Consider the following 57671-nt stretch of genomic DNA (forward strand, 5'->3'; position numbering starts at 1 on the left):
CAGACGCTATTACATATATATTTGAACATAGCTTCTATACAAAAAAATACCCCGGGAAAAATCATTTGCCGTTACTTATGGTACAGGAGAATAGGGGTGATAAAGATGCTTTTGTCAAGTGGGCTTTAAGTCCGTTGAACGGAGAGCAAAGCCCATTGATTCAGATCCTGGAACGGTTTACTACTGCTTGGCTTGAGATCAATAGCCCTGATGAACGTTATCTCTGGGGGACGTTTTTTTTTGAAAGTGAAAGTGCCAAAAAAGAAATGATGTTGAGTAGGCCGATATTTCAGAGGATCATTAAAATGATGACACTGGAGCAGATAAGAGAATTGCTTTTGCCTGAACTGGGTGGGAGTAATAATTTGTACTTGCTTGTTTTTAAAGATATCCTTGAGCCAATCGTGGAAAGACCGGAGGGTTCAGGCAAAGCCTTTCTTGAAAAAACAGATCCGAAGACTGGTGAAAATTTATTGCATATTATTTTCAGGAGCAATCTTATTAATGAAAATTACGTAGATAAGAAAAATATGATTGATACCGTTGAATGGCTGGATAAAATCTATGGATTAACCTCGTTTTTGCAAAGTCATTCGGAAAACGATGGCTCAACCCCTTTACATGTACTCTTGAATACAGAAGGAGGAATACGTCGCTCGAGGGCTGGATCAACACAAAAAAATATTCTGCAGCGCCTATGCCGGACAAAAACAGATCGCATTGATCTGGTTGAGTTGCTCAAACTAAAAGACAACAATGGCTGCACACCTCTGCACAAATTATTTTCCTTTTATAGAATAAATTATGAAATCGTTGATCTGTTAATTGATGAACTTGGTCTTGGAACATTTCGTGAGTTAGTGAATATCAAAGACAATCAAGATGAACCTGCTATAGATGTTGGCAAGTTTGAAAAAAAATTGAACTCTAATCCGAATTACGCCGTTCTGTTTAAAAATTGAGACTCATCGTCAATTGTATCGGTGGCAGAAAAGTCAGCTAATACTAACCCACCGGCAGTAGAAGCCAGGTCAGGGCCGATAAACATAATCACCGGCCTGACCACCGCTGGTGTAGACAGCCGGTGAAATATGCTGATCCATGAACAGCACACTCAGTCCGATATAACAGCCTCTTTCTCAATACTCTCGGTTACTGAGAGTCATGAATCAAAAGAGGCGACATCTATCCTGACACGGGGGAATGTGATTTACCAAACTTTAATGTCCACCGACAACAACAAAACGGGCAACAGTCCAGACTACTCCACCGTCACAGACTTGGCCAGGTTACGAGGCTGATCGACATCCGTTCCCTTGATAATGGCTACGTAGTAGGACAACAGTTGCAGAGGTACAGTGTAGAGAATGGGAGCAACGACTTCCGGTGCTGTCTCTAATGGCAATACCTTAATTCCGTCGCCTGCCACCAGACGGGCATGGCGGTCTGCAAAGACAAACAGCTGGCCACCTCTGGCGCGTACTTCTTCCATATTGGATTTCAGCTTTTCCAACAGGTCGTTGTTGGGTGCCACCACAATTACGGGCATATCGTTATCAATCAGAGCCAATGGACCGTGTTTCAATTCACCCGCCGCATAGGCTTCTGCATGGATGTAGGAGATTTCTTTCAGCTTCAGCGCACCTTCCATGGCAATCGGGTATTGAGTGCCGCGCCCCAGGAAAAGGCTGTGATGTTTGTCGGCAAAATCTTCAGCGACCGCTTCAATTTCACTGCTCATTTCCAGCGTACTGCTGATGATATGAGGCAATTCTCTCAGGGCTTTGACGACTTCAGTCTCCTGTTCTTCGGTCATTCCGGTGTGGCGACCAATGGCCGTTACCAGCATCAGCAGGGCGGCCAGCTGAGTCGTGAAGGCTTTGGTTGAGGCGACGCCGATCTCAGCTCCGGCCCGGGTCATCAAGGCCATATCAGATTCACGAACCATGGACGAACCCGGAACATTACAAATACTCAGGGAAGCCATGTAACCCATCTCTTTAGCCAGTTTCAGAGCTGCCAGAGTATCGGCCGTTTCTCCTGACTGGGAAAGTGTGACGAACAGACAGTCTTCAGGCACAAAGAATTTGCGATAGCGGAACTCTGAGGCAATTTCTACACGACAGGGGATTCCGGCCAGCTCCTCAAACCAGTAACGGGCTACCATGCCGGCATGGTAACTGGTGCCACAGGCAACAATCTGGATAGCTTTGGTTTTATTGAGGAGTTCGATACCGTTTTTACCCAGTATGTCGAGGTTCAACTTTGTCTCACCCAGTCGGCCTTCCAGTGTGTTGGCAATGGCATCGGGTTGCTCATGAATTTCTTTGAGCATGTAGTGCCGGTATGGCCCCTTGTCACCGGCATCGTGCTCAAGATTACTTTCTCTGGCGGCACGGGTAATGCTTTTGCCATCCGTATCAAAGACAGACACCTCTGTACGGGTCACTTCAGCCACATCACCTTCTTCCAGGAAAATAAAACGACGAGTCACCGGAAACAGCGCCAACTGATCGGAGGCAATGAAGTTTTCACCCAGTCCCAGACCAATGACCAGTGGGCTGCCAGAACGGGCAACCACCAGCCGCTCCGGGTCTTTGCGATCCATAACGACCATGCCATAAGCACCTTCCAGCCGGGGCACAGCTGCCTGAACGGCGGCGATCAGGCTGTCAGTACTTTTCAGTTCGTGGCTGACCAGATGGGCAATAACTTCTGTGTCTGTGTCAGAGACAAAGGTGAAGCCCTCTTGCTCCAGATAGTTCCTCAGTAACTCGTGGTTCTCAATAATACCGTTATGAACCACAGCGATATCTTCGCCAGAGACATGGGGATGAGCGTTGCGCTCATTGGGCTCTCCATGGGTCGCCCAGCGTGTATGCGCAATACCTGTGCCACCAGGCACCTGAGACTCATTGATCGCTTCGCTCAATTCGGAGACCTTTCCGGTTCTGCGAAGTCGTTGAAGTTCACCACTGGCAGCGATGATGGCGACACCTGCAGAGTCATATCCGCGATATTCCAGACGACGTAAACCTTCTAACAGAATGGGCGCCACATCCCTCTGCGCTACAGCACCGACAATGCCACACATAATTTTCTACCTTTGATTTGTGTTCTGCCTGATATTCAGTTCTTTTTGGTGGGACGCTGCCAGCCGTCAATGTTTTTCTGACGACTCCGGGCTACCCCAAGTTGGTCTTCGTCCAGGTTCCGGGTAATCACTGAACCCGCCGCTGTAGTGGCACCTTTACCAACAGTAACCGGTGCAACCAGTGAACTGTTGGTACCGATGAAAGCATTATTTTCAATGACGGTTTTGTGTTTGTTAATCCCATCATAGTTACAGGTCACGGTACCCGCTCCGACGTTGACACCCGCACCTATTTCAGCGTCGCCTATATAGGTCAGATGATTGACCTTGCTGCCCTCACCGATGGATGCCTTTTTGATTTCGACAAAGTTGCCCACTTTGGCATTTTCTGCCAGTTGAGTACCCGGACGCAGTCGTGCAAAAGGACCTACTTCACAGTGAGCGGCTACCTCTGCATCCTCAAGAATCGAGTGCGCTTTGATGACAGCACCTTCACCAATTCTGGAATTGCGGATGATACAGCCAGCCTCAATGACTACGTTATCGGCAATCTCGACTTCTCCTTCCAGAATCACGTTGACATCCAGCAGGATATCCTTGCCGGTTTTGACATCACCACGAATATCCAGCCGGGCAGGGTCAATAATGGTGACACCGCCGGTCATCATGGCGTTAGCCAGCTGTTGCTGGAAAGCCCGCTCCAGTTCTGTCAGCTGAACCCGGCTGTTGACTCCCTCGACTTCGGTAGCCTTTTGCGGTTGAACGTGCACCACGGGGGTCTCTTCAGACACGGCTTTAGACACGACATCCGTCAAATAATATTCCTGCTGGGCATTGTTGTTATCCAGTCCCATGACCCACTCACCCAGCTTGCTGCCGGGAATGGCCATGATACCGGTGTTCACCTCGTTTATAGCCAGCTGTTCAGGCGTTGCGTCTTTATCTTCAACAATAGCCAGCACACTGCCAGTATCATCCCGGACAATACGACCATAGCCTGATGGGTTAGCCAGATTGATGGTCAGCAGACCCAGACGCTCACCGTTACTGGCGGCCAGCAGGGATTGCAGCGTAGAGGAATGTATCAGCGGCACATCACCATAGAGCACCAGCACGACATCAGCACCTTCGCAACCTGGTACAACCTGCTGAACAGCATGACCTGTCCCAAGCTGCTCTGTTTGCTCAACCCAATTCAGGTCATAGTGTCCCAGGGCACTTTTTACCTTGTCTGCACCGTGACCAATCACGACATGAATTTCACCCTTGCCAATCACTTGCTGGGTTTGCAGGGCACTGAGAATGACATGCTCCAGCATCGGTTTACCGGCAATGGGATGAAGAACCTTGGGAAGGTTAGATTTCATACGGCTGCCTTGACCAGCAGCAAGAATGACGATATCAGCTCTCATGATTAGCTCTTAACAATAGTCTCTTGATCATTCAGAGTTCTCTCTGCGTTACCTGCCGGGGAAAAAATAAAAAGCAAAAAACCACGGCAAAACGACATGGTTCACCGCCCCCGGAAAAATCTTTGAATCTCTTAGCCTGAGCTCATTACTTTTCAATGAACGCATGAAGACAGCAGTCAGGGCAAATAACAGCAGGAAACATCAGAAACAGGTGCCCTTTTCCTACAACCCATGTCATAAGAAAAAGTGACACTTTTCTGCGGTATTCAATTTAGCTTATCCTATACAGACTGAAACACAACTGTGTTTGTCATTGGAAAATTGACAATATGAACCTGGACACATTGAAACAGCTGGGGCTCGACCAGAAGGAAATCAAGCTTTATCTGGCCCTGTTGAAGCTGGGAACCGCCTCTATCCGTGATATTGCGGCCGAAGCGGATATTAATCGCGGCACCACTTATGAGACCCTGAAAGGCCTGGCGGGTAAGGGTATTGTCAGTTACTTCCCGAAAGGAAAAAGACGGGTTTTCTGTGCAGAGCCTCCTGAAAAGCTGCTGGATCTGGCAGAAGAGAGAAAGCAGTCTCTGGAACAGAGCATTGAAGAGATGAAACAAAAGCTGATCCCGCAACTGAATCAGCTTAAACCTGACTTCAATACCGGAAACGTCCGCTTTTATGAGGGAGACAGCGGTATCGAGTTCGTTCTTAAGGATATACTGAACACGGTCGCCAAAAAAAATGATAAAAACTACTCCATTTTCTCATCCAAACCGATCCGGCAGCATCTCTATCGCCCATTTCCAAACTATACCCAGCAGCGTATCCGCAAGGGTATTAATGTCCGGGTCATTGCCATTGGTGAAGGTGGCGAGGATGCCGAGCTTTCTGAGCGCAAATGGATCAATGCCACCGGTAAAATTGATGCCAGCTATATTGCTATTTACCCCCCAAAAGTCGCCATGATCTCCCTGGCCTCGATGGACTACCCCGTTGCTGTTGTGATCGATTCTATTGAGATCGCCAACACTCAGCAAATCATCTTTGATACGCTGTGGAACACTTTGTAAAGGTATGGAAAACATTAATATCTGGGCTTCTGTATGGCAGTTCCACTGCCTGTTAGTCTACCTGACAGCCCTGTCAGTGTAATTCTCCACCCCATCTGGAAGAATCCTTATGATGCTCACGAAACCCTGCTCACCAGCGGGGTCATATATCAAGGAGGAATGACTATGATAACATCGGGAGAAATTTTAAAAGGTATCTGTATTCTTACATCCAGACTCGCCGGTGTGCCCGGCAGAGTTATTGGCCATTTTGGTGGACGCGCTGTGGGTGCCGTGGGTGGTTCTGCTATCGTTGGCGGAGCCAAGCTCTCCAACACGTTGTTCAGAACAGCTTTTGAGCCCCAGTCTGTCAATCAATACTCTGAAGAATCGGCTGAGCGCGCCAGAGTATTGGGTGGTTTCGCCTCCAAGACAATCGTTGCCCTTTCTACGGGCCCGATGCTGGCTATACCCACTGCACTGGGCATTGTTTTTGATCTGGAGAATACAATTAAGGCAATAACGCGTTGCAGCGAACATCAGGCTTTCCTGCGCGGCTTTCCTGGCTGGCATACCAGCCGTAGGTGAGGATGTGCATCCATTGGCGACTTAAACCAGAGCCTGGATGAATTGTTAACAAACCATCAGTAGCCACACGGTTGCTGATGGTTTTTTATGGAACACGGACTGGAACAACGAGAATCAGTCTCCCAACAGCACAGAGTCCAGAGCCAACACAATCATTTCGTTCAAGGATATCTGCCTGTCCTCGGGAGACATGGCCTCACCCTTGCGAATGTGATCGCTGACAGTGCAGATAGCCAGACCTTTGGCACCGTACTCAGCACATACGCCATAAAGGCCTGCGGTTTCCATTTCAACACCCAGAATGCCGTGCTTTTCCATGATGTCGAATATATGTGTCTCCGGGCTGTAGAAAAGATCCGAAGTGAAAATGTTGCCTACTTTTACCGGCATTTTTTTGTCACGGGCACTCTTAACCGCATTCTCCAGCAGGCCAAAGTCTGCAATAGCTGCAAAGTCATGGTTATTAAAGCGGATACGGTTCACCTTGGAATCGGTGCACGCCCCCATACCAATCACTATGTCGCGCAGCTTCACATCGGCAGAGATAGCACCACAGGAACCAATACGAATCAGCTTGTCTACACCGTACTCAGTAATCAGTTCCTTGTAGTAGATGGAGGCCGAAGGAATGCCCATCCCGGAACCCATCACGGATACACGACGACCTTTATATGCTCCGGTGTAACCAAACATATTACGGACGTCGTTTACCAGTTCAGCACCTTCCAGAAAGTTCTCGGCAATATACCTGGCACGCAGTGGGTCACCGGGCATCAGGCAGACGTCGGCAAAAGCACCGGGTTTGGCATGAATATGAGGGGTCATTTTATTCCTCTTGAGGGCTTTTCAAAAAGCGGGCCATGGGGCAGCAGGGTAGCTGTTAACAGTCAGCTCTGTTTATGGCAGAAAGCTGGTCCCGTAATCCATGGACTCCAGATCAAAGAAACTGGCCAGACTCTGACCGATATCTGCGAAGGTTTCCCGTTCACCCAGAGAAACCGGTGGAACCTTTTTGCCATAGACCAGTACCGGTATGTGTTCCCTGGTGTGGTCGGTACCGTGCCAGGTGGGATCGCAGCCATGGTCAGCACTGATGATCAGCACATCGTCTTTTTGCATGGCGTTGAGCAGTCTCGGTATCATAGCGTCCAGCTCCTCCAGAGCCCGGGCATAACCCGCCACATCACGACGATGGCCAAAGGATGAATCAAAATCGACGAAGTTGGTGAAGATCAGGGAGCGATCTCCGGCTGACTCCAGCGCCTGCATAGTGGTTTCAAACAAAGCAGGAATGCCGGTCGCTTTCAAGGTTCTGGTAATGCCCTGATGGGCGAAGATATCCGCTATCTTTCCGACACTGACCACTTCGCCACCGCTGCCCACCAGCTTATCCAGCAGCGTGGGAGCCGGAGGCAGAACCGAGTAGTCCCGACGATTTCCTGTTCTCTGGAAGTCACCGGCATCATCACCTGTGAAGGGACGGGCAATGACACGGCCAATATTGTAAGGGTCGAGCAGCTCACGGGCGATTTTGCAGACTTCATAGAGTCTTTCCAGACCAAAAGTCTCTTCATGGCAGGCAATCTGAAAAACGCTGTCAGTCGATGTATAAACAATAGGCTTGCCAGTGCGCATGTGTTCTTCACCAAGAATTTCCAGAATGGTAGTTCCTGAGGCGTGACAATTACCAATAACACCGGGCAGGCTGGCTTTCTCGACCAGTTGATCCAGCAGCGCCTGTGGAAAGCTGTTTTCCACGTCTTTGAAGTAGCCCCAGTCAAACAACACCGGAGCGCCCATCATTTCCCAATGGCCACTGGGAGTATCCTTGCCACTGGAAATTTCCCTGGCGTAACCGTGGGCACCGATCAGCTTTACATTGGTGTTCATGCCAGCGGGAAAAGCTCCTGAGGAATCTTTAGCCGCGTGCAACAGACCAAGACTGGCCAGCATTGGCAATTCAAGTATACCCCGTCGACCAATGTCTGCCTCGCCCTGTGCGCAGGTCCTGGCGATGTGGCCAATCGTATTGGAGCCTGCATCACCAAACTGATCGGCATCAGCACTGGCGCCAATCCCGAACGAATCCATCACCAGGACAATTGCTCGTTTCATATGAGATACCTTACCAACTCCTTGCGAGTCCCCTAATTATTACTCAGAAAAATACAGAGCAGCACAGTGATTAGTACCTAATCCATTGAAGGTCAGGAAATTAACTGAGCTGTATGCACTTTCATACGCTACTGCAATTCGGGGACTACTCTATCAGGACATTCAGAAACTTCGGAAGGCACTGGAGCAAAACAACCGCAGTCATTTGACAATACCCCTCCTCGTGACTCACGCAGAAATGGGTGTCATGAGGTGCGTCATGAGGAGCACGAAGCCCTGCGCTCCCGGTAACTTCCAGAAAACCGAGTTGGCTGGACGATCAGGCCGGGGCCGCCTGTCGGTTAAAATTGAGCACTGCTGCGATTCGTAGACTACTTTATCAGGGGCATCCATAAATTAAAGAAGGCAGATGTTGATGAGTAACTCCATTTCTCGATTTCCCGGAACAGGAAAACAATCGGTACATTTCCGTCCTGACAGGGCTAGTCAGTGGGTTGCTGCTGTCCTTGGCCTCATCACTATGGCCTGCCCATGTTCAAAACTGCTGGCAGACAGTCCTCTACCAACGCCGGGGGGGGAGATATCTGTTGGCCATAAAACGACAAAAGATTCCAGCTTGCTGGACAACTACATTAACCATTACTCAATTTTGGGGGAAGTCCCTCCAGCTGCTCTCAGCACGGATATGACCCATCTTGTCTTTGCCATGAACTATGAAAATGAGCAAGACGAAAAAAAAGATGAGAACTCGTTAGAGCCGGAGGCAGCTGCAGCACCGCAACAGCAGTCATTAATCGAGATTGCACTCCCGCTAATGAGCCCTTCCCAAGTTTCCAACATTATTCAAGGTATGAATACAGGCCTTAATGTCAACACCGTGAACGTTATGCTGGAGGGCATCCCGGAGACCCCTCCCGTTCACGGCCAGACAATTGCGAACATGATTCAGCATTTGATAGAAACACTCAGTATAAATGTCAACGAAGTCCAGAATGGTTTGATTAGCGCTCTGTATGATATCCATGGCAGCGAATCTCCTGTTGATTTAACCAAACCACAACAGCAACAGAGCCTCGCGATGTTGATAGTGAGTTACTATACAGCCCTTAATTCAAATGGAACATCTCCTCAAACCACTCAGGCTTTTTTTAGCTCATTTTTGCTTCACGCTGTCGGCTTGTCCTGTATCGGGAGACTCCATGCCAAAAAAGAAGACCTTTTAGGTTCAAAAGAACCCATAGAGGATTCCGAAGTTTTAAAAGCAAATGTTAAAGAATCCGGCTCAGTCTTTTCTACCCTTAAATTATTGGAAGAAGCGCGCCGTGATTTTTTGCTACAGCTCGATAATTACGCAGAGGTTGAAAAAACTGACGCACTTCTTGATCCAAAGCTCACAGCCGCTACCAGTCTACTCAACTATCGTGTTGATAAGAACGGGATACCGCTTTATAAACGTAATAAAAAATCACACGAGCGAATGTTGAAACTAATAGGGGTACATGGTGAAAGCAACCCTGAGCTGGTTGCCTGGAACAGTCAGTTTATGACTTTGATTCATGCTATAAGCATGCTTCTTGATCCTTTCGTTATCCAATTCACAGGTTCGCATGTTAACAACCTGTCGCATTATTTTTCTGCACTAAATTGGGATCATCTTATTACTGACTCTGAAGGCAAAGAGCGGAGCATATTTGAAGTATTCAAAGAGGTAGTAGGCGACGCAAAAGATAACCCCGGAAATGAAAGGCCTGAATTATTTAAAAAATTACTTCACGCCCTGCGAGAATGCATAGAAAAGCAATTACAAAAAACGTTCACTGAAAATGATTACAAAGTCGTAATGGTAACTCTCGGCACAGGATTTGCCGACCTTCTGGAACAATCAAATGATATGTTGGAAATATTTGATAAGCAGATTGATGGAGCCAAAGATGACAAGGCAGCAGAAGGGCAAGAAGGACAGAAGCTCAGCGAAGTAGAGAAGAAGAGGAAACATTTGGGGCAAAGGATTAACTACTTGCAAGATTTCGTCATTTGGCTCAGATCTAACTATGATTTTGACATGACGTTGCCTTATGACTCTCACAGCAATAACTCCCACGTTGGAGACTCTGAGAGTAATGATGCTGACAGAAGTAGTAATGATGCCGACGGAAGCAGTAATGATGCTGACGGAAGCAGTAATGATGCTGATAAAAGTAGTAATGGTGATGAAAGAGGCAGTCTTGAAGGAAGTTAAGCTCTAATCCTCATACTGACCGAGTGCCACCAGGCTTCCCAGCGTTCTGCCAGCTCCGAAGTGGCTGCGGTTTCGGTCGGTAAATTTCTGCCATGCCAGTGGCAATGGCTTGTTGTTTTTCAGCATTTTTGCTAATCGCCTCACCCACGGAATTCCAGCCTGCGGCCTGGCCGCCTTGTCTTATGCAAAAGTCTTGATGAACAGCCATTGAATCACAAAGCCCTATGTCTTCATAATTCCTTGTATCTGCAAAACGGAGCTGGCTGTTCAGTATTGGACTATCGTACCCTTGAAATTGTGCACTGCTGCTATCCGTGGACTATTTTGTCAGAGCATACATTATCTGAAGAAGAAAAATGTTGATGGTTAACTCGATTTCGCGATTACCTGAAACGGCAAAACAATCGACAATTTTCCGTCGTGACAAGGCTAATCAGTCGGTTGCTGCTTCCATTGGCCTCATCATTATGGTCTTCTCCTATTCAAAACTGATGGCAGAAAATACTTTATCAACGACAGTGGAGGAGAGATTTTTTGAAGATAAAAGCACAAAATCGTCTGGCTTTCTGGATCACCTGATTAACCATAATGCCTACATGGGAAGAACCACTCCCTTTGTTCTCAATCCAAATTCGACCCATCTTATCTTTGCCATGAACCATGAAAATGAACGAGACCAAAAAAAGGATGAGCATTCAGAAGAATCAGAAGGAGCCGGAGCACAGCAACCACAGCCTTTAATGCACATTCCGCTCCCGCTAATGAACCATGCACAAATTACTACTATGATTCAGGTCCTGAATTCAGACCTTGATGAAGACTCCCTGCCTCCCCTGAACACTATGTTGAGCTACGTACCGGTAACACTCCCCAATGAGAACCTGACCCTTGCAAGCATGATTCAAAAAATCACACAAACACTCAACATTTTGCCTAACTATAACCAGGATGAGGTAATAAATGCTCTATATTCTATCCAGAGCACCCAATCTCCTGTTGATATAACCAAACTACAACAACAACAGAGCCTCGCGATGTTGATGGTCGCTTACTATACGGCCATCAATTCAAGTGGAGCTAACCGTCAGGAAGCTCGTGTTTTTTTTAACTCATTCCTGCTTCACGCTGCTTGCTTGTCTGGTATTGAGAGACTTTATACCAAAAAAGATGACCTTTTAGGCACAAAAAAACCCATAGAAGATCACGAAGTCTTAAACGGGAATATTAAAGAATCTGCTTCAGTCTTCACTGCTCTGAAATCACTGGAAAAAATGCGCCTTGCGTTTTCGCAAGAATTGGAGGATTCCTTAGAAGCTGATGAACCCGGGACATCAGTTAATCCACTGCTGATAGCCGCTTTCTCACTGCTCAATCATGCAGTTAATATAAATGAAATGTTTATCTGTGAGCGTAATATAAGATCGTATAAACGAATGTTAAGGCTGATAAGAGAATATGATAAAAAAAAACCTGAATTAATTACCTCGAATAATCAAATCCTGTGTTTCATTCATGCCATAAGCCTGACTCTTGATCCTTTCGATATACAATCTGCAAGTGAATATGTTGACAGCCTGACGAGTTTTCTCAGTAACTCTAATAGGAATCAAACCATTACTGAGTCTGCAGGCAAAGAAGGCAAAGAGCAGACATTGTTTAAAATATTCAAAAAGGTACTATCCGACGCAAAAGACAACCCGGGGAATGAAAACCCCGCATTATTTAAAGACTTGCTTCTGGTCGTAGCAGAATACATATCGCAACAATCACAAAATACCTTTATTGATCCAAATGATTACCAGGCCATGATGGTAACCCTCGGAACAGGATTTGAGGACCTGCTGGAACAATCACACAAGATGTTGCTATTTTTTGAGGCAACTATTGTCACCGATGCCAATGAACAGGCTAATGCAGCCAAATATAACGGGGCAGCAAAGGCACAAAAGGGAAATGAACTCTGCGAAGAAGAGAAGAAGTTAAAACACCTGAAAGAACGGATAAATTACTTGGATAATTTCGTTGATTGGTTCAGGCTTAACTATGATTTTATCATGAAGACCCCTTATAGCTCTGACAGTAGTGATACTGACAGTAGTGATACTGAAATTCTTGATACTGAAAGTAGTGATGCCGACAGAGCAAGTCTTGACGGCGTTTAATTTTTTATTCATCTTCCCTGCTTTCAGACCGAGTGCCACCATCAGGTTTCCCGGAGAACGTTCGACTCGGAAGCGGTATTGGTTTCAGGCGGTCATTCCATGCTCAGGCACAAACCTATATTGAAGACGGCGTGACCGGATCTGACCTGTTCGTAAAATTGAGTACTGCTGCAATCCATGGACTACTTTATCAGGGCACTTATAAAATAGAGAAGGCCGATGTTGATGAGTCACTCCGTTTCTCGATTACCTGAGACAGTAAAGCGATTGATACTTTTCCGTCGTAACAACACCAATCAGTGGGTTGCAGCTACCCTCAGCCTCGTCGCTATGGCTTGCCCCTGTTCAAAATTGCTGGCAGGAAATCCTTTTTCTACACCGGTGGAGGAGAAATTTATTATAGGAAAAATGACAAAAGAGTCTGGCTTCCTGGAGGATTTGATTAACCATAATACTTATATAGGGAAAAACCCTCCTTCTGCTCTCAGCCCGAATACAACTCATCTTATCTTCGCCATGAATCATGAAAATCAGCAAGGTGAAAAAATGGATGAGGATTCAGAAGCATCGGAGGGAGCTGGAGCACAACAACCGCAGCATTTAATGCAGATACCTCTCCCACCAATGACCCTTGCAGAAGTCGCTACTATTATCGAGGGCTTGAATACAGGCTTTAATCAAGCCACCCTAAACACTATGTTGAGCTATGTTCCGGCGACCCCTCCCAATGGGGACCTGACAATTCTAATTATGTTGCAGCAATTGATAAAAACTCTCAACATTACGGTTCAGGATAACCAGAATGTCATGGTAACTGTTCTATCTTCTATCCAGGGTACCACATCACCTGTCGATATCACCAAACCACAAGATCGACGGAGACTCGCGACGTTGATGCTGGCTTACTATACAGCTATCCATTCAAATGGAGCATCCCCTCGAGCAGCTAATGTTTTTTTTAACTCATTCCTGCTTCACGCCACTCAGTTGTCTGGTATCGAAAGACTTGATGCCAAAAAAGGTGATCTATTAGGTACAGATGAGCCAATAGAAGCTCACGAAATTTTAAAAGCCAAACTCAAAGAGTCTGCTTCAATCTTCTCTGCACTGGTGGCGCTGGAAGAGATGCGCTTTGATTTTTTGGAACAAATGGAGAACCCTCTGCAAGCTGATAGATTCGGAAAATCAGCCGACGATTTACAGCTAATAGCTGCTTCCAGTCTACTCAACTATGACGTTAATGAGAACGAAGAATCACTTTATGAGTGCCATATAAATTCAGCAGAACGAATGTTGATATTAATAAAGGAATATGGTGAAAATAAACCTGAACTGGTTGCCTTGAATAGTCAGTTTATTAATTTGCTTAATGCCATAAGACTGACTCTTGATCCTTTCACTTTACAATCTGCAACTGCACTTATTCACAATATATCGAGTTATCTTAGTAAATCAAAGTCGTATCAAACCTCTACTGAGATTAGAGGCATAATGAGCAAAGAACAGAAATTATTTGAAATATTCAGAAATATATTAACCGACGCAAAAGACAATCCGGGCAATGAGAATCCTGAATTATTTAAAGAATTGTTTGTAGCCATAAAAAAATACATATCACATCAATTGAAAAACATGTTTGCTGATGAAAATGATTACCAAGTCATAATGGTAACCCTCGGCACAGGATTTGCGGACCTGCTGGGTCATGCACGCATGAAGCTGTCAATGCTTGAGCCAACTATTGACACCAATGCCAATGAACAGGCTGATGATGCCGTGCATAGAGGAGCAGCAAAGGGGAAAAAAGGCATAGAGCTCAACAAAGATGGGAAGACGAGAAAACACCTGAAAGAACGCATAGATTACTTTATTGATTTTGTCGATTGGTTCAGGTTTTACTACGACTTTGCCATGAAGAATCCTTATGATTCTGATACCAGTGACTCTCAAAGCGATGACTCTGAAATCAAGATTTTGAGAGTGGTAACGCCTCACTAGAAGCCTGACCGAGAATAGCGCCCGTCTGGGCGACCCCGTCTAGGCGACCCCGTCTCGGCGACCCCGTCTCGGCGACCCCTTAGCGAGGTCAGCAGAAAATTGAGGATGAAGGTGCAGGAACCAGATCAACGCAGGAGCAGTTGCCACGTTCCGGGGAAGGTACTTAAAATTTGGCGCAGAAGCGATCCTTAGACTACTTTTTCAAGTCATTAATAAACTGGTGAAATCAGATGTTGATGAGCAACTCAATTTCTCGATTACCTGGATCAGCAAAGCGATCGATTTTTTTCCACCCTGACAAGACTAATCACTCAATTACCGCGTTCCTGGGCCTCATCATTATGACTTGCTCCTGTTCAAAACTGCTGGCAGAAAGTACATTATTAACGACAGTAGACGACAGATTTATCGAAGACAAAACAACAAAATCCTTTGGCTTCCTGGATGACTTGATTAACCATAATGCTTACATAGGAAAAATCCCTCCATCTGTTCTAAATCCGAATTCGACCCAGCTTATCTTTGCCATGAACTATGCAAATGAGCGAGCCGAAGGAATGGATGAGCATTCAGAAGAATTAGAGGGGGCTGTAGCGTCGCAGCCGCAGCCTTTAATGCATATTCCCCTTCCGCCCATGACCCATGCTCAAATTACTGCCATTATCGAAGGTTTAAATGAAGGCCTTGAAGAAGGCACTCTGAACACTATCTTGAGCTACGTCCCGACAACCCTTCCCAATGAGAGTCTGACCATTGTAAGCATGATTCGGCAAGTGATAAAAAGCCTCAATGTAATAATGACCGACGACCAGAATGTGATGATAAAAGTTCTGACTCACATCCTGGGTACCGAATCTTCTGTCGATATCACCAAACCAGAAGATCAAAAGAGTCTCGCGATGTTGTTGGTGAGTTACTATACTGCCATCCATTCAAATGGGGCATCTCCTCAGGCGGCTTATTTCTTCTTTTACTCATTCCTGCTTCACGCCGCTGGCTTGTCTGGTATAAGAAGTCTCCATGCCAGAATAGGTGACCTTTTAGGTGCAGAAAAACCAATACTGGGCCACAAAGCTTTACAAGAAAATGCTAAAGAATCTGCCAAGTTCCTGGTTGGCCTGGAGGTGCTGGATGAAATGCACCTTCAGTTTTTGCAACATATGAAGGATCTCTCAGAAGCTGAAATATCCTGGACATCAGTCGATTCAGTGCTAATAGCCGCGTCCACTTTGCTGAACTATGACGTTAATAAGATCGAAATCCCCATTTATTGGCGTAATGTCAAATCAGCCAGACGCATGTACAGTCTGGTAAAAGAATATTACAAAAAAAGACCTGAATTAGTTGCCTCAAATAGCCAATTTGTGAGTCTCATTGATGCCATAAACCTGATTCTTGATCCTTTCCTTATACAATCCTCATATGAACATGTTGGCAAGATTTCGAGTTATTTTAGTCAATCAAACTGGGGGCAAACCATTACTGATTCCAGAGGCAAAGAACAGGAATTATTTCAAATATTCGAAAAAGTATTAGCCGACGCAAAAAACAACCCGGAAAATCAAAGTCCTGATTTATTTCAAGAATTGCTTCTGGCCATTGAAAAATACATGGCGCAACAATTACAAAAAACGTTCGTGGATCAAAATGATTACCTGGTTATATTGGCAACCCTCTGCACAGGATTTGAAGATCTACTGGAACAGTCAGACAAGATACTGGAATTTCTTGAGGCGACTATTGTCATCAATGCCAATCAGCAGACTAATGAAGCTAAGTATGACAAAGCACTAAAGGGACAAGAAGAACTCAGCAAACAAGAGTGGCAGAGAAAACACCTGAAAGAAAGGATATTATTCTTACAGGATTTCGTTGAGTTGCTCTGGTCTAAATATGAATCTGTTATCATTACTCCCAATGACTACGACAGCAGTGACTACGAAAATAATAACTATAGCAATATTGACTATGCCAGTATTGACTACGGCAGTAGTGACTCTGAAAGCAGTGATACTGAAAACAGTCACGCTGAAAATAGTGATACCGACATTGAGGCTTCTGAAAGAAATGATGCTGAAAGTAGTGATGCTAACTTAGGTGATGATGAAAGTAGTGATGCTGACAGAAGCGGTCTTGAGAGACTTGACGGATTTTATTTTTAATTTTCTTCCTGTTCTTTAAAACCGATTGCTACCAGAAGCCTTCCCAGCAAATTGCCGGCTCCCAGGTGCAGGTGGTATAGATCCGTTCCTGCCTCATAAGCTCAGTGGCAATCGTCAGGTGTCCTGCGGCGTCCCGGCCCGTGAGTTTAAATCCTACGCTCTCTTTGCCACCGTCACAAATCGCTTCCAGTATGATGCAGACAGATTAAGGTTTGACATTCACAGGCACTCAAATTGAGTACTGCTGCAATCCATAGACTACTTTATCAGGGCATTCATTACCCAAAGAAGGCAGAGGTTGATGAGTAACTCCACTTCTCGATTACCCAAAACAACAAAACAATCGATATTCTTCCATCGTGGCAGGGCCTATCGGTCGGTTGTTGCTTGCCTTGGCCTTATCTTTATGGTCTACCCCTATTCAAAACTGCTGGCAGTACATACTTTATTGACACCAGTGGATGAGAGATTTGTTAGAGAAAAAACGACAAAAGCGTCAAATTACCTGAACGATTTGATTAACCATAACGCTTATTTAGGAAGCACCACTCCTTTTTTTCTCAATCCGGATACCACCCAACTCATCTTTGCAATGAACCATGAAAATGAGCAAGTCGAAATAACGGATGAGCATTCAGAAGAATCGGAGGGGGCTGGAGCACTGCAGCCGCAGCCTATAATGGAAATTCCGCTGCCACCAATGACCCATGCACAAATTACCGACATAATCCAAACGTTGAATACAAGCACTGAAGAACGCAGGCAAATCATGAACGCTATGTTGAGCTACCTACCGATAACACCTCCCAATGAGAGCCTGACCGTTGCAGACATGATTGAGCACGTGACAAAAGCTCTCGGTGTTGTGACGGACCATAAGCAGGATGACATAATAGAAGTTCTATATTCTATCCAGGGCACTCAATCACCTGTCGATATTACCAAGCCAGTAGACAAATTCAGGCTCGCGATATTGTTGGTGACTTATTATACCGCCATCAATTCAAATGCAGTTTCCCCTAAAGTGGCTAACATTTTTTTTAACTCATTCCTGCTTCACGCTGCCGCCCTGTCTGGTATCGAGAAACTCGATGCCATAAAAGGTGATCTTTTAGGTATAAAAGAACCCATAAAAGATTACGAAGTTTTAAAAGCAAATGTTAAAGAGTCAGCTTCGATCTTCATTGGCAAGGGAGTGCTGGAAGGAATGCGCTTTGATTTTTTGCAACAATTGAAAGATAACTCAAAAATTGTAGAATTCGAGACACCAGCCAGTTACCGGCTATTAGTTGCTTCTACTCTGCTCAACTATGGCATGATTGATAACGGAATGCCGGTTTATCAGCGTAATATGATATCAGCTATCCGGATGTTAAGACTGATCGTAGAATATGGTGAAAAAAAACCCGAATTAGTTGCCTCTAATAGTCAGTTCATCAATTTTATTAATGCCATAAGCCTGATGCTTGATCCTTACGTTATACAATCTGCAAGTGAATGTATTAACAACATGACGGATTATTTCTACCAGTCAAACTGGGATCAAACCATTACCGACAATGAAGGCAAAGAACAACAATTATTTGAAATATTCAAAAAGATCCTAAGCGACGCTAAAGACAACCCGGGAAATGAAAATCCTGAATTATTTCAAGAATTGCTTCTGGCCATAGAAAAATACATAGAACAAAAATTACAAAAAACGTTTACTGATCAAAATGATTACCAGGTCATAATGGTAACGCTCTGCACAGGATTTGACCACCTTCTGGTACAATCAAACAGAATGCTGACATGCCTTGAGTGCAATATTTTCATCAATGCTAATCGGCATAATGATGAATGCAACCATGGCAAGGCAGCAACAGAACAAAAAGAGAGGCAAAAGAAACACCTGGAAGAGCGGATATCATACTTGCGAGATTTCGTCGATATGCTCAGGTCTAAGTATGATTTTGCTATGAAGACCCCTCTTAACTCTTACAGCAATGACTCTGACAGCAATGATTCTGGCAGTGATGACTCTGACAGTAATGATTCTCACATCAGTGAATCTGACAGAAGTGAATCTGACAGAAGTGACTCTGGCAGAACTGACTCTGGCATAAGTGTCCCGGGTAGTAGCGACTCTGAAAGTTGTGATGCGGTCATGGATGACCCTGAAAGTAGTGATGCTGAGAGAGGTGCTCTTGAAAGTCTTGACGAAGTTTATTTTTAATCTTCTTCTCTGTTCTTTCAGACCAAGTGCTAATGGCCTTATGGACTGCAGCTTCCAGCATTATGCAGGTAGATTGAGGTGTAGCATTAAAAAGTGCTCAAGTTAGCCAATGCTGCATTCCGTGGACTACTTTATCAGGGAATTTATAAGTTAGAGAAAGCAGATGTTAACAAGTAACTTCATTTCTGAATTTCCTGAAACAGCAAAAAAACCGATACTTTTCCATCGTGACAGGGCCAAACGGTCGGTTGCTGCTTGTCTTAGCTTTATCATTATGGTTAGCCCTTATTCAAAACTGATGGCAGCACATACTTTATTCACACCCGTGGATGAGAGATTTATTGAAGAAAAAACGACAAAAACCTCTAATTACCTGAACGATTTGATTAACCATAATGCTTATTTAGGAAAAACCTCTCCTTTTTTTCTCAACTCGAATACAACCGAACTCATCTTCGCAATGAACCATGAAAATGAGCAAGTCGAAAAAATGGCTGAGCATTCAGAAGAATCCGAGGGAGCTGGGGCACAGCAACCGCAGCCTTTGATGGAAATTCCGCTGCCACCAATGAACCATGCACAAATTACCGCCATTATCCATGAATTGAATACAGGCATTGATGAAGACATCTTAAACACTATGTTGAGCTACGTCCCATTAGCCCCCCCCAATGAAAGCCTCACAATCTTAAGCATGCTTCAGCAATTGATAAAAACTCACCACATTGTGGTTGACTTCGTACAGCTTGAAATGTTGGCAATTCTAACCAAAATCCATAATACCGAATCATTCGTCGATATGACCAAACCAAAAGATCAACAGTGCTTAGCGGTGCTGATATTGAGTTACTATACAGCCATTAACTCCCCCCCTCCTGGGGGCCATTTCTTTTTTGGCTCATTCCTGCTTCATGCCATCGGCTTATCTGGTATAGAGGTCATAAAAGATGACATTTTAGGCGAAAAAGAACCCATAGAAAATCACGGTTGTTTAAAAGCAAATGTTAAAGAAGCTAATTCGGTCTTCTCTGGTCTGAAATTATTGGGAGAAATGCGTCTTAATTTTGCGGCAATTGAATCAACTCTCAAAAGCTGATCAATCCGAGGAACCAGTCAATTTATTGCTAATAGCCGCTACTACCCTACTCAACGATGGCATTAATCGTAACAAAATACCGTTTTATCGACGTAATATAAAATCAGCTAAACGAATATTAAACCTGACAAATGAATATGGTGAAAAAAAAACCGGATTAGTTGTCTCGAATGATCAGTCCATCAGTTTTATTCACTCCATAAGCCTGATTCTAGACTCTTTCGTTAAAAAATTCTCAGTTCTTGAGTATCTCGTTAGACAATTCTCAAATGCAAATATTGATAGCATATCGATTTACTTTGGCAAACTAGACTTGGGTCGAACCATTACTGACTCTGAAGACAAAGAAGATAAAGAAGATAAAGAAGATAAATTATTTGAAATTTTCCAAAAAATATTAATCGGTGCAAAAGATAACCCAAAAAATGAAAACCCTGAATTATTTCAAGAATTGCTTCTAGCCTTAGAAAATTACATAGAACACCAATTACAAAAAAAATTAGTTAATCAAAATGATTATCGCGGCATTTTGATAAACCTCTACACAGAATTTAATAACCTGCTGAAACAATCACACAAGATGCTGGAATTTCTTTCAGCGAGCATTATCATCCATGCAAATCAGCAGGCTGATGTAGTCAAACATGACAAGGCAGCGAATGAACAAGAAGTAAAAGAGCTCAGCAATGACAAAAGGCAGAGAAAACTTCTGGAAGAACGCATATTATACTTGCAAGATTTCATCGATTTGCTCAGCTCTAAATATAATTTTGCTATGGAGACACCTATTAACTATGACAGTAGTGACTCCGATAGCAGTGACTCCGATAGCAGTGACTCCGATAGCAGTGACTCTGACAGCAGTGACTCTGACAGCAGTGACTCTGACAGCAGTGACTCTGACAGCAGTGACTCTGGCAGAAGCGGCTCTCGCAGAAGCGGCTCTGGCAGAAGCGGCTCTGGCAGAAGTGACTCTGAAAGCAGTGACTCTGACAGTAATGGATTCTGGCAGTAGCGATGCTGATATAGGGTAGTCTTGGCGAAACTTATTTTTAGACTTATTCCCGTTCTTTCAGACCGAGGGTCACCAGCAGACTTCCAAGCAAACTGCTGGCTCCGAAGCGGTAGTGGTTTCGGTCGATCCATTCCTTCCCCATAATGTCAACGGCAATAGCCAGGTGCTCTGCAGCGTCCTGTGCAGTTCGGATGCCGCCCGCAGGTTTAAACCCTACGTTCTGTTTGCCACTGTCACGAATGGCTTCCAGCATGATACGGGCAGATTCAGGTGTAGCATTGACAGGCACTTTGCCAGTAGAGGTTTTGATGAAATCAGCACCGGCTTCAATGCAGATCTCACTGCCTCGACGAATCAGGGCTGGGTCCTTCAGTTTGCCGCTCTCAATAATCACCTTGAGTATCACTTTGTCTGCACAGACTTCTTTGCAGCGGCGAACCAGCTCAGCTCCAATGGCTTCATCACCGTTCATAAAGGCGCTATAAGGGAAAACAACATCCACTTCATCCGCACCATAAGCGACAGCTGCCCTAGTTTCAGTGACTGCCAGTTCAATATCATCACTGCCTTTTGGAAAGTTGCTGACAGTGGCAACCGTTACATCGTTCAGACCCAGCTCTTTCAGCGTCTTTTTGGCGATGGGAACAAATCTTGGGTAAACACAGACTGCCGCAGTATTGCCTGCAGGTGTTTTAGCTGTGTGGCAAAGATCAATAATCACTTCCGGCGTATCGTTATCGTTCAGGGAAGTAAGATCCATCAATTGCAGAGCCTGACGACTGATAGCAGTGAGATCGGTCAAGGTTCGGTCCTCTGGCTAAAGAGTTTTGGAGGTGACAAAAAAGAATAGAAAAGTGCCTGAATGGAGCCTGTCGTCAGTCGTAGTTTATCTTCAATTCCCTTAAGAACACCACCGAACCATGTGGGAAAAGCTGTCAAAAACAAAAAACCCCCTACACCAAAGACGCAGAGGTTTTTTTGCTGATCATCCACCTGAGTTTGCAGCGTGGACTGCACACTCGACACTTCGTGCAAGAGTTTCTGTACTGCGGGAACAGGCAACAGTGCAGTACACGACTCCTCATAACCTGAGGTTGCTCGAAGTGAAAATTATTTTAGAGAATTCCTGCCAACAGATACAGCAAGTATTTTTGGACGAGCATTCGGCTTTTTTGAATGCTGATGTAGGTGAGTCCTGTCCTGAGAGTCATCTTATATCACTGGAGGCGAGAACATTACGATAAAAAACTCTTATTTAGACTCCCTTTCTGACAACCTTAGAGATACTCTATTAACATCTGAACGTCAGTAGATAGTAGTATTCTCCTCATGATCCCAACGGAATCCCTCGAAATTGTCAGGGCCGTGGCCCACTTCAGAAACTTTACTGCAGCGGCCAAGCACCTGCATAAAGTGCCTTCAGCCATCAGCTACACCGTCCGGAAGCTGGAAGAACGGCTGGATGTGCAACTTTTTCTCAGGGATAGCAAGCGGGTCGAGCTGACTCCGGCAGGTGAGCACTTTATCCAGCAGACAGGCAAACTGCTGACTCAGCTGGAGGAGTTGGAAAAAACAACCCGCCAGATGGCTTCAGGCTGGGAACATGAAATCAGGATTGCCCTGGATAACGTTGTTAACCAGGGCATGGTTTACGATCTGATTCGCGATCTTCAGGCAGTTCGTCCCGAGACCAACCTGGTGATCAATACTGAAGTTCATAACGGCTCATGGGATGCTCTCTTCCACAACCGTTGCCAGCTGGTCATTGGTGCTCCTAAAACCATTCCAGACAATATTGCTACTAACGACCGCTTTGAATGGAAGTCTATGGGATCGCTGGCATGGGATCTGGTGATGTCTCCAGAGCACCCATTGGCCAATGTTTCCGATCCGATTAGTCAGGACATGCTGAAAACTTACAGTTCGATCTGCATTCAGGATACTTCCAGAGTCTTTCGACAGGGCTACAACCTGCTGCTTGAAGATCAGCAAATCCTCCTGGTTCCCAGTTTCCGTATGGCTATTGAGTGCCTGCTGAAAGGGTTGGGCATCACCATCATGCCCAGCCACTTTGTTCAGCCCTACATTGAACAAGAATTACTGGTTCGCAAGGATGTTCTGGATATTCCCATGAACGACAGCTGCTATCTTGCCTGGAATAAGGAAGCCATGGGCAATGGTATCCGCTGGGTTCTGGACTGGCTGGGTGAAGAAAATTGGCTGAACAAAGTCTGGCTTCAGTATGACATTATGAAGCCTATGGGCTATCACGTTCCCTGAGTCAGAAATGTCAGTCAACTCTGTACTTGAATGCCAGCACAAAATTCAATAATAAGCAGGTTTTCAAGAAGGATGGGGCCAGCATTTCATATGTGGTTCGCAGGCAAGCTCTTCTTCTATAGGACCAATGACTTCTATGTTGCCATAGCAACGATCAAAAATGTTTCTGCAACCCATTTGGGTGGAGTGACCGGCAATCTGGTCCAGCGCTTCCATGCTGCATCCATATACCACTTTTGGGATTCCGGCCCAATATATTGCTCCGGCACACATTGGGCAAGGCTCTGTGCTGCTGTAGAGTGTGCATTCACATAACTGTTCTCTCGGTATCTGTCTGCAGGCATGACTTACCAGGTTCAATTCTGCGTGCCGGGTCTGATCACTTTCTGCTTCGGTAGTACATTCAGACTCCAGAACGATTTTGCCGTTATGCACCAGCACCGCACCAAAAGGCGCTTCCCCTTTGTCCAGGGCCTGAGTGGATAACTCTATAGCTCTATAGATGAAAGGCTTGTGCTCACTCATGGGAAACCCCATAGATGTTGGAGAAAAGTATTCTTATGTTAGCAGGAAGTCTCGGTTCTGCGCCGGTCAAAGCGGTTGCCCATGGCCAGAAGATTCCCCAGCAAAATAATCCCTACGCCCAACACAGAAACCGGTTTCCATTGGTATCCCTCCAGAACGGTTGAGATCAAGAGGGCTATGATGGGATAGATAATATCGACATAAGCGGTTCGGTCAGAACCTATGCGCTGAATCAGGGCGATATAAGAGGTCATGGCCACAACCGAACCAAAAACCACCAGATAAACCAGGGAAACCAGATAACCCGGACTGAAGTCAAACGTGGGTGGTACGCCGCGGAGCAAGGCCAACCCACCCATTTCCAACCCACCATAAAACATGGCAAACACTGTCATAGGTGCGACTGACAAGCCGTCTTTCTCATTGACCTCACAGGAGACACTGCCCAAGGAAAACATCACTACTGCACCCAATGCCAATGCCAGGCCCTTAAGCTCCTCAGAGTTTGCGTCAATCTTTATGATATGGGGAAAAAACACCATGAACACACCGACACTACCCAATGCCCCGCCTACAAGAACAGAACGTTTAACGGTGTGCCCCAACCAGAACCGGGCAATGACCACATTTGAATAAAGAATCCCCGTACAAATCAATGCTGAAAGCCCGCTGCTGATGAACTTTTCACTTTCGTAGACCAGCCAGTAGGAAATACCGCAAAGGAAGGTTCCCTGGAAAAAGAACCTGAGATGCTGTTGGCGGGTAAAGCCTGAAAAGCCGCCCCTGAACCGGCAAATCAGCCATAACAACAGAGCGCCCAAGAGAAACCGGTAAGCCACTGACCACATGGAGTCTACGGTCCCTAGCTGCCAGCTAACGGCATACCAGGTCGAGCCCCACACCAGAGAGCAGATACAGAAAAGAGTGGCATTGGACACGTTCTGAAATTCCCGCATCAGAATGTTGACTGTATGACATTAGGCCAATTGGAACATTTCGCCAGAGCAGTGACCGTTTTATTTTCTGATATGAGGCAGCTAAAACGTTTAGTGGAACGAAAACTTTCCTTCTACCGGGGGAAGACAATGTTCCTGTTCAGACAGAATATAGTGCATGCTCTGGCACTCCCGATACAACCAGCTCTTAGCCTCCAGGGTCATTGCCAGAAATTCGGAAAACTGACTGTAACAGACACCTTTGGAGGTCATCAGGACATCGGAAGCCACCAGCAAAAGATGGCCTGACTCCAGCATCTCCAGAAACAGTTTGAGCGTCGGTAAGCCGAGATTGAGACGCGTCATATCGGCCTGTACTAAAAATGCAGAGCCGGCTTTCAAATCCAGCTCAGTTGAAAAAAGAATACCAAATGGCTCGATAAACAAACGGCTATCAAGTACGCCATCCAGAGACTGAAGGGATGATATGTGCAATCCGTCGCACCGATCGCACGCCCAGAATTCATGACCGGCCTGATCAAGCCAGATCTCTACCTGTTGCCGGTCTGGTATTACTAACTTCTGCATCAACACTATCTCTGTTTTACCAACCATTTTATGAACTCTCGTCAAGCTATGAAATGGTCAGTTTGACCAGACTCTTAGGCATTCCAACTTCACTGGATGAAAATGTGCAAGCATAACTAACCGCTCTGTCAGTCATTTTGGCAGCAAATCCCTGCATACTGAGCCTACAACATGAAATAACACCACAAGGAGTAAAGATTATGCAGGGATCAGGAAGAATCAGTGCCGGTATCCAAACAGCCTTATACGCTTCTGCAAGCCCGATCACAGGCATTGCTGAGGCAGTTCAATTGCTGACCACCATGGTAACCACACCCGGTGCTGTCGCAGGCTATCTGATGGGAAAACTGGTCAGCAAAGCGGTTGAAGCAGGTTGTCACAGACTCAATAAAAACCGGACCATGAAGAGCACGATTGATACCCGGAAGTACGTTCGCCGAACCGTCAGGGGGTTTCAAACTGTCGGTGCCATTTCTGGCTCTCCCCTGGTGATCATGCTGGCACTCTCTCACCCTCTATTGATGGCCTTGTATACCGTTCCTTTACTGACAACAGCCATCAAACAAACCGTTAAGCACCTGATGGCCTGCACAACGGTTTACCGGGCGTTCAGAAGATACGGGACTTCGGGAACTCTGAAGAGTGCTGCAGAACAGATGATAAACTCTGGTCTGATGGCACAGCTATTTCAAAAGGCCAGATAAAAGAAGGCACGGAGGAACATTTCAGCTCCTCCGGCAAATTTCTTTTCTTCAATTCGCGTCAAACAGCCTCATTGGGCGGGGGTGGATGTCAATTGCCGCAACATCAATTGGCGCAACAAAACCCGAGCGTTATCTGTTAGACTGCCCGCCCAGACATCGATCACTGCTACATAAGGCTTTGCTATGCGTTTTCTGGATCAGGTTCAGGCGGCTATGCGTAAGAACAACTCTCTACTCTGCGTAGGCCTGGACCCTCTACCCGAGAAGTTTCCCGCCCACATTCAGGCGCTTGAGCAACCTATTCTGGAATTTAACCGCTTTATTATTGATGCCACTGCCGACTTAGTGTGTGCTTACAAACCCCAGGCTGCCCATTATCATGCCCGTGGTGCAGAAGACGAACTGGCCCAGACCATCGAATACATCAAGGATAATTACCCGGATACCCCGGTCATTCTGGACTCAAAACGGGGCGATATTGGCAGCACGGCTGATCAGTATGCGGCAGAAGCCTTTGATCGCTACGGCGCAGATGCGATCACCGTCAACCCCTACATGGGCATCGACACCATTGCACCTTTCAGCCGATATGAAGACAAGGGCACCATCATCCTTTGTCGAACCTCTAACCCCGGAGCTGCGGCGATCCAGAACCTGAAGGTCGGTGACGACTTCCTTTACGAAGTGATTGCCCGTATGGCCAAAGAAGAGTGGAACAGCCATAACAACCTGCTGCTGGTTGTCGGTGCTACCAACCCTGAAGAACTCAAGCGTATCCGCGCCATTACCGGTGATATGACATTCCTGGTTCCGGGTCTGGGCGCCCAGGGTGGAGACGTAGAAGCCACCGTTAAAAATGGTCTCAACAGTCAGGGTGAGGGCATCATTGTAAACTCTTCCCGTGGCATCATTTACGCTGGCAGTGATGAAAACTTTGCCGAAGCAGCCAGAGCTGCTGCCATTGAACTCAGAGATCAGGTGAATCAGTACCGTTAAACAATGACTACCCGAAGATACCCTGAACGGATATCTTTCTTTAGTTTTCAAGAGCAAGCCCACCCAGGGCTGTGAAGACGGCCCACTGATCTTGCCGGTCGATGCAGGCAGTTCCCGGTATTGGTCTGACTGCCCGCCAATTCCGACTGAACCAGATCACGACGCAGGACAACGGCATCACCGGCGGCTCCGGTGCGTCCCGGCAATAGGTTCAGCGTTTCTCGCACCTGAGGTTAGCGCTGAAGTGCTGTGAAGGGAATGACATAACAATCCTTGTATAAGCTATCCTATACTGGCTGTGATTAACGGGGAATCATGTCATGGATAATGATCAGAAAACACTTTACCAGTCCGACTTCTATCACTGGAAAAAACAGCAAAAACAACATTTGCAAAACCGTGAGTTCGACCGGCTTGATCTTGATAACCTTATAGAAGAAGTAGACGAAATGGGCAGAAGCGAGCGCAATACACTGGAATCCCATCTGGTCATTCTGGTGCTGCATCTGCTCAAATATCAATACCAAACCTTTGTGATTAACCCCAACCTATACGAACCCAAAGAGTTCAGAAGCTGGTACGAGAGTATTTCGCAGTCACGTATGACAATCAGCCGGTTAATCCGTAAAAACCCGTCCCTGAAGCACGAACAGGATGATGCCTTAATAGACAGCTACCCTGATGCCAAACAGGCTGCCATTCGTGAAATGAATAAGTACCTGCGGGAAAATCATCAATTAGATAACACCAGCTTCCCCGACAGTTGCCCGTGGACATTCGATGACATCATGGTTGATGACTTTCTTCCCGACCATCCACAGCGCTAGGAGGCCGACCGAGAATAGCGCCCGTAGCGAGGACGGCAGAAAATTGAGGATGAAAATTCGGTTTTGTGAGGAGAATAGCGAGCTATTTGACGAACAAAAGCGGATTTTTAGACCAATTTGCTGCCGCCGCAGTAGGGCAGTCTATTCTCGGTCGGCCTCCTAGGAGCCCGACCGTTGCCTATTCAGCCGCTTGCCTTCACAGTAGCCTTAAAACAGCAGAGCTGTTGCGAGGAATTGCAACGGAGATGCAGTTGTTCGGTACGCCATTAAAACCCTACTGTTATTGGCTTCTATTTCTTCAGCTGTATACTTGTGCGTTATTTCTGATGAGGAAGCTTCCCATGCGCAGACTCAAGAAGCTGTTCGACCAAAACCGTGAATGGTCAGATGCTGTTCGGGAAAAGGAACCTGACTTTTTTGAACAACTTTCTCAGCAACAGGCTCCCAAATACCTGTGGATAGGCTGCTCTGACAGCCGGGTGCCTGCCAATCAGATAACCGGTATGGTGCCTGGTGAGCTGTTTGTTCATCGAAATGTGGCCAATCAGGTCATTCACACCGATCTCAACTGTCTCTCTGTTATCCAGTTCGCCGTTGAGTACCTGAAGGTTGAGCACATTATAGTGACCGGCCATTACGGCTGCGGCGGCGTTCAGGCAGCGGTAAAGAACGGCAAACTCGGCCTGATTGATAACTGGCTGCGTCATATTCAGGATGTACAGCACAAACACCAGACTTTCCTGGACACTCTGGGCAGCCAGGAAGAAGTCTTTGAGCGCATGTATGAGCTGAATGTTGTAGAACAGGCTCTGAATGTTTGCCAGACCCCCATCGTCAGGGATGCCTGGCTGCGAGGACAGGACCTGACGGTTCATAGCTGGATCTATGGGCTGAAAGACGGCCTTCTGAGGGACCTGGGACTTTGTGTCTCTGATCCTGAAAGCCTGCATGGACTTTACAGCGATGCCATCAGGCAGATCACCAGTGCAGCTGATGGATGATATAGGTACCCTTTCATTTTCTAGATCTATCCTTCCTCTGTGAAAACCAAATCGGAAGGATAGAATTATCAGACAGACACTCTTTACTGCACCGCTGTTGCTGCTGTCGTTTTTTTTCATCTCTCGGGCCAGAGCACTTGTTCTGGCAGCAGGTGATGATGTTGAGGCGCCCTCAAACAAAACGGAATCAGCGATTTACAAGAGCCGCGCTATCGGTCGCCCATCTGGATGGAACAACACACTACCACGACTTCTCGATAAATTTTCCACTATCACATCAGTAAAGGGTTGTACTTCCCTTTCCCTGACAATGGTTCTGCAATAAGGACAGGTTGTATTTTGCGATAGCCAAGTCTCCAGGCAGTCTTCGTGAAACATATGGCTGCATGGTTCAAGAACTGTGACTGCCCTTCCGGCAAAAGGTGTGAGACAAACAGGGCAATTATCGCTCTCCTGTTGATAAGGTGCCTGATTATTTGGGCTGCCGGGTGGTGTGATTCCGTTCATATCTCTTACTCCTATCTACTGTTTTTCAAATGAATTGTGACCTTGGATCATTGTCTATCCATTTAGTTCCCTGTGTTTGTTTATTTTTTTTACGCCCGGCATGGGCATGAGCTAATGGGGTGTAAATCCCCTGTGGAAGAAGCTACATCTGACTGTCGGTAAAGATGCCCGTTGATGACAACCACCAGCTTAAGGTGAGTGGAGTCACGCGAGGATCTTTGCGCAGACAATCTGTGCGAAAAAACATAATTTGCCGGAACCAGGTGACAGGATCACCGTTTAAAGTAAGAATAAATGCATCCTTGTGGGTGAAGTTTATTCTTCACTCATAGCAGCCTTGAATAAGATAACGAACTCTAAGCCGCACGCGCTTGCCACTCCAGAGGATAAATCTATGACACCTGCAAAATATCCGTTACTGATGAGACTGCTTCACTGGCTGATGGCCATTACCATCCTGAGTATCATTGCCAGTGGCTGGTACATGGCAGGTCTATCCAAGGACGTCAGCTATAAATACGACATCTACCCTTGGCACAAGTCTTTCGGCATCCTAGTACTGCTGCTGGTTGCGATTCGTATTCTGATACGATTGTTCAGCAAAGTACCCGAGCTACCCAAAGGATTGCCCAACCGTGAGAAGGTATTGGCCAAAATCACCCATTATTCGCTCTATGCCCTGATGATTCTTGTACCTCTGAGCGGTCTTACCATGTCGGATGCAGGAGGGCGTGATGTTTTCTTCTTTGGCATCCAACTGCCCGAATTTATGGAAGACAACAAAGAGCTGGCAGGAACCCTTCATACAATCCATTCCTATATTCCCTATGCATTTCTGGCCATCATAGCCCTTCACGTGGTGGGAGCATTCAAACACCGGTTCATGGATAAGCCTGAACACGATGTGCTGGGCAGAATGTTGTAAATTTGCCAATAAGGGCTCGTTCGGGAGCCCTTTTCCAGACTCTATGCCAATGAAATTAACTGTTAGTGTCGTCAGATGGCCTTATTCGATAAAACTTGAGGTTATAACCTGTTCTCAGAGTATGCATAAGAACCTGTAATGCTTCATTCCATTCACAAACCAAGCCACTGGAAGCTTTCAACGAGGCTCGCTCTCCAAGACCGTCAGAAAAACACAACATTCTCAGTGTCATAATGGCACCATTAACCGAGATAAAAACAGCAAATGTTGATTCATTGGGCTCCTGAATCACCATGACAAAGGTGCCCTCTCCGATGGCATTGTCCATTATCATTTGAATTGAGTTGAACTCCTTAAGCTCATTAACCTCGAGGTCAATATTAAGGGCCATCATCGCTTGATCCATTTCCATTAAACTCAACAAGGGGTATAAATCCGGAAGCTGGGATTCGTCTAACTTCCGAGGTAACGGAATCTTTTGCAGACCTCCAGACATTTGATTCATGAAACATTGCCGAATAGCAACGTCATGCCCCGTTGAGTTATCAGAAACCAGCAACACTTCAACCTCATCGTCATCATCAAATGCCTGCAAGGCTTCCACAGCTTCTTTATCCAGGCAATTAAAAGCCTTAATGGCATTCTCCACCATGAGGTTGAACACATCATCATCAGGCAAGTGAACTTGATAAAGCTGGCCTCCTCTCGACTTATCCAGATAGCAGTTGATCGCAAAAACAAAGAGACTGTGTTTATTACTGGCATAGCCCACCACTTCACCATCCTGATTCAGAAGAAATACAAAAGCCAAACTCTGTTCAATAATAATAAGAGCGAAGGAATAGCCTCCCTGAGAATCAGGAAGCGTCAGAAAATATCCCCGATCTTTCAAAGCCTCGATTGTGCCAAGGGGTCGAGTGTATTCACTCATCCAACCAACAGAGATCAGCCCTGCAATTACATCCTGTTGGATGGCAGCCTTCACCTGAGTCAATAGCTGCTGAAATTTAAGTACCCCGCTATTTGAATTCTCGAGGACGATCTTATCCATGCCGGTCTCCAGATAACAGACATTGAAAGATGAAGCTGAAAAGGCTTTCTGCTGACAGAGAGTTTCATCGACAGGCAAAGTCTGCAACTGGATAACGCTAAAATCACACTGCCGGTTCATCCATTCACAATCAAGCTGATTTTTCTCATCAGATACAGGAGCAGGATCTGGAACATTAACAGCAACAAGAAGAGGTAGCATTTCGCTGGAAAAACCACTCAAGGACGGCTCTACCGGAGTCATCTGGCTGGTTGAAGGCCCATCAAAAGCAGCCATCCTTTTCCTGGGACCAAGCCTCGGAACAGAAGCTGACGCAGCCTCACGGACCAAAGGTCTTTCACACTGGCAAGTATTCTCAGTGGATAAATACACCTCTCTGGATTTAGGGTCTTTGCCTCTGGCACTCTTGGCATTAGACTGCCCTTTTTTTCTTATTGCGGCCTGGGCAATCAGCCTTTTTTCCCTGAACCGCTTGCCACACTGATAACATCGACAATCACAGGCATCAAGATTAAGGTCGCACTGCTTGCACCTTTGGCGACCTGATTTATCCGTTACTATTCTATCTTTCTTATAGTCATCGAATCCGTGACTGTAGAACGCTCCAAACAACAACAATGAAAAAAAAAATATACTCAAACCCGCTCTGAGCATAAAGCCTCCTGAAACAAACCGTTCAGGCAGACTAGATAGTTAATTGACATTCGTCATGGGAAATCAGGAAATTCACTCAACTTTCCGACGAAGTGATCTGTTCCAACCAAAGCGAGTCATCAGATCAGAGAAGACAGCATCCAGCGAAGCAGACAAAAGCAGTCGTTCACGGGTAAGGGGATGAGTTAATTCAAGATCAGTACAGGCCAGTAGCAATCTACCCGCTGAAAAGTGTTTGGCAAAGTATCGATTATGAACGCCCTTCCCATGTTTGGCATCGCCAATGATCGGGTGGGCTATATGCTTCATATGCCGACGAATCTGATGTTTCCTGCCCGTTTTAGGCCAGGCTCTTACCAGGGAGTAGCGACTGGTTGGGTATCTTTCTATGGCAAGAGGCAGCTCAACGGTCGCGAGTCTTTCATAAACAGTGACCGCCTCCTGAGCCGGTTTGTCCTGCCGGGCCTTGCGGTCTGTCATTTTATCCAGCTCTTCTTTCAGAGGATGATCAATCACGCCAGACTCTGGCGCATAACCCCTGACGACTGCCAGATAGGTTTTCTCGACCAGCCCTTCCTCAAATTGTTTTCCAACCTGCCGGGCAACCTCAGGCGACAGGGCAAACACTAAAACACCGGAAGTCGGTTTATCCAGACGATGCAGTGGGTAAACATGCTGACCCACCTGATTTCTGACGATCTGCAAAGCGAACCGGGTTTCATTCCGGTCAATCATGGAGCGATGCACCAGCAGACCCGACGGTTTATTTACCGCTACCAGCCAGTGATCCTGATAAATGATTTCCAGTGTTTCCTGGCTCTCTTCTGACATGCACGACATCCCAACAGCAAAGCTCAATATCAAAGGAGGCTACTTTCGTTCAGACAAGGTACTCTTCCTGAATATGTAAAGGTCGTCAGGCTCCCCGACAATAAACACCGTTCCCTGTCTGTCCATAGTAACCCCTTCTGGCTGCTCAATCGTATTCTTCAATCCATGCCAGCCCTTCTCAAGCACCATAACACTGACGGCCTCTCCATTTTCGTCCAGTTCTGTCAAAGAATCGGACTGATCACTGAGCACAACAAAATGCCTTGAAACCGTATCGAAGTGCATCCCTGACAGGTCCTGATTGAAAAACCTCAGGCTTTCTTCCATTTCTTCCTGCTCACGAATCACCAGCTTTCTATCTTTACCCTGCTCGGTGAAACCATTAATACGAAAAATCCGGATGGGGTCTCTCTCTTTGAGGACATAGATCGATTTTGTCTCTGGGTCCCAGGCAATACCTTCAAAGCCTTTGTTGCCTCCTTCTCCTATGCCAAAGGTAAAAGTGGACGCACTGGAGAAATCGATCTCATTCGAATCCGGTTTAATGTCTACCAGCAACAATTCCTGCTGACGTTCGTTGACAACAATAAAACGATCGCCGTCAGCCCAGGCAATACCTTCTACATCAGCATTAAGATTGGATTTCAGCTTTCTCTTGAGGTTTCCATTTTGGTCGTACTCCAGGACATGGATCGAAGAACCTCCTCCGGATACAACATAAAGGGAATCGGTAACAGGACTCCACGTCACTCCGGATACCTGATCACCTGCATCAACGAGTTTCACAGGTCCGGCCACCAATTTATAATCACTCAACGCAATGGCATTTGCCCACTGTTCACTGGATACCGTATGTGACAGATATTCATTGTAAAGTTTGTCATCGATATCGAAATATTTAATAGCAATCACGGCCACAATCAAAATGACAATGATTCCGAGGGAGAGTTTTCTGAAGTTCTTCATAATGAGGGAATAGGTCAATTTCAGAGGGGGCTTTATGGAGACCGGCAGAGCGCCGTCACATCCCCCCAAGATCAGACAAGTCAGCTCTCATAAGGCCTTCGGTACCCAGATCAAAACCTGCTACTGAAACATGAACATCAAACCAGCTTTTCAGGGCGTTGGCATCTCTCTGACAGGGCCAGCGGCCCGGATCTTCTTCCCAGGCGGAGAGCTCATTTTCCATCATGTCCCGGGCGTGGTTGGCTACTGCTGCTTCCAGGCCCTCCTCTGTTTCCTGTTCATCCAGCAGGTAGGAGCCACCTTCCAGGCTCCAGTCTTCTGGCAATTCTGTCCCCAGCCCTTTCGCCCATTCAATAAAAGGCTGTCTGGGCTTCAGGGTTACAACACAACGATTGATAAACTTCATGACTTTTACCATAAAATGCAGCTTCATCGGATTCTGGAGCCATTTCGACAAGGTCAGCTGCAATTTCCGTCCAAGGAGAATGTCTTATGAGGCATTAACGTCAACAGTGCTTCACGGACGATGCATTATGCTCTTGGCGGATGGAGAAAATCAAACCATGTAAACTAAACATACTGCCCTGCACAATGACCTGAAGCCCAGGCCCATTGGAAGTTAAAGCCTCCCAGATGACCGGTAACATCCAGAACTTCACCGATAAAGAAAAGCCCCGGCTGGATTCGGCTCTCAAATGTTTTCGAAGAGACTTTCGCAGTGTCCACACCACCCAGGGTGACTTCTGCTTTTTTATAACCTTCTGTTCCAGAGGGTTTCAATTCCCAGTTTTCCAGTGCATGGGTCAGGTCCTCAAGATCAGCCGCTGTGTAATGTGCCATCAGCTTTTGACCATTGTCGGTTAATAATCTCAGATGACCTTGACCGCATAGGACTTGAGACAACCTTTTAGTCATATGTTCAGACAAGATGGTTGCCGTCTGTGCCCTGGGTCTCTGCATGGCACAGGACTGAAGCCAACTATGAATATCTGCACCGGGAATCCAATTAATGGAAACCGTATCTCCCGGATTCCAATAGGATGAAATCTGTAAAATGACCGGCCCGCTGACACCACGATGAGTGAACAGAATATTTTCCCGGAAAGACCGTCCATTGCAGCTGGCGATCACTTCTGAGCTTACGCCGGAAAGCTCTAGAAAGTGCTTAAGCCAGGCCTGGTTCATCGTAAAAGGCACCAGTGCAGGCTTTTGTTCAATCAGTTTATGGCCGAACTGTTCCGCTATCTGGTAACCAAACCCTGTGGCTCCCATTGTCGGAAATGATAAACCACCGGTTGCCACTACCAGTGACTGACAGGAGAGTTCGCCGATGTTGGTTGCCAACACGAAACCCGAAGCTTTATTGGACTTTATGGATTCAACACGGGCTTTGGCTCGAATGGTGACGCCTGCATCCTGACACTCGCTGACCAAAAGATCGACGATATCCTTTGAACGATTGTCACAGAAAAGCTGCCCCAGCGTTTTTTCATGCCAGGCCACCTGATACTTATCTACAAGCGCCTGAAAATCCCACTGGGTGTAGCGTGCCAGTGCTGACTTACAGAAGTGCGAGTTATGCGAAAGATAATGGGCAGGTTCGATATAGAGGTTGGTGAAATTACAACGTCCACCTCCTGAAATAATAATTTTCTTGCCAATTTTGTTGGCGTGATCCAATACAAGAACATTACGACCACGATAGCCAGCTGTGAGCGCACACATAAGACCCGATGCACCGGCACCGATAATAATGGCATCATAGTCAGACTGCAGAGCTCTGGTCAGGGGCATATTTATTAGATCCCAAAAACAGATAGGGGAAGCCTTTAGCGTTGCTCCTGCCGGGAGCTAAACAGGCCCCTAAGAAACCAGAGAGCATAAACCGACTGCCTGCAACGGTTTGCCCTTTCCTTCGTTTCTTTAATCCGGGCCTGAGGCACAGCTTCAATGAGTTTTCAGAATGGCCAACACATTATTAAGAAACATTTTGGCTTCCTGGCTACTGACACTCTTACGCAACTCAGCAGGAATCATACGCTGGTACGCGCGGGTATTGACTGGACGAGTAGCCACCAGAGCATTCACCATAGCAGGCTTGAGCAAACGCTGGCTTGCAGGAGTACTTGGGTAGGCTTTACGGATAGATTGAACATCAAATTCAACCAGAGCTTCAGCCAACGGACTATCGGCCACTTCAACAACCACTTCTGGCTCTGATAACACCGGAGCCACTTTGACTTCAACCTTAACTGCCTCTTTGGTTCTTACAGACTCAACAGCAACTTCTGCATGAACGTCTTCAGAAGTGACAAAACCTTGAGCCACCAAAGCTTGAGACAGCTCTTCTCGCATAACCCATACAGCTTTGCCCGCTCCGTTTTCCTCATCCAGGGCAATAACGGAAGCACCAGAGCCAGCATCTACTTCCAGAAACCCGGCAATACGCTTGCCCAGGTTGTTAACGATCATGGACGCACGTTTGGCCCCCGTCAATGTAATCACCTGCTCAGCACTGGCAGCGCGTCCGGGCAGAGAAAACCATGCTGCCAGCAGTTCAATATCTTGAGGACGAACCGCTTTATTATTGTTAAGGGCCTTCAGGAACAAATCTTGGGTGATCAATTGTTTAACCTCTAGAAAAATCCAGCTATTTTTTCAGGAAATGACAAATTATCAATCCTTATATTTGCGGATCTTTATGCTTTTTCTTCTGAGCGCAGAGGTTAAGTACCGACTTCGCCTCTTACCCGCTCATTTCAACCTGAAAACAAGCAATATAAGAAGTCGCTGAGCATTACTTGAAATTACCCCATGCTGAGTTGATAATGATTCTCAACTAAAAACCTAAAATCAGTTGAACAGTTATATGGCAAGATCTCCTGCAAGAGAGCTATCTGTAAAGAGTATTGAATCCCTGAGCCCTCATATGACGCGGGTTATCCTGACCGGAGAATCTCTTTCTGATTTTCCATCGGATCAAGCCAGCGCCTACGTAAAGCTGGTATTTGATAACCCTGCAATGCCCGAGAAGCCACTCCAGAGAAGTTACACCGTGGTTTCCTCTGATCAGCTTGCACGACATTTGACGATTGATTTCGCAGTGCATTCCCATGACCGCGATCAGGGGCCTGCCGCACGCTGGCTGGAGGGTGCCAATATTGGCGATCCAGTTTTAGTATCTGGACCGGGACCTACCAAACTGGTCGACCTCGAAGCGGACTGGTTTGTTATGACCGGAGACCTGACCGCACTTCCAGCCATTCGTGCAAACATAGAGATTCTACCTGCCGATGCAAAAGGCTTCGTCGTTGTGGAAATTCCTCACCAGGATGACCAGCAAGCCATGGCCCTTGAAGCATCGTCGATCCCTGAAGGCATGGAAATTATCTGGGTTATAAACCCTCATCCAGGCCAACAAAAGGAGCTTTTAAGAGACGCTCTGGCCAACCTGCCTCGCCAGCCAGGAAATCCCTATCTATGGGCTGCCAGTGAACTGAACTCTGTGCTGGAGATCAGAAACTGGGTGAATCGAGAATCCCTGGCCCCCCGCTCTTCACGTTATATCAGCAGTTACTGGCAGCTTGGCCTTCCAGATGAAGCTCATAAGGTACAAAAGAGAGAGAGACTGACTGAGTGACAAGGGCCTCCACGCCAGAGATCTGTCGTTCAGCCACTTTCTTTAATGGACAGTCTTTGATGGATAGGAAAGTCTGAATGCACTGGAAGACAATTCGCCCGAGAACTATCAACACCTGTGCTCTTGCCGCTTTTTTGCCACAATACAAAAACCCCAGTCGATCTCTCAACCGGGGTTTTGCTTTATTCAATGCCTGGCGATGAACTACTCTCACATGGGTAAGCCCCAAACTATCATCGGTGGGGCCGCCTAGGTGGGGCCGCCCAGGTGGGGCCGCCCAGGCATGTGTCGTTTCACTTCTGTTCTGCCACATTCCTTTGCCCACAAAACAAAAACCCCGGTCAATCTCTCAACCGGGGTTTTGCTTTATTCAATGCCTGGCGATGACCTACTCTCACATGGGGAAGCCCCACACTACCATCGGCGATGTGTCGTTTCACTTCCGAGTTCGGGATGGGATCGGGTGGTTCCAACACTCTATGGTCACCAGGCAAAACTGGTCGAGCCGTTGGCTCTCGAGCTGGAAGCTTTAAGCTGGAGGCTTGAAGCTGTTTCTCGAAAACTAAGGCTCTGGAATCCAAATCTCTTTTAAGCTGTGTCGTCTATTCTTGCTCAACACTCTCGTTCACTGTGTACGGCTTCAAGCTTCCAGCTTTTGCTGGCAGCTTCGCTGCGCAAATCGCTTTGGCGTTATATGGTCAAGCCTCTCGAGTCATTAGTACGGGTTAGCTCAACGCCTCACAACGCTTACACACCCCGCCTATCAACGTCATAGTCTTTAACGTCTCTTATGGGCCTTGCGGCCAGGGAAGTCTCATCTTGAAGGGGGCTTCCCGCTTAGATGCTTTCAGCGGTTATCCCGTCCGAACTTAGCTACCGGGCAATGCGTCTGGCGACACAACCCGAACACCAGTGGTTCGTCCACTCCGGTCCTCTCGTACTAGGAGCAGCTCTCCTCAAACTTCCAACGTCCACGGCAGATAGGGACCGAACTGTCTCACGACGTTCTAAACCCAGCTCGCGTACCACTTTAAATGGCGAACAGCCATACCCTTGGGACCGGCTTCAGCCCCAGGATGTGATGAGCCGACATCGAGGTGCCAAACACCGCCGTCGATGTGAACTCTTGGGCGGTATCAGCCTGTTATCCCCGGAGTACCTTTTATCCGTTGAGCGATGGCCCTTCCATTCAGAACCACCGGATCACTATGACCTACTTTCGTACCTGCTCGACATGTACGTCTCGCAGTCAAGCTGGCTTGTACCATTACACTAACCGCACGATGTCCGACCGTGCTTAGCCAACCTTCGTGCTCCTCCGTTACTCTTTGGGAGGAGACCGCCCCAGTCAAACTACCCACCACACAATGTCCCCGATCCTGCTAAAGGACCTGGGTTAGAACCTCAATATTGCCAGGGTGGTATTTCAAGGTTGGCTCCATGCAGACTGGCGTCCACACTTCAAAGCCTCCCACCTATCCTACACAAGCAACATCAAGATCCACTGTGAAGCTGTAGTAAAGGTTCACGGGGTCTTTCCGTCTAGCCGCGGATACACTGCATCTTAACAGCGATTTCAATTTCACTGAGTCCTGGGTGGAGACAGCGTGGCCATCGTTACGCCATTCGTGCAGGTCGGAACTTACCCGACAAGGAATTTCGCTACCTTAGGACCGTTATAGTTACGGCCGCCGTTTACTCGGGCTTCGATCAAGAGCTTCTCCGAAGATAACCCCATCAATTAACCTTCGAGCACCGGGCAGGCGTCACACCGTATACGTCCACTTACGTGTTAGCACAGTGCTGTGTTTTTAATAAACAGTCGCAGCCACCTGGTATCTTCGACCAGCCTCAGCTTACGGGGCAAGCCCGATCACCAAAGCCGGCGCACCTTCTCCCGAAGTTACGGTGCCATTTTGCCTAGTTCCTTCACCCAGGTTCTCTCAAGCGCCTTGGTATTCTCTACCTGACCACCTGTGTCGGTTTCGGGTACGGTCCCTCTTGACCTGAAGCTTAGAAGTTTTTCCTGGAAGCCTGGCATCAACCACTTCCCCACCTTGGTGGGTTCGTCATCAGTTCTCGGCTTTGTGAACCCGGATTTGCCTGAGTCCACAGCCTACGACCTTAAACAGGGACAACCATCGCCCTGCTGGCCTAGCCTTCTCCGTCACTCCATCGCAGTCAAAAGGGGTACAGGAATATTAACCTGTTTCCCATCGATTACGTCTTTCGACCTCACCTTAGGGGCCGACTCACCCTGCGCCGATTAGCGTTGCGCAGGAACCCTTGGTCTTCCGGCGAGGGAGCCTCTCACTCCCTTTATCGTTACTCATGTCAGCATTCGCACTTCTGATACCTCCAGCCCACCTTCCGGTGAACCTTCAACGGCTTACAGAACGCTCCTCTACCGGTTCAGTTGTCAGTTTGCAGTTGTCGGTTGTCAGTTTGAACTGAGTTATTTAAAACTCTTGTGCAAACTAACCAACATCTTACTGACTTGGTTGTATTCGGTTTTGAGGTCTTGCCATTGCTGATCGTCAATGTAATTGAGATCAAGGCAGTACCTTAACCAAACTCTCATTTCGTCAGATGATCCGATAGCCATCAATATGAACCTTCGAAACTCTGCTTTTGAGATGATCAGTTTCCCATGTCCTTCAGCAATATTTGCACAGATTCCTTTACTGGCTCTGCGCATCTGATCAGCAAGTCCATGCATTTGTTCAATTCTCGGAAATTCCAGCGAGAGCTTGTGAACTTTCAAAGAAAGCTTATAGGCCCGTTGAAATACTTCTAAATCTTCAAATCGCTGCATACTTACTTCTCATACTGCCAACTGACAACTGTAAACTGACAACTGAACCCCGTAGCTTCGGTGAATAGTTTGAGCCCCGTTACATCTTCCGCGCGAGCCGACTCGACCAGTGAGCTATTACGCTTTCTTTAAAGGGTGGCTGCTTCTAAGCCAACCTCCTGGCTGTCTGGGCCTTCTCACATCGTTTCCCACTTAACTATTACTTTGGGACCTTAGCTGACGGTCTGGGTTGTTTCCCTTTCCACGACGGACGTTAGCACCCGCCGTGTGTCTCCCGTGATTGCACTCATCGGTATTCGGAGTTTGCATGGGGTTGGTAAGCCGGGATGGCCCCCTAGCCCAAACAGTGCTCTACCCCCGATGGTGAGACACGAGGCGCTACCTAAATAGCTTTCGAGGAGAACCAGCTATCTCCGGGCTTGATTAGCCTTTCACTCCTATCCACAAGTCATCCCCTGGCTTTTCAACGACAGTGGGTTCGGTCCTCCAATCAGTGTTACCTGATCTTCAACCTGCTCATGGATAGATCGCCCGGTTTCGGGTCTATTCACTGCGACTGGACGCCCTGTTAAGACTCGCTTTCGCTACGGCTTCCCTATACGGTTAACCTTGCCACAGAAAATAAGTCGCTGACCCATTATACAAAAGGTACGCAGTCATCAGTGGCCAGTTGTCAGTTGTCGGTGGTCAGTTTTGTTCAGCGTCAATTTCAACACCTCTGCAAATCTGCCCGTATTTTCCAACTTGACGACCTGGTAATCAGTCATCTGCTGTCGCTTGCCTACTGGCAACTGACAACTGACAACTGACCACTGACTCCCACTGCTTGTACGTACACGGTTTCAGGTTCTATTTCACTCCCCTCAACGGGGTTCTTTTCGCCTTTCCCTCACGGTACTGGTTCACTATCGGTCAGTCAGGAGTATTTAGCCTTGGAGGATGGTCCCCCCTTGTCTCCGAAAAGACGGTTCAGACAACATTTCACGTGTGCCGTCCTACTCGATTTCACAATAACTGGCTTTTCGCGTACGGGGCTATCACCCACTATGGCCACACTTTCCAGAGTGTTCCGCTAAACCAAAAATTGCTTAAGGGCTACTCCCCGTTCGCTCGCCGCTACTGGGGGAATCTCGGTTGATTTCTTTTCCTCCGGGTACTTAGATGTTTCAGTTCCCCGGGTTCGCCTCCTAAACCCTATGTATTCAGGTAAAGGATACTCACTTGTGTGAGTGGGTTTCCCCATTCGGACATTCCTGGATCAACGCCTGTTTATCGGCTCCCCAAGACTTTTCGCAGATTACCACGTCCTTCATCGCCTCTGACTGCCAAGGCATCCACCGTGTACGCTTAGTCACTTGACCATATAACCCAAAGCGATCTCTTCGAGATCTCAGTTGTCAGTTGTCGGTGACCAGTGGTCAGTCGATTCGTGGCAACTGATGGTTATAGGCAATAACTACCTTTAACGATCTTCAGTAACCGGCAACTGTCAACTGACAACCGGCCACTGATACGCCCTACACTTGAGAGTGTCTCAGCAAGAATTTCATTAAAAGACCAAAGTCTTTTAAATCAACTCAGCTTAATTTAAGTTTGGATTCCACATTGTTAAAGAACAAAACTAACAACTGCCAACTGACCACCGTCAACTGACAACTGATAATCAAACAATTCGTGTGAACGCTTATGGAAGGTCGGTCTTCGTTTAAGGAGGTGATCCAGCCCCAGGTTCCCCTAGGGCTACCTTGTTACGACTTCACCCCAGTCATGAATCACTCCGTGGTAACCGCTCTCCCGAAGGTTAAGCTAGCTACTTCTGGAGCAACCCACTCCCATGGTGTGACGGGCGGTGTGTACAAGGCCCGGGAACGTATTCACCGTGACATTCTGATTCACGATTACTAGCGATTCCGACTTCATGGAGTCGAGTTGCAGACTCCAATCCGGACTACGATGCACTTTCTCAGATTAGCTCCACCTCGCGGCTTGGCAACCGTCTGTATGCACCATTGTAGCACGTGTGTAGCCCTGGCCGTAAGGGCCATGATGACTTGACGTCGTCCCCACCTTCCTCCGGTTTGTCACCGGCAGTCTCCCCAGAGTGCCCACCCGAAGTGCTGGTAACTGAGGATAAGGGTTGCGCTCGTTGCGGGACTTAACCCAACATCTCACGACACGAGCTGACGACAGCCATGCAGCACCTGTCACTGCGTTCCCGAAGGCACCCCTCTATCTCTAAAAGGTTCGCAGGATGTCAAGGCCAGGTAAGGTTCTTCGCGTTGCTTCGAATTAAACCACATGCTCCACCGCTTGTGCGGGCCCCCGTCAATTCATTTGAGTTTTAACCTTGCGGCCGTACTCCCCAGGCGGTCTACTTATCGCGTTAGCTGCGTCACCAGAAATGCAAGATCCCCGACGACTAGTAGACATCGTTTACGGCGTGGACTACCAGGGTATCTAATCCTGTTTGCTCCCCACGCTTTCGTACCTCAGCGTCAGTGTCAGACCAGAGTGTCGCCTTCGCCACTGGTGTTCCTTCCTATATCTACGCATTTCACCGCTACACAGGAAATTCCACACTCCTCTTCCGCACTCTAGCTTGCCAGTTTTGGGTGCCGTTCCCAGGTTGAGCCCGGGGCTTTCACATCCAACTTAACAAGCCGCCTACGCACGCTTTACGCCCAGTAATTCCGATTAACGCTCGCACCCTCCGTATTACCGCGGCTGCTGGCACGGAGTTAGCCGGTGCTTCTTCTGCGAGTAACGTCACAGCTCAAGGGTATTAACCTTGAACCTTTCCTCCTCGCTGAAAGTGCTTTACAACCCTAGGGCCTTCTTCACACACGCGGCATGGCTGCATCAGGCTTGCGCCCATTGTGCAATATTCCCCACTGCTGCCTCCCGTAGGAGTCTGGGCCGTGTCTCAGTCCCAGTGTGGCTGATCATCCTCTCAGACCAGCTACGGATCGTCGCCTTGGTAGGCCTTTACCCCACCAACCAGCTAATCCGACGCAGGCTCATCCGATAGCGCAAGGTTCGCTCCTTATAAAAGAAACGGGTCCCCTGCTTTCCCTCTTAAGGCGTATGCGGTATTAATCCGGATTTCTCCGGGCTATCCCCCACTACCGGGCAGATTCCTACGTGTTACGCACCCGTCCGCCGCTCGTCAGCAACTAGCAAGCTAGTTCTGTTACCGCCCGACTTGCATGTGTTAGGCCTGCCGCCAGCGTTCAATCTGAGCCATGATCAAACTCTTCAGTTTAAATCGTTTTGCTTCCTGTCCGAAAACAGTCCGCTGCTCAATCATTTGCAATTAAACGTACATGAAACTCTTTATGAGAAGATAAATTCTCATAGAATTTAAGGGTATGTTCGCTTGCTTGATCAGCATTTAAATCATTTCAGAGCAAAGCTCTGTTGACCGATGCTATTCCCACAAGCGCCCACACGAATTGTCTGATAATTTGTTAAAGAACCGGATTAAAACAAGAAGGTTTTAATCGACTAAACCAGCTGCCAGCACTGTTCAGTGAGGCGACTATACTACCTTGACGCCACTCGTTGTCAAGCGATTGTTTCAAGAAAGAGAAACAAAAGACTTAAAAACATCGCTAAACATTCCACTAGAAAGATGGAAACTCCGTTCAGCGAGTTGTGCATAACTGCACTCACCAGGATAACTGCCAACAACTACAATTTACTGCTCTTGAAATGACACTCTGGCTACCGAGTCGATACATCTTCAGCCCCGACCGATAGACATAGCTTACCCCTTAAGCCGCCTTTTTCAAAAGATCGGATTACACCTAATTTTTTGCGAAGAATACATGCAGCCCTTGCTGCTGAAGGCTTTCAGAAACATAAGTGTTCATAATGATAATTAACTGGAGTGAGTCACTCTTCATAATTCGAGGTGTTTAATTAATCTCTTCGGGTCTTATATCCCGCCACCTAGAGCAGGGTAGTTTATCGGTGTTACATTGCCAGAAACCATCATCAAAAGGGAGGTCAATATTTTGCCTGCAACCTCCTTTTAATTGGGCCCATCATTCCCTGACCAGGATTTCAAAGGTCTTTGAATCGACTAAAGCGTGGGAGTCTCGATTCGGTGTTGCAAAAGAAGCTTTACAGACTTTGCCCTTCTTAAAATATTTGCCGTAGGTATTGAAACCATTGTTCATAAAACGACAAAAATATTGCGGCACTTTGCTGACTTCTTTGCCTGAACTAGAAAAGCTATACCCGGCAATAATAGCCTTATCAGGCGGCTCAGCCTCAAAAGCCTGCCAGCGAATATTACCGTCAACCACAGGAGTCAGGTAATCGGAAGCGATGCTGCCATCTTGATTGGTAGCAACATAACCACTTTTTCCACTGGTACCAATGTATCTGCAATACTTATCAGGCCCCTCTCTTACCAGTGAGCCCAGTATAAATTCTTTATAAGGCTTTTTGGGGGAGCAAAAGTATTCCTGAACTTCGGTGTTGATTATGCCTTTACCTACTTGTGACGGCACTTTCTGCCATATTACGGAAGATGGTCTGCTTTTATGAGCCTTCTGTCGTACAGGAATAAAGTGGGACACATCGCCTACTGAGTCAGCATCAGCCGTCAGGCCTGCGCACCCATGCCCACAGCTATGAGCACCATCGTTGTACCATTCAGTCCCGGGACTGGCACCGTCTTTACACAAGGTTTCGTGACGCCAACTTTTAGACAACAGTATTGTTGACGCAAAGGGTACCGGATGCCCCTGCGATTCCTGAAATTGGTAGGTGGTATTGCCGTAAATAACATTAATCTGGTAATACTTTTTGTCGGTAACCAGAATATCTCTGGGTAGCACAGTTTCGCTCCCCAAAGATGCCAGAAAATTGTCTCTTTTTCGACTTGATAACAGACATCCGCTGACATTATCAGGTGTATTAGCCAGCATACCAACCAATCTACCGATCCCGCCGATCTTAACACGACAGAATCCGGTCAAATGCTGGTCATTGCAGCGAAACTTTTTGGTTAAAGGTGCCGGCAATGGAGAAATACAAAACTCGTCTGCAGATCCGTAGGGATTAGCCGGATCATAGGTAGTGTTTAATGGAATTAGAGCTGGTTGGACGTCACCTTCATTATGATGCAAGGGTTGGGCATCAAGAAAAGTCGCTCTTGCCCACAGGTACTTCAACTTCTTATTTGAGTCGGTATAGTTATCTTCACTGAGATTAAAAGGAAGCAGGTTATATTGGTCGATAATGGTTTTCTGATAATGCTCAGTAGCCAGCGTGCTACGCATCGGCTCTCTGAAACCGGGACTGACATTACTCTGCGCCAATGGTGGATTATCGGGACTCTTTTTGTCAGCTTTGTCAGCTTTCTCAAGATCTAAAGCATATAGCGTAGAATAATGCCCAACCGAGAACCCCACCTCAAAAACGAACACAGATAAGCCCAATATAGCCAGTACCCTAAATAACTTTGAATCCTTTAATTGTTGTGAATACGAGTACGTAAGCAACTCACGGCCTTGCACTCCAACCACAGCGATAGCATTGTTAGTGACAGCAATAGATAACACCAGCACAGATAAAGCCCGTGAAACTCGCTTCATAGCCAAGCTCCTCCACAATAACTCTCAAAGAAGCCAAGAGTGTAGTGTCTACTCCAACAGCAAATAGTATAGAAATGATTTGTAAAAACTGATCCTTATGAACAAAGTACCTGACCAGTTGGTTTCAAAGATTTTCAGGAATACACACTTCCCTTTCAACTGATTCCGTCATTCCCCGACCAGAATTTCAAAGGTCTTTGAATCAACTAGAGCGTGGGAGTCTCCACTCGGCGTTGCAAATGAAGCTTTACAGACTTTGCCCTCCTTAAAATACTTTCCGTAGGTATTGAAACCATTGTTCATAAAACGACAAAAATATTGCGGCACTTTGCTAACTTCTTTGCCTGAACTTGAATAGCTATATCCGGCAATAACAGCCTTATCAGGCAGCTCACTCTCAAAAGCCTGCCAGCGAATGTTAGCGTCAACCAAGGGAGTCAGGTAATCAGAAGCAGTACTGCCATTCTGATTGGTAGCAACGTAACCACTTTTTCCACTGGTACCAATGTATCTACAATATTTATCAGGTCCCTCTCCTGCCAAGGAGCCCAGTATAAATTCTTTGTAAGGCTTTCTGGGGGAACAAAAGTATTTCTGAACTTCGATGCTGACTGTCCCTTTGTCTTGTTGTGATGGCACTTTCTGCCATACCACAGGAGACGGTCTGCTTTTATCAGCTTTCTGTCGTACAGGGATAAAGTGGGATATCTTGCCTGCTGGCTCTGCCTCAGCTGCCAGGCCTTCGCATCGATTCTCGCTGCTATGAGCGCCATCGTTGTACCATTGGACTCCAGGACTGACTCCATCTTTGCACAGACTTTCATGACGCAAACTTCCAGATAACAGCACTGTTGATGCAAAGGGTGGTAGATTCAAGAGCCAATCCTGAAATCGATAGGAGACATTGTCATATGTAACATTAATCTGATAATACTTTTTGTCGGTGACCAGAATATCTCTGGGTAACAGAGTTTCACCCCCCAACGACACCAGGAAATTATCTCTTTTTCGGCTGGATAAAAGGCATCCGCTGACATTATCGGGTGTGTTGGCCAACATACCAACCAGAGTACTGATCTTGCCATTGAGCATGAACTTGATTCGACAAAATCCGGTCAGTTGCTGATCATTGCAGCGGAATTTTTTGGTTAAAGGTTTCGGCAGTGGAGAGTTACAAAGCTCGGTTGCAGACCCGTAGGTATAAGCCAGATCGTATGCAGTGTTTAATGGAAACAGTGCTGGCTCGAGGTCACCTTTAATAAGGTCCTTGGGATAGACATCAAGGAAAGTAGCCCTTGCCCAGAGGTACTCCAGCTTTTTCTCTGGGTCAGCATAGTTATCATCACTAATATTAAATGGAACCAGATTGTACTGGTTGATAATTGTTTTCTGGTAATACTGAGTTACTGGCGTGGTCCGCATTACCGCATTTAAATTGCTGCTGACAGTACCATGACTCAATGGGAAATCCCGTGGATTTTTTTTCTCCGCGTTCTCGCCCGCTTCCGCTTCTTCAGCAGCACTGCGCCCGAGCATAAAACCTATTCCAAACATTAACCCATCAACCCCCCCCATAAAACACAGCTCAGTAATAAACTTTTTATAGTTACTCAAATATGAATACGTGTACTCTAGAGAGCTTTGCACCCCAGCAAGAGCTATTCCATTGTAAATAACAGAAATGGATAACAACGTCACAGGAAAAGCCCTTAAAACTTGTTTCATATTTAAGCTCCTCGGCGGCAACTGCAGTAAAGCCCAGAATCCAGAAATAAAAGGCCCCGTAATACTGGGGAAAGCTGAGAGTATAGCGTTTATTTCAGCGGCAAATTGTATATAAACGATTTATAAAAACTGATTCTTATGAAGTCTGTTGCATGGCATATGCGTTCAATGATTTTATAGTTTGATAAAGAAATAACCCTATATAGTCTCTGTCTGCTTCTCCCTTATTAAAATCAGCATTTATGCTCAATTCGCGTGAGACCCCACCGAACTAGAGGGTGTCAATTTAGGATTTACGTGCCAAACAATTTATTCCTGATTAGGGTGGTGGGTTTTATTTACGCAAAATTAGCAATACCGGCACTTTTATTAATTTCAACTATAATTGTCAGCCTTAAATAAAATCATAAACAGGATATAAGAAACTATGGATATTAAAAAGCTGAGGGCAGCGTTAACAAGAACTTTATTAATAGCTGCTGTATTAAAAAAACCTCAATTTAAAGCACTTGTACTCGCTCTTTTGTATACAGCCTCTCCGGTTCAGGCAGAAAATGAAGAACAAAAGCACTATTATCAGCTGGTAAGAAAAAAACTGCTGGATATCTCTCTGCTGATTAAAAGCAGCCATTGTGCTGATTCAGCTAAAAAACTATTACCTGCAACCTATGGCTATGCCCATTGGTTGAAATGCAGAGACCATTTTAATTTTTACACCCATGTCAGGGAGGACCTGACAAGAGTCGATTACAATAATAAAATCTATCGTTACCTTGAACTGGAAAGGTCCACCGGACGCCTTACAACTCAGGCCTCTAACGTGATAAGCCTTCACGACCTGCTTGAATATGAGCCTGAAGATCCCAATGCCACGCCTTCTTTCTGGCAGTTTGTTAACCGCATAAACGTTGAAGATAAAACCGATATAACCGGGCTACTTTTTCAGTACTTCACTGAATACCCCGAAAAACTGATACAGCTTCTTAATTCAGACATTATCTATCCGCTTCCCGGTTTTTTTTCAAAACGAGACAATACATCAGAGCTTTATTCAATGGCTATGCAAATAAGGCTTATACTCATTGACAATGGGGGCTCTGTAACAAAACCGAAAAACGACTTTCTCCTGGCCTATTCGGTAACACCAGTTAGTAATCCAATGCAGACAGATCCGGCAACAGGAAGCAATCAGGAATCAGAAGAAATATGGACACAGTTGACTGATCAGGAAAAAGAATTCGTTGGAAGGCTCAACGATGCACTTCATCTGGGTATGGTTTTCACTCTGGCTGATCTGTATAAACGTTTATCACAAGCACTAAGCACCACTAACTTCGATAATATGACAACAGCTGAGCTGTTAGACATTATTGAGAACAAGCCAATCGATGGCGAGAAAGAACTGGCTGCCTGGGAATTGCATAAATTATCCAGCTCGGTCATTCAACTAAAGGGGGCTGTGTATGAAACCATAAAATCAACTTACATGAGCTCAGTTCCCTGGCTGCGACAGAGAAAGACAATGAGGTTCATGCGGGACCCGGACCGGGAGCTGGAACAGCAACGGAAATTTGCACAGGAACAAGAGCAGGCCCTGAGATTGTTTGTCAACCGGCACATATCAAATATTAATGCTTTACTGCGATTGCTTCCGGATCAGAATAAGACTCAATTGCCCTTTAACCCCCAGGATTCTGTTACGCTCAGTGGAGTCAGCTACTCAGCTCTGAAAAACTCTGCGAACAAATATAAAAACGGGCAAACCCAACAACAATGGTTTAGTACAGAAAATCATGTCCCCTCTTTTACATCGACACCTGATTTCTCAGATCTCAATGCCGATCATCGCAGCAGGGATGACAGCGAGAAACCCCGGGGGTTCTTTATGGTTAGCGCGGGTAGTAATAGACTTCCAGAAGGAATCAAGGAGGTCGTTGTAAACTCTCCCATTACAGCACCAGAGTTGCTCAATGAAGGGATTGCCAAGCTTGACACTGATGACATAAGTATTTCGAAAATGCTGCAGGTGATGTTCAGCATTGGTTTTCTGCGCCCCGGTTACAGTGAAATTGATGCCATAAATTTCATTGCTGCTTATAGCTACTCTCCGCTGCACAGCGCACTATGGACATTGATCTTTCATGCGATCGGCGTTGGCGACGCAACGGTTCATCCCCATATGCATTACATAGATGGTTATAAAAGAAAATTCATATTTAACCATCTGGCGCGTGAAGATATTGCACAGCAGCTATCTGCCATCCACCAAAAACTACAAACGACTACCACAGACGGGTCTGAATATGCCAAGCAACTCAATGAACTTCTCGAACAAAAACAGCTGACACTGGGCGATACTCCCGGCGATGGACACTGCTTTACCCATGCATTAGCACAGCAATTACCGGGTTACGATGAAGAAAGCATAAGACGTGCATTACAAATCTTTCTTGCGTCCCCCTCAAACTACCAGGGTTATGTTCCCGAAAGCATTATGTCCTTAGCCCCTGAACTTCTAGCCCAGATATCATCAGACGGGCCAGACGGCTGGGTTGACATATCCATGGCTGCCTTCGCTTCACTGGCATTCGGCAGGAGCGTTGTTGTAATACACCCGCAATTCAACCACAGCTCTGATTTGCAGGTGACTGTGTGGAACCAGGGCCAGCCGGAAGACATTGACCCTGCCGATGTACCTCAACATATCGATAATGCGTTGATCTTAGTATTCATCAATACAAACCACTGGACTTTTGCCTATCAGCAAGATCCGTTCCCCGGTCAACCCAATATCATTAACGTTGATGAATTACCCGATCTTCCTTCTTTGGAAAATAACCTAGGCAGCAACGGTTTCCGGTTTTTCATGCAGCAATAAAAAAGACAAAATACTTCAATCCCGTTGTACCCGCGCGGGTGATTTTTTACAGGTATAAAAAAACCCGGAATAAACCGGGTTTTTTTATAAGACACAAGTTGCTTATTTACCAAGCTTCTTGCGAATGGCCTGCAGAGTACGCAGCTGAGCAGCGGCTTCAGCTAGCTGAGTGGCTGCACGGGAGTAATCAAACTCACCGCTCTGATTAGTCAGCTCCTGTTCAGCCAGTTTCTTGGCCTCTTCAGCAGCAAGCTCATCCATATCGTCTGCACGCAGAGCCGTGTCAGCCAGAACCTTAACCTGGTTAGGCTGCACTTCCAGAAATCCACCTGAGATGTAGAACACCTCTTCTGCGCCGCCCTGGGTGATCAGGCGGATTGGACCCGGATTCAGATCAGTCAGCAGAGGCGTGTGGCCAGGGGCAATACCCAGGTCACCCAGAGAACCGGTAGCAATAACCATCTCTACCAGTCCGGAGAAGATCTCCTCCTCGGCGCTAACGATGTCACAGTGAACCGTGATCGCCATTTGTGTCACCTCCTCTTATGTCCTCGCATGGACGGTAGACCGGAAATGATTGAACCATTCCCGGCACGGGGTGACGCTCCTCAAAAGCAGAGCGTCCCGGCCATTACATGGACTTGGCTTTCTCGATTGCTTCCTCGATGCCACCCACCATGTAGAACGCCTGCTCTGGCAGGTGATCGTATTCACCGGCCAGAATACCTTTAAAGGCACTGATGGTGTCTTTCAGGGAAACATACTTACCAGGTGCACCGGTGAAGACTTCCGCAACAAAGAATGGCTGAGACAGGAAACGCTCAATTTTACGGGCACGTGTTACTGTCTGCTTGTCTGTTTCAGACAGTTCGTCCATACCCAGAATTGCAATGATGTCTTTCAGCTCTTTGTAACGCTGCAGTACGGTCTGCACACCACGAGCCACGTCGTAGTGATCCTGGCCGATGACCAGAGGGTCCAGCTGACGGGAAGTAGAGTCCAGAGGGTCGATCGCAGGGTAGATACCCTTGGAAGCGATGTCACGGCTCAGTACAACGGTCGCATCCAGGTGCGAGAAGGTGGTCGCCGGAGACGGGTCAGTCAAGTCATCCGCAGGTACGTACACGGCCTGGATAGAGGTGATAGAACCGGTCTTGGTGGAAGTAATACGCTCCTGCAGTACACCCATCTCTTCTGCCAGAGTCGGCTGGTAACCTACCGCAGATGGCATACGACCCAGCAGAGCAGATACTTCAGTACCCGCCAGGGTGTAACGATAGATGTTGTCGATGAACAGAAGTACATCACGACCTTCGTCACGGAATTTCTCAGCCATAGTCAGGCCTGTCAGAGCAACGCGCAGACGGTTTCCGGGTGGCTCATTCATCTGACCGTAGACCAGAGATACTTTGTCGATTACGTTGGAATCGGTCATCTCATGGTAGAAGTCGTTACCCTCACGAGTACGCTCACCAACACCTGCGAAAACAGAGAAACCAGAGTGCTCGATAGCGATGTTACGGATCAGCTCCATCATGTTTACGGTTTTACCAACACCGGCACCACCGAAAAGACCGACCTTACCCCCTTTCGCAAAAGGGCAGACCAGATCGATAACCTTGATACCGGTTTCCAGCAATTCGTTGGAAGCGGATTGCTCTGCATAGGTGGGTGGTTTACGGTGGATGGACGCTCGCTCTTCTTCACCGATAGGGCCCTTCTCATCGATAGGGTTACCCAGAACATCCATGATACGACCCAGAGTCTTGGTACCTACAGGTACCTGAATCGGTTCACCACTGTTAGCCACTGTGAGACCGCGGGATACACCTTCGGTGGAACCCATGGCGATAGTACGAACAATACCGTCACCCAGCTGTTGCTGAACTTCCAGTACCAGATCTTTGTCTTCGACGTTCAGAGAGTCGTAGACTTTGGGAACACTTTCCCTGGGGAATTCGACGTCAACGACGGCGCCGATGATTTGTAAGATACGACCACTACTCATAGCCTTTCCTCTACCCTTTAATCTTTTATACAGCCGCCTTAGTTACACCGCTGCAGCGCCACTGACGATTTCAGACAGTTCCTGTGTGATTGCAGCCTGACGAGCCTTGTTGTACACCAACTGAAGGTCATCAATCAGATTGCCGGCGTTATCTGTTGCGTTCTTCATGGCAATCATTCGCGCGGCCTGCTCACAGGCGTTATTTTCTACTACTGCCTGGAATACCTGGGACTCGATATACCTGATCAACAGGCCATCCAGCAATTGTTTGGCATCAGGTTCATAAATGTAATCCCAGGGTCTTTTCAGTGACTCATCTTCATCTGGAACCAGAGGCAACAACTGCAATACCTCAGGAGACTGTGTCATGGTGTTGACGAAGCGGTTGTGAACAACGTACAAACGGTCAATTTCACCGTTTTCGTACTTGTCCAGCATCACTTTTACACCACCAATCAGATCAGCAATGTTGGGTGAGTCACCAATATGTGTTGTGGCTGCTACGACGTTCCCGCCGTAACTACGGAAAAATCCAACAGCCTTGCTGCCGATCAGGCAAAGATCTATTTCAGCACCCTGATCTTTCCACTGAGTCATACTCTCAATGGTTTTCTTGAACAGGTTGATGTTCAGACCTCCACAGAGGCCCCGATCCGTGGAAACGATGATAAAACCGACACGCTTCACCTCACGTTCTGTCATGAAGGTGTGTTTGTACTCGGCATTGGCGTGAGCAACATGCCCTACAACCTGACGGATACGCTCGGCATAAGGGCGGCTGGTTTCTCTCCGCTCCTGAGCTTTACGCATCTTACTCGCCGCCACCATTTCCATGGCGCTGGTGATCTTCTGCGTACCTTTAATGGACGATATCTGCGTCCGGATCTCTTTTGCGCCTGCCATTATTCAGTTCCTCAAGCCAGGCTTTCGAGGCCAGCGGCCAGTAAGCCAGCTTTACTGACCACTGACCACTGACCACTGAAAACTGTTACCATGACTGGGTGGCCTTGAACTTCTCAATAGCCGCTTTGATACCCTCTTCAATTTCACCGTTGTAATCTCCAGATTCGTTGATGCGAGCCATCAGCTCACTGAATTCAGAGTTTACAAAGCTCAACAGGGCAGCTTCAAAGTCCAGGATCTTGTTTAACTCAACGCCTTCCAGGTAGCCTTTTTCAGCGGCGTAGATGACAACACCCATGTCAGCAACAGACATTGGCGCGTACTGTTTCTGCTTCATCAGTTCAGTAACACGCTGACCGTGTTCGAGCTGCTTGCGGGTAGCTTCATCAAGGTCAGAAGCAAACTGGGCAAACGCCTGCAGTTCACGATACTGAGCCAGAGCCAGACGGATACCACCACCCAGTTTCTTGATGATCTTGGTCTGGGCAGCACCACCTACACGGGATACAGAGATACCAGCGTTCATCGCAGGACGGATACCCGCATTGAACAGATCGGTTTCCAGGAAGATCTGACCATCGGTAATAGAGATTACGTTAGTCGGTACGAAGGCCGATACGTCACCTGCCTGGGTTTCGATGATTGGCAGGGCGGTCAGGGAACCGGTCTGGCCTTTCACTTTACCATCGGTCAGCTTTTCAACATGCTCGGCGTTTACACGAGAAGCACGCTCCAGCAGACGGGAGTGCAAGTAGAATACGTCACCCGGATAAGCTTCACGGCCCGGTGGACGGCGCAGCAATAGAGAGATCTGACGATAGGCCCAGGCCTGCTTGGTCAGATCATCATAAACAATCAGGGCATCTTCACCCAGATCGCGGAAGTATTCACCCATGGAGCAACCGGCAAATGGCGCCAGGAACTGCATGGATGCCGGATCAGAAGCACCTGCGGCAACAACTATAGTGTGTTCCATTGCGCCATGCTCTTCGAGCTTGCGTACCACGTTGGCGATAGAAGACTGCTTCTGGCCAATCGCTACGTAAACGCACTTGATACCAGTACCTTTCTGGTTGATGATCGCGTCGATGGCCAGAGCGGTCTTACCCGTCTGACGGTCACCGATGATCAACTCACGCTGACCACGACCCACAGGAACCATGGCATCAACGGACTTGTAACCTGTCTGAATCGGCTCGTCTACAGACTGACGGGCAATAACGCCTGGCGCTACTTTTTCGATTGGCGAAGTTTCAGTGGCTTCAACGGGACCTTTGCCGTCGATGGGGTTACCCAGCGCGTCAACAACACGTCCCAGCAACTGCCTGCCAACAGGTACTTCAAGAATTCGACCGGTGCACTGAACAGTCTGGCCCTCAGCCAACTGACTATAGTCACCTAATACAACAGCGCCGACGGAGTCCTGCTCCAGGTTCAACGCCATACCGTATACACCGCCGGAGAACTTGATCATTTCCCCGTACATTACGTCTTGCAGACCGTGTATACGAACAATACCGTCAGTGACACTGACGATGGTGCCCTCATTGCGGGCTTCACTGGACACATCAAGCTGCTCTATGCGGCTCTTGATGATGTCACTGACCTCGGAAGGATTCAGTTGCATAGCTTACCTGCCAAACTTTTTACTTAAAAAAAAGTAATTATGAAATCATCGCATCGGCAAGCTTGGTCAACCGCGAGCGGACACTGCCGTCGATAACGAGGTCTCCAGCTTTCACGATGACGCCGCCGATCAGGTAGGTATCTACCTGTGTATGCATTCGTACTGATCGACCAAGTCGTTTTTCAACTTTCTTTGCGATTTTGTCCTGCTGTTCATCGGACAGCGGGAAAGCCGAAGTGACGACTATATCCTGATAACTCTGATCTTGTGCTTTCATCTGCTCAAAGATCGCGTCGATCTGGGGAAGCAGAAAAATCCGTTTTTTATTCGTAAGGATCCGAATGTAATTCTCGACTTCAACCGAAAGACTGCCTTTGCACAGTTCGATAAAGGCGTCTGCCTTCATGTCCCCTGTGGTGGACGGGTCTTTCAGCATCCTGCCCACAGCCTCACGCCTGGATATACTCGCACATAAAGTTAGCATCTGAGACCATTCAAATAACTGGTCGTGCTCTTTTGCTATCTTGAATGCGGCCTTGGCGTAGGGACGGGCACATGTAGTCAATTCCATGGTCAATCCCCTTTAGAGTTCAGCAACCAGGTCATCAACCAGACGGCTGTTAGCTGACTCATCCAGATTTTCACCCAGAATACGCTCAGCACCGACTACAGCCAGGGCTGCAACCTGAGAACGCAGAGCTTCGCGGGCTCTGTTGGCTTCCTGCTCAATGTCAGCCTGCGCAGCCACCTTGATGCGATCAGCTTCTTCACGGGCCTGCTCTTTAGCCTCGTCAAGGATCTGGGCAGAACGCTTGTTTGCCAGCTCGATGATTTCCTGAGCCTTTTCACGGGCTTCACGCAGTTCTTCGAGAACTTTTTTCTGAGCCAGTTCCAGCTCTTTCTGACCACGAGCTGCAGCGTCCAGTCCGTCAGCGATTTGTTTCTTACGGTCGTTGAGGGCCTGCATGATGGGTGGCCATACATACTTCATGCAGAACCAGACAAACACAGCAAAGGCGATCGTCTGACCGATGATAGTTGCATTGATATTCATGCGAACTCCAAATGCTCCAGTAAAATCTTAAAATCCTGCCTCAGATGAGCGTACTACTTCTATTTAGCAAAATAAGACGCTCCCAACAAAGTTGTTTAGATCAGCTTACCCAGCCTACGAGTACATCCAGGATCTTTATTCGGCTTTTCGTTTCGTTACGGCTCTCAGACCGGCCGTACTTCAACGCCAAGCCGGATCTTCACTGCAGCGATTACTGAACCAGAGCTACAAAAGGGTTAGCAAAGGTGAAGAACAGGGCTATACCCACAGCAATCATTGGCACAGCGTCAAGAAGACCCGCTACGATAAACATTTTGGTTTGCAGCATTGGTGCCGTTTCAGGCTGTCTGGCAACGCCTTCAAGGAATTTTCCACCCAGCAAACCAAAGCCGATAGCTGTAGCCAGAGCCGCAAGACCCAGCATGAAAGCAACACCGATTGCAGTCAGACCTACTACCAGTTCCATATTTCCTCCCGACCTATTGTGGTCTTTGTTAAATTGAAGTTTTAGGTTAGTTAACACACTACGTCAGTCAGCTGACGTACAATATCTATAATTAATGGTCTTCGCTTGCCATGCTTAGATAAACAATGGTCAAAATCATAAAGATGAATGCTTGCAGAGTGACCACAAGAATATGGAAAACAGCCCATCCAAAGTGCAAAGGTAGCTGCATGTAGCCGACCAGGGCAATCAGGATAAAGATCAACTCACCTGCGTACATATTACCAAAAAGACGCAGAGCCAGAGAGATGGGCTTGGCAATCATGGTCACAGATTCCAGCAGGAAGTTGATTGGAATCAACAGAGCCTGCACAGCTTTGTTAGGGCTGCTGAACGGATGCAGGGTCAGCTCACCAATAAAACCACCTATACCTTTCACTTTGATCGAGTAAAAGATAATTAACATAAAGACAGAGAGGGACATACCCAGAGTAATATTCGGATCTGTACTCGGTACAATCTTCATATAAGGAATGCCCAAAGCAGAGGCCAGCCCCGGGATCCAGTCAACAGGGATCAGGTCCATCAGGTTCATAAAGAAAACCCAACAGAAAATAGTCAATGCAAGCGGGGCGATCAGGTTATTTCTGCCATGAAAAGAGTCTTTGACACTGCCATCCACAAACTCAACGACCATTTCAACCAGATTCTGCATGCCAGTAGGAACACCGGCAGATGCACGCCTGGCCACCATACGGAAGATCGAGATGAACACCACACCCAGCAGAACAGACCAGAACAGACTGTCTACGTGCAGCGCCCAGAAACCCATTTCTTTTGCTTCAGCAGCGGTTCTGGCAAAGGTCCAGGTGTCTTCCGACAGAACACCCAGCTCATTGCCATAATTGTCCACACGTTCAAAACCTGCAGGCAGCTTACCGAAGGTAAGATTCTGCAGGTGGTGGGCTATGTACTCAGTTGCAGTCGTCGCCATGAATTTTCCCGTACACCATCATCATTGTATAAATCTGT

The 57671-nt window shown here is 47.0% G+C and carries 44 protein-coding genes and 3 rRNA genes (1 of these 47 only partly in view); 19 read left to right on the forward strand and 28 right to left on the reverse strand.

From position 1 onward, the window contains the following. Positions 1–962: the end of a hypothetical protein gene (locus ACOJUN_RS07270; RefSeq protein ID WP_422135996.1), read on the forward strand. The gene continues 1879 nt to the left of window position 1, outside the view; only the last 962 of its 2841 coding nucleotides appear in the window; the start codon falls outside the window, past its left edge; it ends in the stop codon at positions 960–962. A gap of 299 nt (positions 963–1261) precedes the next feature. Here the strand turns inward: ACOJUN_RS07270 and glmS are convergent, their stop codons facing one another. Beyond that, the gene (gene glmS / locus ACOJUN_RS07275) at positions 1262–3094 is read right to left on the reverse strand and encodes a glutamine--fructose-6-phosphate transaminase (isomerizing) (RefSeq protein WP_422135997.1); all 1833 of its coding nucleotides are present in this window, start codon (positions 3092–3094) and stop codon (positions 1262–1264) included. A gap of 35 nt (positions 3095–3129) precedes the next feature. Beyond that, the gene (gene glmU, locus ACOJUN_RS07280; RefSeq protein WP_422135998.1) at positions 3130–4506 is read right to left on the reverse strand and encodes a bifunctional UDP-N-acetylglucosamine diphosphorylase/glucosamine-1-phosphate N-acetyltransferase GlmU; all 1377 of its coding nucleotides are present in this window, start codon (positions 4504–4506) and stop codon (positions 3130–3132) included. A 329-nt stretch (positions 4507–4835) separates the two neighbouring features. On the opposite strand from glmU, the gene ACOJUN_RS07285 reads away from it, so the two are divergent. Beyond that, positions 4836–5576: a TrmB family transcriptional regulator gene (locus tag ACOJUN_RS07285; protein WP_422135999.1), complete on the forward strand. Its 741-nt coding sequence runs from the start codon at positions 4836–4838 to the stop codon at positions 5574–5576. 165 nt (positions 5577–5741) lie between these two features. After that, on the forward strand, positions 5742–6143 hold the full coding sequence (locus ACOJUN_RS07290; RefSeq protein ID WP_422136000.1) for a hypothetical protein: 402 nt from the start codon (positions 5742–5744) through the stop codon (positions 6141–6143). Between the two features lie 114 nt (positions 6144–6257). Here ACOJUN_RS07290 and deoD read toward each other — a convergent pair whose 3' ends face one another. Together deoD and ACOJUN_RS07300 are read right to left on the reverse strand one after the other, a co-directional pair. Next, a complete protein-coding gene (gene deoD / locus ACOJUN_RS07295) occupies positions 6258–6968 on the reverse strand; it encodes a purine-nucleoside phosphorylase (protein ID WP_422136001.1) in 711 nt (236 codons plus the stop codon). Between the two features lie 72 nt (positions 6969–7040). Further along, positions 7041–8258 carry a phosphopentomutase gene (locus tag ACOJUN_RS07300; RefSeq protein WP_422136002.1) on the reverse strand — a complete coding sequence of 406 codons (1218 nt, stop codon included), beginning with the start codon at positions 8256–8258 and terminating at the stop codon, positions 7041–7043. Positions 8259–8673: 415 nt separating this feature from the next. Here ACOJUN_RS07300 and ACOJUN_RS07305 point away from each other — a divergent pair, with 415 nt between their 5' ends. From ACOJUN_RS07305 to ACOJUN_RS07340, 8 genes are all read left to right on the forward strand, one after another. Beyond that, positions 8674–10497, forward strand: coding sequence for a hypothetical protein (locus ACOJUN_RS07305; protein WP_422136003.1), 1824 nt, complete (start codon positions 8674–8676; stop codon positions 10495–10497). Positions 10498–10853: 356 nt separating this feature from the next. Next, entirely contained in the window at positions 10854–12659 is a 1806-nt protein-coding gene (locus ACOJUN_RS07310; RefSeq protein WP_422136004.1) for a hypothetical protein, read from the forward strand. A 32-nt stretch (positions 12660–12691) separates the two neighbouring features. Continuing rightward, positions 12692–12913, forward strand: a complete 222-nt coding sequence (locus ACOJUN_RS07315; RefSeq protein ID WP_422136005.1) for a hypothetical protein — start codon at positions 12692–12694, stop codon at positions 12911–12913. Next, a complete protein-coding gene (locus ACOJUN_RS07320) occupies positions 12885–14657 on the forward strand; it encodes a hypothetical protein (protein WP_422136006.1) in 1773 nt (590 codons plus the stop codon). Before ACOJUN_RS07315 ends, ACOJUN_RS07320 begins: the two co-directional genes overlap by 29 nt. Before the next feature lie 341 nt (positions 14658–14998). Then, positions 14999–16819: a hypothetical protein gene (locus ACOJUN_RS07325; protein WP_422136007.1), complete on the forward strand. Its 1821-nt coding sequence runs from the start codon at positions 14999–15001 to the stop codon at positions 16817–16819. A 301-nt stretch (positions 16820–17120) separates the two neighbouring features. Next, positions 17121–19037, forward strand: coding sequence for a hypothetical protein (locus ACOJUN_RS07330; protein WP_422136008.1), 1917 nt, complete (start codon positions 17121–17123; stop codon positions 19035–19037). Positions 19038–19200: 163 nt separating this feature from the next. Next, positions 19201–20133: a hypothetical protein gene (locus tag ACOJUN_RS07335; protein WP_422136009.1), complete on the forward strand. Its 933-nt coding sequence runs from the start codon at positions 19201–19203 to the stop codon at positions 20131–20133. A 313-nt stretch (positions 20134–20446) separates the two neighbouring features. Further along, positions 20447–21148 carry a hypothetical protein gene (locus ACOJUN_RS07340; protein ID WP_422136010.1) on the forward strand — a complete coding sequence of 234 codons (702 nt, stop codon included), beginning with the start codon at positions 20447–20449 and terminating at the stop codon, positions 21146–21148. A 43-nt stretch (positions 21149–21191) separates the two neighbouring features. On the opposite strand, the gene deoC is transcribed toward ACOJUN_RS07340, so the two are convergent. Further along, on the reverse strand, positions 21192–21950 hold the full coding sequence (gene deoC / locus ACOJUN_RS07345) for a deoxyribose-phosphate aldolase (protein WP_422136011.1): 759 nt from the start codon (positions 21948–21950) through the stop codon (positions 21192–21194). Positions 21951–22477: 527 nt separating this feature from the next. On the opposite strand from deoC, the gene ACOJUN_RS07350 reads away from it, so the two are divergent. After that, the gene (locus ACOJUN_RS07350; protein ID WP_422136012.1) at positions 22478–23428 is read left to right on the forward strand and encodes a LysR substrate-binding domain-containing protein; all 951 of its coding nucleotides are present in this window, start codon (positions 22478–22480) and stop codon (positions 23426–23428) included. Positions 23429–23491: 63 nt separating this feature from the next. Here ACOJUN_RS07350 and ACOJUN_RS07355 read toward each other — a convergent pair whose 3' ends face one another. The 3 genes from ACOJUN_RS07355 to ACOJUN_RS07365 all read right to left on the reverse strand — a co-directional run bounded on the left by ACOJUN_RS07355 (position 23492) and on the right by ACOJUN_RS07365 (position 25476). Continuing rightward, complete coding sequence (locus ACOJUN_RS07355; RefSeq protein ID WP_422136013.1) at positions 23492–23953, reverse strand: nucleoside deaminase; 462 nt, start codon at positions 23951–23953, stop codon at positions 23492–23494. Between the two features lie 38 nt (positions 23954–23991). Then, positions 23992–24891 (reverse strand): DMT family transporter, encoded by a 900-nt coding sequence (locus tag ACOJUN_RS07360; protein ID WP_422136014.1) that lies wholly within the window; start codon positions 24889–24891, stop codon positions 23992–23994. A gap of 108 nt (positions 24892–24999) precedes the next feature. Beyond that, positions 25000–25476, reverse strand: coding sequence for a YbjN domain-containing protein (locus ACOJUN_RS07365; protein ID WP_422136015.1), 477 nt, complete (start codon positions 25474–25476; stop codon positions 25000–25002). A 200-nt stretch (positions 25477–25676) separates the two neighbouring features. On the opposite strand from ACOJUN_RS07365, the gene ACOJUN_RS07370 reads away from it, so the two are divergent. The 4 genes from ACOJUN_RS07370 to can all read left to right on the forward strand — a co-directional run bounded on the left by ACOJUN_RS07370 (position 25677) and on the right by can (position 29004). After that, positions 25677–26180, forward strand: a complete 504-nt coding sequence (locus ACOJUN_RS07370) for a hypothetical protein (protein WP_422136016.1) — start codon at positions 25677–25679, stop codon at positions 26178–26180. A 183-nt stretch (positions 26181–26363) separates the two neighbouring features. Then, positions 26364–27176: an orotidine-5'-phosphate decarboxylase gene (pyrF, locus tag ACOJUN_RS07375; RefSeq protein WP_422136017.1), complete on the forward strand. Its 813-nt coding sequence runs from the start codon at positions 26364–26366 to the stop codon at positions 27174–27176. 320 nt (positions 27177–27496) lie between these two features. Further along, the gene (locus ACOJUN_RS07380) at positions 27497–28003 is read left to right on the forward strand and encodes a DUF29 domain-containing protein (protein ID WP_422136018.1); all 507 of its coding nucleotides are present in this window, start codon (positions 27497–27499) and stop codon (positions 28001–28003) included. Positions 28004–28344: 341 nt separating this feature from the next. Continuing rightward, the gene (gene can, locus ACOJUN_RS07385) at positions 28345–29004 is read left to right on the forward strand and encodes a carbonate dehydratase (RefSeq protein WP_422136019.1); all 660 of its coding nucleotides are present in this window, start codon (positions 28345–28347) and stop codon (positions 29002–29004) included. A 195-nt stretch (positions 29005–29199) separates the two neighbouring features. Here can and ACOJUN_RS07390 read toward each other — a convergent pair whose 3' ends face one another. After that, on the reverse strand, positions 29200–29511 hold the full coding sequence (locus ACOJUN_RS07390) for an RING finger protein (RefSeq protein WP_422136020.1): 312 nt from the start codon (positions 29509–29511) through the stop codon (positions 29200–29202). A gap of 394 nt (positions 29512–29905) precedes the next feature. Between ACOJUN_RS07390 and ACOJUN_RS07395 the strand changes: the two genes are divergently transcribed. Further along, on the forward strand, positions 29906–30436 hold the full coding sequence (locus tag ACOJUN_RS07395) for a cytochrome b (RefSeq protein WP_422136021.1): 531 nt from the start codon (positions 29906–29908) through the stop codon (positions 30434–30436). A 55-nt stretch (positions 30437–30491) separates the two neighbouring features. Here ACOJUN_RS07395 and ACOJUN_RS07400 read toward each other — a convergent pair whose 3' ends face one another. The 6 genes from ACOJUN_RS07400 to ACOJUN_RS07425 all read right to left on the reverse strand — a co-directional run bounded on the left by ACOJUN_RS07400 (position 30492) and on the right by ACOJUN_RS07425 (position 36563). Further along, entirely contained in the window at positions 30492–32141 is a 1650-nt protein-coding gene (locus ACOJUN_RS07400; RefSeq protein ID WP_422136022.1) for a hypothetical protein, read from the reverse strand. A 72-nt stretch (positions 32142–32213) separates the two neighbouring features. Further along, complete coding sequence (truC, locus tag ACOJUN_RS07405) at positions 32214–32972, reverse strand: tRNA pseudouridine(65) synthase TruC (protein WP_422136023.1); 759 nt, start codon at positions 32970–32972, stop codon at positions 32214–32216. Positions 32973–33011: 39 nt separating this feature from the next. Then, entirely contained in the window at positions 33012–33884 is an 873-nt protein-coding gene (locus ACOJUN_RS07410) for an SdiA-regulated domain-containing protein (RefSeq protein ID WP_422136024.1), read from the reverse strand. Positions 33885–33993: 109 nt separating this feature from the next. Beyond that, the gene (locus tag ACOJUN_RS07415; protein WP_422136025.1) at positions 33994–34344 is read right to left on the reverse strand and encodes a hypothetical protein; all 351 of its coding nucleotides are present in this window, start codon (positions 34342–34344) and stop codon (positions 33994–33996) included. A 164-nt stretch (positions 34345–34508) separates the two neighbouring features. Then, positions 34509–35732, reverse strand: coding sequence for an NAD(P)/FAD-dependent oxidoreductase (locus tag ACOJUN_RS07420; protein WP_422136026.1), 1224 nt, complete (start codon positions 35730–35732; stop codon positions 34509–34511). 153 nt (positions 35733–35885) lie between these two features. Then, positions 35886–36563 (reverse strand): hypothetical protein, encoded by a 678-nt coding sequence (locus ACOJUN_RS07425; protein ID WP_422136027.1) that lies wholly within the window; start codon positions 36561–36563, stop codon positions 35886–35888. Between the two features lie 244 nt (positions 36564–36807). Between ACOJUN_RS07425 and ACOJUN_RS07430 the strand changes: the two genes are divergently transcribed. Next, entirely contained in the window at positions 36808–37578 is a 771-nt protein-coding gene (locus ACOJUN_RS07430; protein WP_422136028.1) for a siderophore-interacting protein, read from the forward strand. A 375-nt stretch (positions 37579–37953) separates the two neighbouring features. On the opposite strand, the gene rrf is transcribed toward ACOJUN_RS07430, so the two are convergent. The 5 genes from rrf to ACOJUN_RS07455 all read right to left on the reverse strand — a co-directional run bounded on the left by rrf (position 37954) and on the right by ACOJUN_RS07455 (position 47724). Continuing rightward, a 5S ribosomal RNA gene (gene rrf, locus ACOJUN_RS07435) occupies positions 37954–38069 on the reverse strand. Between the two features lie 203 nt (positions 38070–38272). Continuing rightward, positions 38273–41754 (reverse strand): 23S ribosomal RNA (locus ACOJUN_RS07440). Positions 41755–42099: 345 nt separating this feature from the next. Then, a 16S ribosomal RNA gene (locus ACOJUN_RS07445) occupies positions 42100–43655 on the reverse strand. The 16S, 23S and 5S rRNA genes sit together here, the layout of an rRNA operon. A 784-nt stretch (positions 43656–44439) precedes the next feature. Beyond that, complete coding sequence (locus tag ACOJUN_RS07450; protein WP_422136029.1) at positions 44440–45999, reverse strand: hypothetical protein; 1560 nt, start codon at positions 45997–45999, stop codon at positions 44440–44442. 168 nt (positions 46000–46167) lie between these two features. Beyond that, on the reverse strand, positions 46168–47724 hold the full coding sequence (locus ACOJUN_RS07455; RefSeq protein WP_422136030.1) for a hypothetical protein: 1557 nt from the start codon (positions 47722–47724) through the stop codon (positions 46168–46170). Positions 47725–48151: 427 nt separating this feature from the next. Here ACOJUN_RS07455 and ACOJUN_RS07460 point away from each other — a divergent pair, with 427 nt between their 5' ends. Next, on the forward strand, positions 48152–50602 hold the full coding sequence (locus tag ACOJUN_RS07460) for an OTU domain-containing protein (RefSeq protein ID WP_422136031.1): 2451 nt from the start codon (positions 48152–48154) through the stop codon (positions 50600–50602). A 102-nt stretch (positions 50603–50704) separates the two neighbouring features. Here the strand turns inward: ACOJUN_RS07460 and ACOJUN_RS07465 are convergent, their stop codons facing one another. The 8 genes from ACOJUN_RS07465 to atpB all read right to left on the reverse strand — a co-directional run bounded on the left by ACOJUN_RS07465 (position 50705) and on the right by atpB (position 57633). Further along, a complete protein-coding gene (locus ACOJUN_RS07465; RefSeq protein WP_422136032.1) occupies positions 50705–51130 on the reverse strand; it encodes a F0F1 ATP synthase subunit epsilon in 426 nt (141 codons plus the stop codon). 103 nt (positions 51131–51233) lie between these two features. Continuing rightward, positions 51234–52610 (reverse strand): F0F1 ATP synthase subunit beta, encoded by a 1377-nt coding sequence (gene atpD, locus ACOJUN_RS07470; RefSeq protein ID WP_317144281.1) that lies wholly within the window; start codon positions 52608–52610, stop codon positions 51234–51236. A 42-nt stretch (positions 52611–52652) separates the two neighbouring features. Next, positions 52653–53513 (reverse strand): F0F1 ATP synthase subunit gamma, encoded by an 861-nt coding sequence (gene atpG, locus ACOJUN_RS07475; RefSeq protein ID WP_422136033.1) that lies wholly within the window; start codon positions 53511–53513, stop codon positions 52653–52655. A gap of 85 nt (positions 53514–53598) precedes the next feature. Then, a complete protein-coding gene (gene atpA, locus ACOJUN_RS07480; RefSeq protein WP_422136034.1) occupies positions 53599–55140 on the reverse strand; it encodes a F0F1 ATP synthase subunit alpha in 1542 nt (513 codons plus the stop codon). Between the two features lie 37 nt (positions 55141–55177). Further along, on the reverse strand, positions 55178–55711 hold the full coding sequence (locus tag ACOJUN_RS07485) for a F0F1 ATP synthase subunit delta (protein WP_422136035.1): 534 nt from the start codon (positions 55709–55711) through the stop codon (positions 55178–55180). 12 nt (positions 55712–55723) lie between these two features. Continuing rightward, complete coding sequence (locus ACOJUN_RS07490; protein WP_317144277.1) at positions 55724–56194, reverse strand: F0F1 ATP synthase subunit B; 471 nt, start codon at positions 56192–56194, stop codon at positions 55724–55726. A 211-nt stretch (positions 56195–56405) separates the two neighbouring features. Next, positions 56406–56660 carry a F0F1 ATP synthase subunit C gene (gene atpE / locus ACOJUN_RS07495; protein WP_257253757.1) on the reverse strand — a complete coding sequence of 85 codons (255 nt, stop codon included), beginning with the start codon at positions 56658–56660 and terminating at the stop codon, positions 56406–56408. A gap of 91 nt (positions 56661–56751) precedes the next feature. Further along, positions 56752–57633: a F0F1 ATP synthase subunit A gene (gene atpB, locus ACOJUN_RS07500; RefSeq protein WP_422136037.1), complete on the reverse strand. Its 882-nt coding sequence runs from the start codon at positions 57631–57633 to the stop codon at positions 56752–56754. Positions 57634–57671: the final 38 nt, after the last annotated feature.

It is taken from the genome of Endozoicomonas sp. ALD040 (genome assembly GCF_049275945.1).
In the GTDB taxonomy this organism is placed as follows: Bacteria; Pseudomonadota; Gammaproteobacteria; order Pseudomonadales; family Endozoicomonadaceae; genus Endozoicomonas_A.

Bases quoted from the DNA above. Each gene is read 5' to 3' on its own strand.
- glmS (WP_422135997.1), bottom strand. From the start codon at position 3,094: ATGTGTGGCATTGTCGGTGCTGTAGCGCAGAGGGATGTGGCGCCCATT.
- glmU (WP_422135998.1), bottom strand. From the start codon at position 4,506: ATGAGAGCTGATATCGTCATTCTTGCTGCTGGTCAAGGCAGCCGTATG.
- ACOJUN_RS07285 (WP_422135999.1), top strand. From the start codon at position 4,836: ATGAACCTGGACACATTGAAACAGCTGGGGCTCGACCAGAAGGAAATC.
- ACOJUN_RS07290 (WP_422136000.1), top strand. From the start codon at position 5,742: ATGATAACATCGGGAGAAATTTTAAAAGGTATCTGTATTCTTACATCC.
- deoD (WP_422136001.1), bottom strand. From the start codon at position 6,968: ATGACCCCTCATATTCATGCCAAACCCGGTGCTTTTGCCGACGTCTGC.
- ACOJUN_RS07300 (WP_422136002.1), bottom strand. From the start codon at position 8,258: ATGAAACGAGCAATTGTCCTGGTGATGGATTCGTTCGGGATTGGCGCC.
- ACOJUN_RS07305 (WP_422136003.1), top strand. From the start codon at position 8,674: ATGAGTAACTCCATTTCTCGATTTCCCGGAACAGGAAAACAATCGGTA.
- ACOJUN_RS07310 (WP_422136004.1), top strand. From the start codon at position 10,854: ATGTTGATGGTTAACTCGATTTCGCGATTACCTGAAACGGCAAAACAA.
- ACOJUN_RS07320 (WP_422136006.1), top strand. From the start codon at position 12,885: ATGAGTCACTCCGTTTCTCGATTACCTGAGACAGTAAAGCGATTGATA.
- ACOJUN_RS07325 (WP_422136007.1), top strand. From the start codon at position 14,999: ATGACTTGCTCCTGTTCAAAACTGCTGGCAGAAAGTACATTATTAACG.
- ACOJUN_RS07330 (WP_422136008.1), top strand. From the start codon at position 17,121: ATGAGTAACTCCACTTCTCGATTACCCAAAACAACAAAACAATCGATA.
- ACOJUN_RS07335 (WP_422136009.1), top strand. From the start codon at position 19,201: ATGTTAACAAGTAACTTCATTTCTGAATTTCCTGAAACAGCAAAAAAA.
- ACOJUN_RS07350 (WP_422136012.1), top strand. From the start codon at position 22,478: ATGATCCCAACGGAATCCCTCGAAATTGTCAGGGCCGTGGCCCACTTC.
- ACOJUN_RS07355 (WP_422136013.1), bottom strand. From the start codon at position 23,953: ATGAGTGAGCACAAGCCTTTCATCTATAGAGCTATAGAGTTATCCACT.
- ACOJUN_RS07365 (WP_422136015.1), bottom strand. From the start codon at position 25,476: ATGCAGAAGTTAGTAATACCAGACCGGCAACAGGTAGAGATCTGGCTT.
- ACOJUN_RS07370 (WP_422136016.1), top strand. From the start codon at position 25,677: ATGCAGGGATCAGGAAGAATCAGTGCCGGTATCCAAACAGCCTTATAC.
- pyrF (WP_422136017.1), top strand. From the start codon at position 26,364: ATGCGTTTTCTGGATCAGGTTCAGGCGGCTATGCGTAAGAACAACTCT.
- ACOJUN_RS07380 (WP_422136018.1), top strand. From the start codon at position 27,497: ATGGATAATGATCAGAAAACACTTTACCAGTCCGACTTCTATCACTGG.
- can (WP_422136019.1), top strand. From the start codon at position 28,345: ATGCGCAGACTCAAGAAGCTGTTCGACCAAAACCGTGAATGGTCAGAT.
- ACOJUN_RS07390 (WP_422136020.1), bottom strand. From the start codon at position 29,511: ATGAACGGAATCACACCACCCGGCAGCCCAAATAATCAGGCACCTTAT.
- ACOJUN_RS07395 (WP_422136021.1), top strand. From the start codon at position 29,906: ATGACACCTGCAAAATATCCGTTACTGATGAGACTGCTTCACTGGCTG.
- ACOJUN_RS07400 (WP_422136022.1), bottom strand. From the start codon at position 32,141: ATGCTCAGAGCGGGTTTGAGTATATTTTTTTTTTCATTGTTGTTGTTT.
- truC (WP_422136023.1), bottom strand. From the start codon at position 32,972: ATGTCAGAAGAGAGCCAGGAAACACTGGAAATCATTTATCAGGATCAC.
- ACOJUN_RS07415 (WP_422136025.1), bottom strand. From the start codon at position 34,344: ATGAAGTTTATCAATCGTTGTGTTGTAACCCTGAAGCCCAGACAGCCT.
- ACOJUN_RS07420 (WP_422136026.1), bottom strand. From the start codon at position 35,732: ATGCCCCTGACCAGAGCTCTGCAGTCTGACTATGATGCCATTATTATC.
- ACOJUN_RS07430 (WP_422136028.1), top strand. From the start codon at position 36,808: ATGGCAAGATCTCCTGCAAGAGAGCTATCTGTAAAGAGTATTGAATCC.
- ACOJUN_RS07450 (WP_422136029.1), bottom strand. From the start codon at position 45,999: ATGAAGCGAGTTTCACGGGCTTTATCTGTGCTGGTGTTATCTATTGCT.
- ACOJUN_RS07455 (WP_422136030.1), bottom strand. From the start codon at position 47,724: ATGAAACAAGTTTTAAGGGCTTTTCCTGTGACGTTGTTATCCATTTCT.
- ACOJUN_RS07460 (WP_422136031.1), top strand. From the start codon at position 48,152: ATGGATATTAAAAAGCTGAGGGCAGCGTTAACAAGAACTTTATTAATA.
- ACOJUN_RS07465 (WP_422136032.1), bottom strand. From the start codon at position 51,130: ATGGCGATCACGGTTCACTGTGACATCGTTAGCGCCGAGGAGGAGATC.
- atpD (WP_317144281.1), bottom strand. From the start codon at position 52,610: ATGAGTAGTGGTCGTATCTTACAAATCATCGGCGCCGTCGTTGACGTC.
- atpG (WP_422136033.1), bottom strand. From the start codon at position 53,513: ATGGCAGGCGCAAAAGAGATCCGGACGCAGATATCGTCCATTAAAGGT.
- atpA (WP_422136034.1), bottom strand. From the start codon at position 55,140: ATGCAACTGAATCCTTCCGAGGTCAGTGACATCATCAAGAGCCGCATA.
- ACOJUN_RS07485 (WP_422136035.1), bottom strand. From the start codon at position 55,711: ATGGAATTGACTACATGTGCCCGTCCCTACGCCAAGGCCGCATTCAAG.
- ACOJUN_RS07490 (WP_317144277.1), bottom strand. From the start codon at position 56,194: ATGAATATCAATGCAACTATCATCGGTCAGACGATCGCCTTTGCTGTG.
- atpE (WP_257253757.1), bottom strand. From the start codon at position 56,660: ATGGAACTGGTAGTAGGTCTGACTGCAATCGGTGTTGCTTTCATGCTG.
- atpB (WP_422136037.1), bottom strand. From the start codon at position 57,633: ATGGCGACGACTGCAACTGAGTACATAGCCCACCACCTGCAGAATCTT.